Origin of the sequence: Reyranella sp. (assembly GCF_044224635.1) — a bacterium.
Lineage (GTDB): Bacteria > Pseudomonadota > Alphaproteobacteria > Reyranellales > Reyranellaceae > Reyranella.
Genome location: NZ_JBGAKA010000057.1, coordinates 1 through 55,502 on the forward strand (window position 1 = coordinate 1; position 55,502 = coordinate 55,502).

Genomic DNA, 55,502 nt, shown 5'->3' on the forward strand with positions numbered 1-55,502 from the left:
CAAGGACGCGCTGGTGCGCGAGGGCGTGCCGGCGACGGCGATCACGGTGATCGGCCGCGGCGAGCAGGGCCTGCTGGTGCAGACCGGCGACGGCGTGCGCGAGCCGCAGAACCGCCGCGTCGAGATCGTCATCCAGTAAGACTGCCCCCAACAGGGCAATCGAGACGGCCGGGCTCAGCCCGGCCGTTTTCATTTGTACGCTGCAAATAAATCTTTGCAGTCAACCGCCGCTTTTCGGGTTGGCGGGCTCCAGGGGGGCCTCTATATCCGGGCGAGGAGAATAGTCATGTCGCAAGTGCTCATGCCCAAGGCGACCGCCGTCTGGCTGGTCGAAAACACGACCCTGACGTTCGATCAGATTTCGACCTTCACCGGTCTGCACCCGCTCGAGGTCCAGGCAATCGCCGACGGGGAAGTGGCCGGCGGCATGACCGGCCTCGACCCGACGACGAACGGCCAGCTCACCAAGGAAGAGATCAAGCGCGGCGAGAGCGATGCGTCGGTGCGCCTGCGGCTCAGCCCGCGCGACATCCCCGAGCCGATCACCCGTTCGAAGGGCCCGCGCTATACGCCGGTTGCCAAGCGGCAGGACCGCCCCGACGCCATCGCGTGGTTGCTGAAAGTGCATCCGGAGCTGCTGGATGCCCAGGTCGCCAAGCTGGTCGGTTCGACCAAGAGCACTGTCCAGTCGGTGCGTGACCGCACGCATTGGAACATGCAGAACGTCCGCCCGCGCGACCCGGTAACGCTCGGACTGTGCACCCTGCGCGACCTCAACGAAGCGGTCGACGCCTCGCGCCGGCGCGCCGCGCGCGACGACGCCGCCAAGAAGAAGGGCGTGGCACTGGCCACGGTCGAAGACGAGGCCGAGACGGGGACAGCCGCCGAGACCGCCGAGGCGATCGACCCGGCCGAGGCCGACCAGCCCGACTCCGGCGACTACCGGCGCGACTGAGCGCTGTCTTTCCAAGCGCGCCGTTACACCGTCAGCATGACCTTGCCGACATGGTCGGCGCGCTCGAGCTCGGCGTGCGCGTCGGCGGCGTCGGTGAGCCGGAAGGTCTTGTAGATGATCGGCTTGATGGTGCCTGCCTCGAGCAGCGGCCACACCTTCTCCTTCAGGCCCTGCGCCATGCGCCCCTTGCTGGCGACGCTCTGAGGCCTGAGCGTCGAGCCGGTCAGGGTCAATCGGTTCACCATGACGATACCGGCGCTGATGGTCGCTGTGGCGCCGAGCTGCACGGCGATGACGACGCAGCGGCCGTCCGGCTTCAGAAGCTGCAGGTTCTTCGGCAGGTAGTCGCCTGCCACCATGTCGAGCACGACATCGACCCCACCCGACAGCTTCTTGACCTCGGCTGCCCAGTCGTTGTCCTTGTACAGGATCGCATGATCGGCGCCGAGGGCACGCACGGCCTTTGCCTTCTCGGGCGTCCGCACCGTCGTGAAGACCGTGGCGCCAAAGGCCTTGGCGAGCTGGATCGCCGTCGTGCCAATGCCGCTCGCCCCGCCGTGGATCAGCACGCTTTCGCCGGCTGAAAGGCGGCCGCGCTCGAACAGATTGTGCCAGACGGTGAAATAGTTTTCCGGCAGCGCCGCCGCGAGCAGCATGTCGAAGCCCTTGGGCAGCGGCAGGCACTGCGGCGCCGGCACGGTGCAATACTCGGCATAGGAGCCGCCGGGCGTCAGGGCACAGATCTCATCGCCGATTTTCCAGCCGCTGACGCTTGCGCCCAGCGCCGCGACCGTGCCGGCGGCTTCGAGGCCGGGCAGGTCGGAGGCGCCCGGCGGCGGCGGATAGAGGCCGGCGCGCTGGGCGATGTCCGGGCGATTGACGCCCGTCGCGGCGACCTTGATCAGGATCTCGCCGTCCTTGGGCTGCGGCACCGGCCGGGTCGTCGGCACCAGCGCTTCCGGCCCGCCCGGCTTCTTGATCTCGACACAGGTCATCGTTGCGGGAAGAGCGCTCATGGTCGGCCTTTCGAAGGAATGGGAGCAGTGCTAGGTCTCCCTTAGCCACTTCCGTGGAGCAGCGCCATGGCCTACGACCTCGACGATCTCGATCCGCGACAGAAGAAAAAGCAGCCGATCAATCTCGACTCGATGAACATCGAAGATTTGCAGGAATACGTCGCCGCGTTGAAGGCCGAGATCGCGCGGGTCGAAGCCAAGATCAAGGCCAAGCAGGGCCATGCCGCGGCGGCCGCGGCCTTCTTCAAGAAGTAGAGCGCCGTGGTCGACGCCAGGTTCCTGAAGCCCGACACGCTGGCGTTGCACGCCGGTCAGCATCCCGATCCGGTCACCGGCGCCCGCGCCGTGCCGATCTACCAGACGACGTCATTCGTGTTCCGCGACGTCGATCATGCCGCGAGCCTGTTCAACCTCGAGGTCGGCGGCCACATCTACAGCCGCATCTCCAATCCCACGGTTGCCGTGTTCGAGGAGCGGGTGGCGGCGCTGGAGGAGGGCACCGGCGCGCTCGGAGTCGCCAGCGGACAGGCGGCGCTGCACATCGCCATCGCCACCCTGATGGGCGCTGGCGGCCACATCGTGGCGTCGACTTCGCTCTATGGCGGCACGCGCAACATGCTGGCGCTCACCCTGCCGCGCTTCGGCATCACGACGAGCTTCGTCAATCCGCGCGACCATGACGGCTTTCGCCGCGCCATCACGCCGGCGACGCGGCTGGTGCTGGGCGAGACGATCGGCAATCCGGGCGGCGAAGTGCTCGACATTCCGGCGATCGCCGACATCGCCCACGCGGCGGGCATCCCGCTGATGATCGACAATACCTTCGCCTCGCCGGTGCTGTGCCGGCCGCTGACGCTCGGCGCCGACATCGTCTTCCATTCGGCGACCAAGTTCATCGGCGGCCATGGCGTGGCAATCGGCGGCGTGATCGTCGAAGCCGGCCGCTTCGACTGGGAGCGGTCGGGAAAATTCCCGACCCTGACCGAACCCTATGCCGGCTACCACGGCATCGATTTCACCGAGGAGTTCGGGCCGCACGCCTTCATCATGCGCGCTCGTACCGAGGGCGTGCGCGACTTCGGCTGCTGCATGGCACCGCAGACGGCGTTCTACCTGCTGCAGGGGCTGGAAACCTTGCCGTTGCGCATGGCGCGTCATGTCGAGAATGCGCGCAAGGTGATCGCCTTCCTGAAGGTCAATCCCGCCGTCGAGCGCATTGCCTCGCCGGAGCTGGCGGACCATCCCGATCACACGCTCGCCCAGCGGCTGCTGCCGAAAGGAACAGGCTCGATCTTCAGCTTCGACATCAAGGGCGGCCGCGATGCCGGGCGGCGCTTCATCGAGCGGCTGCGCCTGTTCTCGCACCTCGCCAATGTCGGCGATGCCAAGTCACTGGTCATCCATCCGGCATCGACGACGCATGCCCAGCTCGATGCGACGGCGCTGCAGCAGGCCGGGATCGGCGAAGGCATGATCCGCCTCTCTGTCGGTCTAGAAGACCCCGACGACCTGATCGACGATCTTGGCCAGGCGCTGCGCGCCGCGCTCAAGGGCTGACCATGAAGCTCACCGTCAACGGCGAGACCACGTTCGCGACGACCGGCGGCGTCGACTTCGATGCCGCCAAGCCGACCGTCATCTTCCTGCACGGTGCCGGCTTCGATCGCACGATCTGGCGGCTGCAGACTCGCTGGTTCGCCCATCATGGGCGGAGCGTGCTGGCGATCGACTTCCCCGCCCATGGTTGGTCCGCCGGCAAGCCGCTCCAAAGCATCGCCGCAATGGCCGACTGGACGGCTGCGCTGATCGATGCGGCAGGGTTGAAGACCGCCGCGCTGGTCGGCCATTCGATGGGGGCGCTGGTGGCGGTCGAGACGGCGGCGCGCTTTCCCGACAGGGTGCGCAGCCTCGGCCTGTGCGGCGTCGCCGCGGAGATGCCTGTGCATCCCGAAATGCTGGCCTCGGCCAGGGACGGCACGCTCAAGGTCCAGGAGCTGATGACCTTCTGGGGCATCGGCAACGCGTTGCACAAGGGCGGCATGGTCTCGCCCGGCCTGTGGCTGCGGCGCGAATCGCTGGCCGTGCTGGCGCGCAACCGGCCGGGCGTGATCCATGCCGATCTCACGGCCTGCAATGCCTACAAGGACGCGATGGCGCGTGCACCGGCGGTCAAGTGTCCGACCGTGCTGGTGCTGGGCGACGGCGATCTCATGACGCCGGCGGCCAAGGCCAGGCCGCTTGCCGGGGCGATCGCCGGCGCGCGCACCGTGACGATCGCCAACAGCGGGCATTTCATGCTGGTCGAGCGGCCCGACGAGACGCTGGAGGCCCTGAAGCTCAGTGTCTGAGCGGATCGTGTCTGAGCGGGTTGCCCTCGTCACCGGCTCGACTTCGGGCATCGGCGAAGCGGTGGCGCGCCGACTGGCACGCGACGGTTACACCGTGGCGCTGCATGGCCGGCGGCCGCAGGAGGCCGTCGTGGCGCTGCTCGCCGAGTTGCCGGGCGCCAGCTATCACCGGGTCGACCTCGCCGATCCGGCCGAGGCCGGGCGACTGGTGCGCGAGGTGGCCGCGCGCCACGGCCGCCTCGACGTGCTGGTCAACAATGCCGGCGAGACGCTGCGCATTGCCCATGACGACCTCAAGGCGGCGACGCCCGCCCTGTGGCATCGCATGATGGACGTGAACCTGATCGCGCCGTGGATGCTGATCGCCGAAGCGGAAGCCGCCCTGCGCAAGTCGGCCGAGCAGGGCAGGCCTGCCAGCATCGTCAATATCGGCAGCCATGCCGGCTTCCGGCCGAAAGGAGCGTCGATCCCTTATGCGACCGCCAAGGCGGCGCTGCATCACGTGACCCGCCTGCTGGCTTTGACGTTGGCGCCGGCGATCCGGATCAATTGCGTTGCGCCGGGACTGGTCGATACGCCGATGAGCGCCGGCTGGGAGGCGTCTTACACATTGTGGAACAGCAAGGCGCCGATGCGACGTTCGGCGCGCCCCGCGGATATCGCCGATCTGGTGGCAGCGCTCACCGCCAACGACTACGTTACCGGGGAAATCGTCATCGCCGACGGTGGGTTGAACCTCACCTAGCCAGACACGGAGGAAGCTATGAACGTCCAGACATTGCCGCCGGGCTACAAGACCGCACCGTGGACGCCGCCCGACAGGATCACCGGCGCGATGCTGGCCGAGGCGAGCACCAAGCTGATCGACCTCCTGCGCATCCGCACCCAGCCGATCGGCATGCGGCTGTTCGAGGACCCGAAGGACATGGAGGCCATCAAGGGGCTGCGCAAGCCGACCGACGGCTTCAAGTTCACCATGTGCCAGATGGTGACGCAGTCACGCTGGTACGGTTTCACGCTCGGCATCACTGTCGACAACACGCGCGGCGGCAATTGCGGCGGTGTAGTCGGCCTCAACCATCCGGGCGAGGGCTTCCTGTCGGGCGATCACATGAACGGCGTGTGGTTCGGCAACAAGGAGGCCTCGGCCGCGCACCAGGCCCAGATGCCGCGCGTGCCGCATGGCACCTATAACGGTCTCGTGGTGTCGCCGCTGCGCTCGGCGCGCCTCGATCCGCCCGACATCTGCCTGTTCTACGGCACGCCGGGCCAGATGATCTATTTCATCAACGGCCTGCAGTTCCATCGCTACCGCCGTTACGATTTCACCGTCACCGGCGAGAGCGCGTGCGCCGATTCGTGGGGCCGCGCGCTCGCCACGCGCCAGACCTCGCTGTCGCTGCCCTGCTATGCCGAGCGGCGCTATGGCGGCGTCGCCGACGACGAGTTGCTGATGGCCTGCCCGCCGGACGAGTTCCTGCGCGCCGTCGAGGGCATGGGCCATCTCGGCAAGAACGGCTTGCGCTATCCGTTCCCGCCTTACGGCGCGGCGATGGATCCCGCCTTCGGCATGGCCAAGAGCTACGGCTGAGATGCTGTTCGTCGTCGCCTGGCCAATGCTGGCGGAGGCCGACGAGACAGCCCTGCGCCGGTTGCGCGCGCAGTACCATCCCGGCGAGGCCGCGCTGATCGGCCCGCATATCACGCTGGTGTTCGGCGCCGCGGCGGACGAAGAAACGCGGCTGCGCAAGGCGCTTGCCGATCTGGCGTCGCGACGGCCGTTCTGGTTCATGCTCGACCGCCTTGTCCGGCACGACCTCGCGCCGCCATCCCGCGCCGCCTATCTTTTTGCAATGCCGGCCGACGGTGCCGCCGAGCTCGTGGACCTCCACGAGACTCTCAATCCCGTGCCCGGTCCCGGGCCCTTCGAGCCGCATATCACGGTCGGCCTGTTCGACCACGCCGCGGCCGCCGAGCAGGTGGCGCGCATCGTCCAGCGCCAGCACCTGCCGATGCACGGCCGTGTCGAGGAACTTGCGCTGCTGCGGCGGGATGGCGATGCGCTCGAGACCGTGCAGACGATCAGGCTTGGGCAGTAGCCGTTTCCTCCCCGGCGAAGCTGGGGAGGAGAATGAGAGGCGTGCCCATATGCGAATGCCCCCGTTTACGGGGACGCGAGGCGTTTACCGCCACAACGGCGGCAGCGGCGGCAGGCGGACGTTGCCGGGACGGGCCACGACGCCGAACTGGGCCAGCGTCTCGCGCACCTCGCGCGGCGCACGCAGGGCGGGTCCCTGGGCGTCGACGCCGCTGAGGTGCAGAAGGCGATCGAAGATGCGCTGCCAGCGATCCTGCTCTCCAGGGAAGCGGCGCAGCTCGACCGGGCTCGATGCATCGATGCCCGCCTTGGCCTTGGCGATGTTGATGGCGCGCTGCAGGCCGCCCAGCTCGTCGACCAGGCCCGCCGCTTTGGCGTCGGCGCCCGAAAAGACGCGGCCGCGCGCCACCGAGTCGAGGCGGACGCTGTCGAGCTTGCGCGCTTCGCCGACCTGGCGGGTGAACTCGGCGTAGATCCTGTCGAGGTCGCGCGCGACGGCGTCGCGCTGCGCGGGGGTCGGAGCCTGGAAAGGCGAGTACATGCCGGCGTTGGTGCCGGTTGACAGACGCTCGACGCGGATGCCGAGCGAAGTCAGCAGCTCGGCGGCCACCGGCCAGACGCTGAACACGCCGATCGATGCGGTGATGGTCGTCGGCTGGGCGACGATGGCATCGGCCTTGATCGCGGCGAGATATCCACCCGACGCCGCCACATCGCCCATCGACACGATCACCGGCTTGCCGGCTGCCCGGGCGCGCGCCACGCCGTCGGCGATCGCATCGGCCGCGGGGTAGGTGCCGCCGGGAGAATCGATGCGCAGCACGATGGCGCGCACCTCCTTCGCCTTGACGGCTTTCTCCAAGGCATCGGTGATGTCGTCGGCTTGTGCCATCGTATCGCTGTCCAGCGGACCCGAGGGGCCGGCGCCCGACACGATTGGGCCGCTGACATGCACCAGCGCGATGACGTCGCCTTGCGGCTTGGGTCGCGAGTCGTCGGCGGCATAGTCTGACAGGGTGACAAGCCGGTCCACCTTGCTACGCAGCCAGATGTCGCCGAGCGCGTCGCTGCGATAGCCGAGTCTGTCGATCAGACTCTCCCGGAATGCCCTGTCTGCGTCGAGCGGCGCCGAGTCGATCAGGCGGCGCAGCTTGTCGGGATTCATTCTCCGATCGCGTGCCACGTCGGCGATGAATTGGGCGAACAGGCTGTCGAGCAGCTTCTGCAGGTTCTCCCGCGCCGGGGCGGTATAGCCTGTCTCGCGCAAGGAATCGGGCGCGCTCTTGTATTCGAAGCGCTTGCCTCCCTCGATCTGGATGCCGAGCTTGTCGAGCCCCGTCTTGAGAAACGGCGTCTCGATGGCGATGCCGGCGACTGAGAAGCCGCCGCTCGGCTGCAGCCAGATCTGGTCGAGGGCTGCAGCGAGGTAGTAGTCGGCGAAGTGGGCGCCGCTACTGCCCAGCGATTCGGCGAAGCCGATCGCGTACTTGCCCTTGCTGCGGAAATACACGATCGCCTGGCGCAGCTCCTGGACGCGCGCCAAACCAGCAGACTCGTCGCCGATATCGACGAACAGGCCGACCACCCGCGGATCCTCGGCCGCCTGCCGCACGAGCTGCACCGTCTCGACGATGTCGCGCTTGTCGGAGAGCAACCCGCCGCTCCACAGGTCGCCGGAGATCGCCTCAGGCGGCACGTCGCGCAAGTCGAGCGACAGGACGATCGATTGCGGCAGCGGCTTGCTCGAGAACGTCCCGGACGAGACGAGGGCGATGACGCCGCCGACCGCAATTAGGACGAGGGCGCCTACAGTGGCGAGCAGGCCCACAATGAATCGCCACATGGCGAGCTCCGATCAATTGTCAGGATTTGACGAGATTCGGCCGGAACGTCCGTGCGGCGTCAAGCATCGCCGAGGCCGTGATATCGAGCCCGTTGTCGCGCACCAGAACGGCCGTCGGCATCCCGCGGATCGGCCGCAGGCCGTCGTCGAGGTTCCACATCGACAGGCGCAGGTTGGCCGCGATGAACGCTTCCGGGGCGACGCCGATCTCGAGCTGCGGGCGCAGGGCCAGGCGGCGCAGCCTCACCCACTGGATATCCTTCCAGGCAAGGCGACGGTCGCGCCCGAATCCCAGGAACACGCCGTCGCGGTCGATGACGAGCTGCGGCGTGCGATTGCGATAGCGGCTGACCCCGATATAGACGTAGTAGGCCATCGCGGCGGCGAGCATGGTGAACAGCACGAAGCGCGGATCGTTCGGCGATAGGGTCGGGGCGTTGGCGGGGTTGCGGACGAAATAGACGATCGCCGCCGTCACCATGCCGGCCGATACCGCCGCCATGCTGATGTTGTGCAGTACGCTGTAGCGCGCCTCGACTGGCCGAACGGCAGCGACCATAGGCGCACCTACAACGAGACCGCACCCTGAGGAGCGGCCCCGAAGGGCCGTGTCTCGAAGGGTGAGCCACAGTACAGGTGCTGCGGCAAGGCAATTCCGACGATGTCGTATGCGGCCCATCCGTCGAGACGGCCGCTCAGCGGCCTCCTCAGGATGAGGACATGCTTGGCGCAACCAAAGTTGGTGCCAATAGAGGCAGTCACCCCCACTGCCTCATCCGCCCTGCGCACGTTGGCGCAGCATGTGGTCGGCGAGCACGCAGGCGACCATCGCCTCGGCGACCGGCGTGGCGCGCAGGCCGACGCAGGGGTCGTGACGACCCTTGGTGCGCAGCTCGACCTCATTGCCGAAGCGATCGACGCTGCGCACCGGCGTCAGGATCGAGCTGGTCGGCTTCACGGCGAGTCGGCAGACGATGTCCTGGCCGGTCGAGATGCCGCCCAGGATGCCGCCGGCATGATTGCTGAGGAAGGCCGGCGCGCCGTCCTGCATGCGCATCTCGTCGGCATTCTCCGCGCCGCTCATCGCCGCGGTGGCGAAGCCGTCGCCGATCTCGACACCCTTGACGGCATTGATGCTCATCAACGCCTTGGCGAGGTCGGCGTCGAGCTTGTCGTAGACCGGGTCGCCCAGGCCGGCGGCGATCCCGGAGGCCACGACCTCGATCACCGCGCCGCACGAGCTGCCGCGCTTGCGCACGTCGTCGAGATAGCCTTCCCAGACCTGCGCCGCCTGCCGGTCGGGGCACCAGAAGGGATTGTCGGCCGTCGCCTCCCAGTCCCACTTGCCGCGCTCGATCTTCTGGGTGCCGAGCTGCACCACGGCGCCGCGGATGGTGACCGCCTCGCCGAGGATCTTGCGGGCGATCGCACCGGCCGCCACGCGCACGGCGGTCTCGCGCGCCGACTGCCGGCCGCCGCCGCGATAATCGCGCACGCCGTACTTTTTCCAGTAAGTGTAGTCGGCGTGCGAGGGGCGGAACTTGTCCTTGATCTCCGAATAGTCGCGCGAGCGCTGGTCGACATTGTCGATGTGCAGGCCGATCGGGGTGCCGGTGGTGACACCCTCGAACACGCCGGAGAGGATGCGAACCGTATCGGGCTCCTGGCGCTGGGTGACGAAGCGCGACTGGCCGGGCCGGCGCTTTTCCATCCACACCTGGATGTCGGCTTCGCTCAGGGGAATGCGCGGCGGCGTGCCATCGACGACGCAGCCGATGGCCGGGCCGTGGCTCTCGCCCCAGCTCGTGAACTTGAACAGCGTTCCGAAACTGCTGCCGGCCATGCCCGCCGGCCTCCCGTCCTACTCGCCCTCGAAATTGCCGAGCAGCTCGGCGATCTGCTTGGCCGACGAGGTCTTGATCATGCCAACGACGTGATAGCCGCCGTCGACATGCATGATTTCACCGGTCGTGGCAGTGCCGAGGTCCGACAGCAGATAGAGGGCGGAGTTGCCGACTTCCTCCTGGGTGATGTTGCGCTTCAGGGGGGAGTTGAGCTCGTTCCACTTCAGTATATAGCGGCCGTCGTTGATGCCCGCGAACGCCAGCGTCTTGATCGGCCCGGCCGAGATGGCATTGACGCGAATCTTCTGCTCGCCGAGGTCGGCCGCCAGGTAGCGAACGCTCGCTTCCAGTGCCGCCTTGGCCACGCCCATGACGTTATAGTGCGGGATCACCCGCTCGGCGCCGTAGTAGGTGAGGGTGAGGATGCTGCCGCCGTTCGGCATCAGCGGCACGGCGCGCTGCGCCACCGCGGTCAACGAATAGCAGCTCACATTCATGGTGAGCTGGAAGTTTTCCGGCGTGGTGTCGAGATAGCGCCCGCGCAGCTCATCCTTGTTCGAGAAGGCGATGGCATGGACCAGGAAGTCGAGCGCGCCCCATTGCCGGGACAGCTCCGCGAAGGTCGCATCGATGCTGGCCGGGTCGCTCGCGTCGCAGGGCAGCATGATCTTGGCGCCGATCGAGTCCGCGAGGGGGCGGACACGGCGCTGCAAAGCGTCGCCGCCCTGGAAGGTGATGGCCACCTCCGCGCCCTGCTGATGGCAGGCCTTGGCGATGCCCCAGGCGATCGAGCGCTCGTTGGCGACGCCCATGACGAGGCCCTTTTTTCCGGCCATCAACTGTCCAGCTACGGTCATGGGTCGTTCTTAGCGGGGGACAGCAATTGGGACAAGATGCCGGTGGTCTGAACAGCCACAACCCCTCATATTGTGGTCATGATTGAGGAAAAGCCCGATCCGCTGACGATCTTCAGCGCCTGGTACGAGGAAGCCGGCAAGAGCGAGCCGAACGATCCGTCGGCCATGAGCCTGGCCTCGGTGGGGCCCGACGGTACGCCGGCGGTGCGCATGGTGTTGCTCAAGCAGTTCGACGGCGCGGGCTTCGTTTTCTACACCAATCACCAAAGCCGCAAGGGCCAGCACTTGCTGGCCCATCCCAAGGCTGCCCTCCTGTTCCACTGGAAGTCGCTGCGTCGCCAGGTGCGCCTGGAGGGGCCGGTGGCGCCGACCACGGCAGCCGAGGCGAACGCCTATTTTTCCAGCCGCGACCGCGGCAGCCAGATCGGCGCCTGGGCCTCCGAGCAGTCGCGGCCGCTGGAGAGCCGGTTCGCGCTCGAGAAGCGGGTAGCCGAGTTCGGGGCACGCCATCTCGTCGGCAAGGTGCCCCGCCCGCCCCACTGGTCGGGCTTTCGCCTGCAGCCGCTGCTGATCGAGTTCTGGCAGGACGGTGCCTTCCGCTTGCACGACCGGCTGGAATATCGCCGCACGGCCCCGGACCAGCCCTGGACGACCCGCACGCTCTATCCGTGAGGGCTGTCATTTTCCTCCCCAGCGAAGCCGGGGAGGTGCCCCGTCATACGGGGCGGAGGGGTCATGAGCCTCAGTTCCGCTGCTCATGACCCCTCCGTCGCCGAAGACGGCGACACCTCCCCACGCAAAGCGTGGGGAGGAGAATGAGAGACCTTGATCCGTAACAATACGCCGAGCCATCCCAAGCACTATATTGGGCTGATGGCGATCGAGCCCAAACGTCTGATGCGGATCGCCGCGGTGGCGTCGATGTCGGTGGCGCTGATGCTGATCGGCGCCAAGGCCGTGGCGTGGCTGCTCACCGAGTCGGTGAGCATGCTGTCCTCGCTGGTCGACTCGGCGCTCGACTTCGTGGCCTCGCTGGTGACCTTCGTTGCCGTGCGCCAGGCGCTGACGCCGGCCGATGCCGACCATCGGTTCGGCCATGGCAAGGCCGAGGCGCTTGCCGGGCTCGCCCAGGCCGGCTTCATCGCCGCGTCGGGCGGCGGCCTGCTGCTGACGGTGGGCGATCGCCTGCTGCATCCCCATCCGGTACAGCGCGAGGCGCTCGGCTTGGCGGTCAGCGCCCTCGCTGTCGTGCTGACCTTGGCGCTGGTGACGTTCCAGAACTACGTGGTACGCCGTTCAGGCTCGCTCGCCATCGGTGCCGATCGGGCTCACTACGCGACCGACCTCGTGGCCAACGTCGCCGTGGGCTCCGCTCTGTATCTGTCCGGCCTGCTCGACCAGCCCTCGATCGATTCCGCCATGGCGGGCCTGGTGGCGCTCTTTCTCATCCACGGCGCCTGGCAGGTCGGCCGCGAGTCGCTCGACGTACTGATGGACCGTGAGCTGCCCGTGGCCGACCGCGATCGCATCGCAGCCATTGCCCGGCGCCATCCCGAGGTGCGCGCGGTGCACGACCTGCGCACGCGATCGGCCGGCCTGACCCGCTTCATCCAGCTTCACATCGAGGTCGATTCCGGTCTCGCCCTGGTACGGGCGCACGAGATCGGCGATCAGGTCGAGGCGGGCATCCGGCAAGCCTTTCCCGATGCGGAGGTGATCCTCCATATCGATCCGTTCGGCGTTGCCGAGCACCAGCCCACCTTCGCCTGACCCGAAACCCGGCCGCTGCCCGATGACCGCTCATCCCAGCTTCATCGTCGAGGATCAATCGGCGACCACCGCGTTCCTCGAGGCCCGACTGACGCCGCAGAAGCGCATCGACACGCATGGCGCCGTCGTCTTCCTGACATCGGAGCGGGCGTACAAGCTGAAGCGCGCGGTGAAGTTTCCCTACATGGATTTCTCCACCGTGCCGATCCGGCGAGCCATGTGCGCGGCCGAGGTCGAGATCAACCGTCGGCTGGCACCCGAGATCTATCTCGGCGTCGCGCCGATCCGGAAGCTGCCCGACGGCACGCTGGCGCTGGGGGAGGTCGGGCAACTCGCCGACGATGCGATCGACTGGCTGGTCGTCATGCGGCGCTTCGACGAGGACGGCCTGCTCGATCGCATGGCGACGCGCGGCGCCCTGACGCCGGAGCTGATGGCGGCGCTCGGGGCGCGCGTCGCCGCCTATCACAACGGGCTGGCGCCGCTCGCAGGTTTCTCCGGACCGGACGACTATCGCCGCTCGGTGGCGGCCGATGTCCGGCAGCTCCGCGAGCAGGGCGAGCGGCTGGATCCGGCGACGACCGAGGCGTTGGCGGTGCAACTGCCGGGCGCGCTCGAGCCGTTCGCCGATCTGGTGGCGCGGCGGGCGACGGCCGGCGCGGTGCGGCGCTGCCATGGCGATCTCCACCTGCGCAACATCGTGCTGATCGACGGGCAGCCGGTGCCGTTCGACGCCATCGAATTCTCCGAGCGGATCGCCAGCATCGACGTGCTCTACGACCTCGCCTTCGCCCTGATGGATCTGTGCGATCGGGGGCTGCGGCCGCTCGCCAACCGGCTGCTGAACGAATGGTTGTGGCGCGTCGCCGAATTGCCTGGCGCGTCGCACGAGGAGGCACTGGCTTTGCTGCCGCATTTTCTGTCGCGCCGTGCCGCCGTGCGGGCCTTCGTCGAGGCGTCGGGCGCGGCGCTCGCGGGGAAGGTCAGCGAGGAAGCCCGTACGTACCAGCGCCAGGCGCTCGCGTTCCTGCAGCTCGAACCGCCGCGCCTGCTGGCGATCGGCGGCCTGTCCGGCAGCGGCAAGACGACCCAGGCGCTGAAACGGGCGCCCGCCATCGGCCGCACGCCGGGCGCCGTGGTGGTGCGCAGCGACGTCGAGCGCAAGCGCCGCGCCGGCGTGGCGCTCGAGGAACCCATGCCGGCCGGCAGCTATACGGCTGCCGCCTCGGCCGAAGTCTACGCCGCCATGCTGGCCCGCGCCGAACGCGTGCTGCGCGCCGGCTACAGCGTGGTGCTCGATGCCGTGTTCGCCCGCCCGGCCGAGCGGGCGATGGCCGGGGCTCTGGCGGCGCGTGTCGGCGTGCCCTTCGAAGGCATCTGGCTCGACGTGCCGAAGGAGGTGGCGATGGCGCGCGTCGCCGATCGCAAGGGCGATGCGTCCGACGCCACGCCGGCGGTCGTGGAACGGCAGTTCGACTACGATCTTGGCCACATTGACTGGCGACGCGGCTAAATTCTGAAAGAAGGGTCCCCTCGCTGCGCTCGGGATGAGATCGATGGTGTCAGGCACGACAACAATACTGTCATCCCGAGCGCAGCGAGGGACCTTTCTCTTCATTGAAGCCGGCGTGGTTCCCCACGGCGAATGATTGTCATGCCCGCCGCTTGGCGGCGGCGCTGCGGGGCAGGTGGCGGGCGAGGTATTGGCCGGTGTAGCTCTCGGTGACCCGGGCGACCTCCTCGGGGGGACCTTCGGCGACCAGGCGGCCGCCGCCGGAGCCGCCATCGGGACCGAGATCGAGGATCCAGTCAGCGGTCTTGATGACCTCGAGATTGTGCTCGATCACCAGCACCGTGTTGCCGCCCTCGACCAGCCGGTGCAGCACCTCGAGCAGCTTGCGCACGTCCTCGAAATGCAAACCGGTGGTCGGCTCGTCGAGGATGTAGAGCGTGCGGCCGGTCGCCCGGCGCGACAGCTCCTTGGCGAGCTTGACCCTTTGAGCCTCGCCGCCCGACAGGGTGGTCGCCTGCTGGCCGATATGGATATAGCCCAGGCCGACCTGCTGCAGGGTCAGCAGCTTGTCGCGGATCACCGGCACGGCCTTGAAGAACTCGACGCCCTCGTCGACCGTCATCTCCAGCACGTCGGCGATCGACTTGCCGCGGAACTGGATCTCCAGCGTCTCGCGATTGTAACGCTTGCCCTTGCAGACGTCGCACTGGACGTAGACATCCGGGAGAAAGTGCATCTCGATCTTGATGACGCCGTCGCCCTGGCAGGCCTCGCAGCGGCCGCCCTTGACGTTGAACGAGAAGCGGCCGGGCTTGTAGCCGCGCTCGGTCGAGTCGGGCAGCTGGGCGAACCAGTCGCGGATCGGCGAGAAGGCGCCTGTGTAGGTCGCCGGATTGGAACGCGGCGTGCGGCCGATCGGCGACTGGTCGATGTCGACGATCTTGTCGAGATGGTGCACGCCGTCGAGCCCGCTGTGCTCGCCTGGATGCTCGCGCGCGCCGTTCAGCCGCCGCGCCAGCGCCTTGTAGAGCGTCTCGACGATCAACGTGCTTTTGCCGCTGCCCGACACGCCAGTGACGCAGGTGAAGGTGCCAAGCGGAATGTTGGCCGTGACGTTGCGCAGGTTATTCTCGCGCGCGCCCTTGAGCGTCAGCCATCGTGCGCCCTTGCTGCTTGGCGGCTGCGGCTCGCGTCGCACCTTGGGCACCGGGATCTGGCGGAAGCCGGAGAGGTACTGGCCGGTCAGGCTCGCCGTGTTGCGCATCACCTCTTCCGGCGTGCCCTCGGCGATGACAGAACCGCCATGGGCGCCGGCACCCGGTCCCATGTCGACCAGATGATCGGCGGCGCGGATCGCGTCCTCGTCGTGCTCGACCACCAGCACGGTGTTGCCGAGGTCACGCAGGCGGACCAGCGTCTTCAGCAGGCGATCATTGTCGCGCTGGTGCAGGCCGATCGACGGCTCGTCGAGCACGTACAGCACGCCGGTCAGGCCGGAGCCGATCTGCGAGGCCAGGCGGATGCGCTGGCTCTCGCCGCCCGACAGGGTGCCCGACGTGCGGTTGAGCGTCAGGTAGCTCAGGCCGACATTGTCGAGGAAGCCCAGCCGCTCGTTGATCTCCTTGAGGATGCGGGCGGCGATCTCGCGCTGCTTGGCGGTGAGCTTGGGGTCGAGGCCGAGGAACCATTGCACCGCCTCGCCGATGGCGAACTCAGTTACCTGGCTGATGTCGAGCCCGCCGATCTTGACCGCCAGCGCCTCGGGCTTGAGCCGGGCGCCGCCGCAGGCCTCGCACTTGGTCTCGTGCTGGAAGCGCTCGAGCTCCTCGCGCACCCACGACGAATCGGTCTCCTTCCAGCGCCGGTCGAGATTGGGGATCACACCCTCGAACGGCTTGGTCGTCTGGTACTGGCGGATGCCGTCGTCGTAGCGCATGGCGATCGCCTCGCCGCCACTGCCCTGCAGAACGACGTCGCGCACCTTCTTCGGCAGGTCGCGCCACGGCGTCGACATCTTGACCTTGAAGTGCTTGGCGATGCTCTCCAGCGTCTGCAGGTAATACTGGCCCGACGAATCGGCCCATGGCGTGATCGCGCCCTCGGCGAGCGACAGGCGGTCGTCCGGCACGACCATCTCCGGATCGAAGAACATTTTCACGCCGAGGCCGTCGCATGACGGGCAGGCGCCCTGCGGGGCGTTGAAGGAGAACAGGCGCGGCTCGATCTCCTCAATAGTGAATCCCGAGACCGGGCAGGCGAAGCGGGCGGAGAACACCGTGCGCTCGGCGCTATCGGCATTCTCGGCGACCGCCAGCCCCTCGGCGAGGTCGAGCGCAGTCTCGATCGAATCGGCCAGGCGATTGCCCAGATCGGGCCGCACGACGATGCGGTCGACGACGACGTCGATGTCGTGCTTGTACTTCTTGTCGAGCGACGGCGCCTCGGCGATCTCGTAGAGCTTGCCGTCGATCTTGACGCGCTGGAACCCCTTCTTCTGAAGCTCCTGCAGCTCCTTGCGATACTCGCCCTTGCGGCCGCGCACGATCGGCGCCATCAGGAACAGCCGCGTGCCTTCCGGCATAGCCTTCACCCGGTCGACCATCTGCGACACGGTCTGGCTCTCGATCGGCAGGCCGGTCGCCGGCGAGTAGGGCACGCCGACACGGGCGAACAGCAGGCGGAGATAGTCGTAGATCTCGGTGACGGTGCCGACCGTCGAGCGCGGATTGCGCGAGGTGGTCTTCTGCTCGATCGAGATCGCCGGCGACAGGCCCTCGATCGAATCAACGTCGGGCTTCTGCATCAGCTCAAGGAACTGGCGGGCGTAGGCCGACAGGCTCTCGACGTAGCGGCGCTGACCCTCGGCATAGATCGTGTCGAAGGCAAGCGACGATTTGCCTGACCCGGACAGGCCGGTGATCACCACCAGACGGTCGCGTGGCAGGTCGAGATCGACGTTCTTCAGATTGTGTTCGCGCGCACCGCGGATCGAGATGAAGCGGTGCGGCTCGGCAATGGGGGGGCGGGACTTGGCCATCGGTGCGGGGAGAATAGGCGATGCGCGGGATAGCGCATATGGCGATTAACCCCCAGCCTTGCCAGCTCCTGTCAGCTTCTGACAGCAATCGGAGCAGGGCATGCCTCGCGCCACGGATCAGGGCATTGCGGCGTCAGGTGGTGGCCGGTTGCCATGCCTGCATCAGCGCGGGTGGCCGATCGTTCGTCAGGAGCTGCATGGTGCCTGCGATCAGGCCGATGACGAGCGCGACCTTCCAGGCGAGATGGCCAGCGCGAAGTCGGAAATGGGGGCTCACGCGTCGCCGGCTGGCCGGTTCGCAACCTGAAATTGGTGGCTGCCCACAGGCCGCCGGCGCTACCTTGCCCGACGTGAGGTAGGTGCTGCGTCCTGCGGCACCGGGAAAGCAAAGGAGGCCCCCATGGCGGGCAGCGTGAACAAGGTCATCCTGGTCGGCAATCTCGGCCGCGACCCCGAAGTGAGGTCCATGCAGGATGGCAGATCCATGGTCAACATGTCGGTAGCCACCTCTGATACCTGGCGGGATCGCCAGTCGGGCGAGCGCAAGGAGCGCACCGAATGGCACCGAGTCGTGATCTTCAACGAAAAACTCGCCGAGGTGGCGCAAAAATTCATCCGCAAGGGGTCGAAGGTCTATGTCGAGGGCCAACTGGCGACCCGTAAATGGACCGACCAGGGCGGCCAGGAGCGCTATACGACCGAAGTCGTGATTCCACGCTTCGGCGGCGCGCTGACGATGCTCGATGGCCGCAGTGGCGGCGGCGGCGGCGACATGGGCGGTGGCATGGGCGGCATGGACGACGACATGGGCGGTGGCTCGATGCCGAGCAGCGGCGGCGGAGGCCGTCCGGCGGCACCGCGCGGCGGGGGCAAGGATCTCGACGACGACATTCCGTTCTAGGGCCGACTGGAGAGCGGGCGGGAGGCCCGCGGTCCATATGAAGATGAAGCATGATCCCTCCGTCGTCGTAAGACGGCGACATCTCCCCAAGCCTTGCTTGGGGAGGAGAATAATCACACAGGTGTAACGCCAATGCCGCAGGGTCAGGTCCGCGTCTGGTATCAGAGCTTCGTCCATCCGGTGGAGCAGGCGCCCTACATCGAACGCCTGCAGGCTCAGCTCGATGAGGTCGCGGGACGTGGCATCCGCTTCGAGGTTCACGGCCTCGATCCGCCCGACCGTTCGTTTCATCCCCTGACCGAGTTCCGCTGCGCCGCGCAGATCATCCGCCATGCCCTGGACGCCGAGAAGGCGGGCTACGATGCCTTCGTGATCGGCCATTTCCAGGAGCCGGGGTTACTGGAAATCCGCAGCTCCCTGGATATTCCCGTCGTCGCCCTGGGAGAGGCGAACCTGCTCTTGGCCCTCACCATGGGATATCGGATCGGGCTGGTCACGATTGATCCCATCTTCATCCCCTGGCATGACCGCCAAGTACGCCTGCACGGGCTCGGCGAGCGCGTCGTCGGCACGACGGCGCTCGAGATGAATCTTCCCGCCTTCATGAAAGCATTCACCGATGTGGACGCCTACGCTGCCGTGCGCGCCCAATTTGTCGCCCAGGTGAAGCCGCTGATCGAGAAGGGGGCCGAGGTGATCATTCCTGCCGGCGGCCTGCCCATGCTGCTGTTCGCCCGCGAGAGCCCGTTCATCATCGACGGCGCCCCTGTGCTGAACGGCATCGCCGTCGTCGCCAAGGCCACCGAAATGGCCCTGGCGCTGCGGTCGATCACCAATGTCGTCGTCAGCCGCCGAAGTACCTACGCCAAGGCGCCGCCCGACGCCGTTCGCGAGTTCTGCGAGCGGCTACAGTAGCCTGCCGGGAGCGCGACAGGAGTGGCGCGCTCCCGGCACGTCAGGCGGGCAGGCCGAGGGTACGCAGGCGCTTGATCGTCTGGTTGGCGCTCACGTGATGGATGGCCTTCATGCCGAAAGCGCGGGCGCCTTCGACATTGGCCAGGCTGTCGTCGATGAACACCGCCTCGCCGGGCGCGAAGCCGCCGGCCTGACACACCAGGTCGTAGATCGCCGCCGCGGGCTTGAGATGACCGACACGGCCGGACACCACGTAATCCCGAAAGCAACTGAGGAAGCGATGGCGCCGCTGCCCCGGACCACGCACCCAGTCATCGAGAAAGCCGGGTGCGTTCGACAGCAGATAGAGCGGCGTTCCCGCCTCGTGCAGCCGTTCGACGACGGCTGTCATCTCCGGAAAGCTGTAGTCGCACATCTCGTCGAACCGGCCGTAAAACGCCTCGATCAGGGCTTCCTTGCCCGGATGTCGGGACTTGAGGTGCCGCGTCGCCTCGATCGGGTCGCCGCCGCGATCCTGGTCGACATGCCATTCGTTGGTCGTCACGCGGGCGAGGAAATCCTCCATCTCGCCGGCATCGGGGATGAGCTTGCGGTAGAGATGGCGGGGGTTCCAATCGAGCAGCACCCCGCCCAGGTCGAAGACCGCGATCGGGGCTGCCGGCGGAGCCGAATTCTGACCAGATTCAATAGCCAATTGGGGACCTTCCGAAGCCTTGTTTACGACGCCAATTTAGTCAATAAAATCAATATGTTAAAGCGGCGATATCGGGGCGATTTTTGTTGGTCTTTGGGCCACGGTTTGCTAGGGTGCGTTCCGTTCCGCCGGGCACCCTGGCAGGGCCCCAAAAGCAAGCAAAATCCAGGTATCCGTGAGCGACGACACGACCCTTCCGCCGGCGCCTCCACCTCCGCCCTCCGACGAACCGCCCCCGCCGCCGACCCCGCACGACATCGCGCCGATCACCATCGAAGAGGAGATGCGCCGTTCGTACCTCGATTACGCCATGAGCGTGATCGTGGCGCGGGCGCTGCCCGATGCCCGCGACGGCCTGAAGCCCGTGCAACGCCGCATCCTCTACTCGATGAAGGAGAGCGGGTACGACTCGACGCACGCTTTCCGCAAGTCGGCGCGCATCGTCGGCGACGTGATGGGCAAGTATCACCCGCACGGCGACAGCGCGATCTACGATGCCATGGTGCGCATGGCGCAGGTCTTTTCGTTGCGCCTGCCGCTGATCTCGGGGCAAGGCAATTTCGGGTCGATGGACGCCGATCCGCCGGCGGCGATGCGCTATACGGAAGCGCGCCTGGCACGTGTCGCGGAAACGCTGCTGGCGGATATCGACAAGGACACGGTCGATTTCCAGCCCAACTACGACGAGACCAGTCAGGAGCCGACGGTCTTGCCGGCTGCCTTTCCCAATCTGCTGGCCAATGGTGCCGGCGGCATTGCCGTCGGCATGGCGACCAACATTCCGCCGCACAATCTCGGCGAGCTGATCGACGGGTGCTGCGCGCTGATCGACAATCCCGCGCTCACCGTCCAGCAGGTCATGGAATGCATTCCGGGGCCGGATTTCCCGACCGGTGCCACCATTCTCGGACGCAACGGCATCCGCGCGGCGTACGAGCTCGGGCGCGGCTCCCTGATCATGCGGGCGCGGACCCGGATCGAGGAAGGTCGCGGCGGACGCGAATCGATCATCGTCTCGGAGATCCCCTACCAGGAAAACAAGGCACGTCTGCACGAGCGCATCGCCGAGGTGGTGCGCGACAAGAAGGTCGAGGGCGTTTCGGAGATCCGCGACGAGAGCGACCGTGACGGCGTCCGGCTGGTGATCGAGCTGAAGCGCGAGGCGATGGCCGACGTCGTCCTGAACCAGCTCTATCGCTACACGCCGTTGCAGACGACATTCGGCGTCAATGCGCTGGCGCTCGACGGCGGACGGCCGAGGCTGATGGGCCTCAAGGAGCTGCTCGAGGCGTTCATTCGCTTCCGCGCCGAAGTGCTGACGCGGCGCACCAAGTACGAGCTCGCTGCCGCACGCGATCGGGCCCACATCCTGGTCGGCCTGGCGATCGCCGTCGCCAACATCGACGCGGTGATCGAGCTGATCCGCCGGGCGCCCGACCCGACGGTGGCGCGCGAACGCCTGCTGGCGCGCGACTGGCCGGCCGCCGACGTGGCGCCGCTGATTGCCCTGATCGCCGAGCCGGGACGCGAGGTGTCGGCCGACGGGACGTACCGGCTGTCCGAGGCGCAGGCTCGCGCCATCCTGGAACTGCGCCTGCAGCGCCTGACCGGGCTTGAGCGCGACAAGATCTCGGAAGAACTGACCGAGGTGGCCAAGCTGATCGAAGGTTATCTCGAGCTGCTGGGCGATCGCGACAAGCTGTTTGCGCTGATGCGCAAGGAGCTGGTCGAGATCAAGGAGCAGTATGCGACGCCGCGGCGCACCGAGATCATCGACAACGAGTTCGAGCAGGACATCGAGGACCTGATCCAGCGCGAGGACATGGTCGTGACCGTGACGCATGGCGGCTACGTCAAGCGCGTGCCGGTGTCGGCCTATCGGGCGCAGCGCCGTGGCGGCAAGGGGCGCGCCGGCATGGCGACGCGCGAGGACGATTTCGTCTCCAGCTTGTTCGTCGCCAATACCCACACGCCGATGCTGTTCTTCTCCAGTCGCGGCATCGTCTACAAGCTCAAGGTATGGCGCCTGCCGCTCGGCGCCCCGCAAGCCCGCGGCAAGGCCTTCGTCAATCTGCTGCCGCTCGGCGAAGGCGAGACGATCAGTGCCGTCATGCCGATGCCGGAGGACGAGTCGAGCTGGTCGACCCTCAACGTCGTCTTCGCGACGGCGCGCGGCGGGGTTCGGCGCAACGAGCTCAGCGATTTTGTCAATGTCCACCAGAGCGGCAAGATTGCGATGAAGTTCGAGGGCGACGATGCCGGCGACCGGCTGATCGGCGTCAGCGTCTGCACCGAGGAGCAGGACGTGCTGCTGGCGACGCGCCAGGGCCGTGCGATGCGCTTCCCCTTGTCGACCGTGCGCGTGTTCCAGAGCCGCGCCTCGACGGGCGTGCGCGGCATTGCGCTGGCCGACGGCGACGAGGTCATCTCGATGTCGCTGTTCGACAGCGGCAGGGGCATCACCACCGAGGAGCGCGACGCCTATCTGCGCCAATCACGGGCGCTTCGGCAGGCCGAGGAGGAGGCGCCGGCGGAGGAGACGGCCGGCACGGTCCACGCGCTGTCGTCCGAGCGCTTCGCCGAGCTGCAGGCCAAGGAAGAGTTCGTCCTCACTGTCGCGTCGAGCGGCTTCGGCAAGCGTACATCGGCCTACGAGTATCGAGTGACCGGCCGCGGCGGCAAGGGCGTCGAGCTCATGAGTCTCGCGAAAGGTGGTGAGGTGGTCGCCGCCCTTGCCATTCTTGACAGCGACCAGATCATGTTGATGACCGACGGCGGCACATTGATTCGGTGCCCGGTCGATGGAATCCGCATCGCGGGCCGGGCGACCCGCGGCGTGCGCATCGTCAATGTCAGCGAAGGCGAGCGTGTCGTGTCCGCGGTGCGGATCGGCGAGGACGATGCGGCCAATGGCAACGGGGGTGAGAATGGCGGTGCCGACAGCGGCGACGGCAACGGTCATTCCGAAACAAACGGTGGATAAGGCACTCCCGTGTCGCTAAGACTTCGCCGCCGCAACTGGCGTATAAGGGGGAGAGATGGCTTCAGAACGCACCGGTGTCTATCCGGGCACGTTCGATCCCATAACCAGCGGGCACATGGAGGTGGTGCGCCGCTCGTTGCGGCTCGTCGATCGGCTAGTGATCGGGCCGGCCATCAACATCGGCAAGGGGCCGTTGTTCTCGCTCGAAGAGCGTATGGACATCATCAAGGACGACATCGCGGATTTCTCGCAGGCCGACAAGGATCGCATCCAGGTCGTGCCGTTCGAGGGCCTCTTGATCCATTTCGCGCGCGAGGTCGGTGCGTCGGTCATCATTCGCGGCCTGCGCGCGGTCTCGGACTTCGAGTACGAGATCCAGATGGCCAACATGAACGCCCGCATGGAGCCCAACGTCGAGACCATCTTCCTCATGGCCTCCGATCGGCACCAGTTCATCGCCTCGTCCCTGGTGAAGGACATTGCGCGCCTGGGCGGCGACACGTCGCAATTCGTATCCGGCAAGGTCTTCAAGCGGCTCAAGGCCAAGTTCGGGCACTCCTGAAGCCGCCTGGCCAGATACTTCTCCCCAGCTTCGCTGGGGAGGTGTCGCCGTCTTCGGCGACGGAGGGGTCAGGAGTCTCATCGCCCATGACCCCTCCGTCCGCGAAGACGCGGACACCTCCCCAGCGACGCTGGGGAGGAGAAGCGCGCTCATGAGCGCGTTGACCGTCGGCCCGGCGCATCATATACGGGCGCCGCGCGGGGTTTCGGCCAGCGGCGCGACCTCGGGGCGAGCCCGTAGCTCAGCGGTAGAGCATCTGACTTTTAATCAGGTGGTCGTAGGTTCGATCCCTACCGGGCTCACCAACGCAGGCAGGAAGGAGACGCGCGGTTCATGCCGTCGGTGAACGTCGTCAACGGCAAGCAGATTGTGGTCGAGCAGCTTGCTCCAGGGGAGCGCTTCACCCGCTTCCTGATCCGGCCATTCCTGCAGATGTGGTATCATCAGGATCTCATCCAGGCGATTCTGCGCCGCGAGGTCCGTGACCGCTTCAAGGGGTCGGCGGCCGGCTGGGTTTGGGCTGTGATCGCCCCGTTGCTGGCCATCGCTGTGTATACCTTCGCCTTTCGTACGACCATGAAGCTGCCGCTGACCGACATCAGCGGCGGACCCCAGGTCGCCTACGCCCTCTTCATCTTCAGCGGCATCGTCATCTTCAATTTCTTCTCGGAGATGGCGTTTCGGGCGCCCATGCTGCTGCACGAGTACGCCCATTTCATCAAGCAGACGATCTTCCCCAGCGATATGCTGGCAGTGATCTCGACACTGCGGGCAACCGCTTATGCCGCCATCTCCGTCGGCGTCATGCTGCTGTTCCAGCTCCTGGTGACTGGCGGCTTGCCGTGGACCGTGGTGTTCATCCCGCTGGTCTTCCTGCCGCTGATGGCGTTCCTGGTCGGCATGGCGTGGTTCCTTTGCGCGGTTGGCGCGTTCACGCGCGATGCGGGCTACTTCATGATCAATGTCGTGCCGTTGTTCATGTTCGCCACCCCGGTCTTCTATCCCCACGAGATGCTGTCGGCGCCGTTCGATCTGCTGATCTATGCCAATGCGCTGACCGCCTATGTCGAGATCACGCGGGATATCGTGCTGGTCGGCAAGATGCCCAATCCTGCGGTCTGCGCCTGGGCGCTGTTCACTGCGATCTTCACCTTCTACTTCGGCTACTGGTTCTACGACAGGTATCGGAATGTCATCGTCGACGTCCTCTGAAGTCGTCGTACGCGCCCGGCACCTCGGAAAAGCCTACCAGCTCTATGCGCACCGCAGCGACTGGCTGAAGCAGGTGATGCTGGGCTGGTGGAAGACGTACTTCAAGCCGTTCTGGGTGTTGCGCGACATCGACCTCGACGTCCATCGCGGCGACAGCATCGGCATCCTGGGCCGCAACGGCTGCGGCAAGTCGACCCTGTTGCAGGTGATCTGCGGCATGACCCTGCCGAGCAACGGCGAGCTCAGGGTGACGGGCCGCATCGCCCCGGTGCTTGCGCTGGGCGCCACCTTCGACACAGAGCTGTCGGGGCGCGAGAACATCATGATCGGCGGCGCCGTGCTCGGGCTGAAGCGGCCGGAGGTGCTGCGCAAGTTCGATTCGATCTGCGAGTTTGCCGGAATCGGCGATTACATGGAGCAGCCCGTCAAACACTACTCGATGGGCATGAAGACCAGGCTGGCCTTTGCCATCTGTGCCCATGTCGACGCCGAGATCCTGGTGGTCGACGAGGCGCTCGCCGTGGGTGACGCCGCGTTCCAGCGCAAGTGCCTCGACTGGATCGACGAGTTCCGCAAGACCGGCACGTTGCTGTTCGTCTCCCACTCGACGGCCGAGGTGCGCCGGCTGTGCAATCGGGCGATCTGGATCGAAGAGGGCCGCATTCGTGCCGAAGGCGAACCCAGCACGGTGATTCGCGCCTATCACCGGGCGATGGCGATGGAAAAGGATGACATCCATCGCTTCGCCGCTGCCGAGTGATGGCTGATGCTTGCCGCCGTGCTGGCCTGGATCGGACTGGGATGGTGGGCCTTCACCACGGTGATCCATTGGCTGAGCGCCGCCCTGGCGCGGCGGCGGCGGCCGGCGGCGGCGGCGCATCATGCGGCGGCCGATTTCAGCATCGTGGCGCCGCTGGCCGGGCGGCATGACGCCTCGCCTGCCTATATCGGAGCGCTGGAGGAATTGTCGCACCAGGGGACCGAGGTGTTGATCTGCGTCGCTGGCGAGGGCGACGAGGCGATCGCGCAAACCCGCGCATTGTGGCCTGCCGCACCGATCCTGATCGGCAGCGACGACACCTTCAATCCGAAGATGAACAACGTGCGTAAGGGATTGGAGGCGGCCAGCCGGTCCGTCGTCGTCTTGTGCGACGCAGGGGTTGCCGTGACATTGGACGACCTCCGGCGTGCGGCGACGGAATTGTCCGACAAGGTGGGCCTGGTCCTCGGGCTCAAGGCCGGCTGGGCACCGGCGAATTTTGCGGCGGAGCTCGAATGCGCCTACATCAATGGACATCAGGCCCGCTTCCTGCTGGCGGCCGACAGGCTCGGCATGCCGGTGGCGTCGGGCGGCATGACGGTCCTTGCCCGCGGCGTGCTGGAGGAAATCGGTGGCCACCAAGCGTTCCTCAACTACATCGCCGATGACTACTCGATCGTGCGCACGATGCGCGATCGGGGCGGGCGCACCACTTGGCTCGGCAACACGATGCCGCACCTGCCGGTCGGCCAACGCAAATGGTCGGACGTCTGGCGCCGCCAGGTCCGCTGGGCGTCGACCCGTCTCAACCTGACGTGGGAGGTCAGAATGCTGGCCCTGCTCGATCCGGCGATCGGCTGGTTCCCCTCCGGTGTTGCCGGAGCCGCAGGGCTGGTTGCATTGGGCTGGGCGCCAACCCAGATCGCGATGGCCCTGCTTGCCCACAGCGTGGCCTGGTTGGCGGCCGAGGCCTGGTTCCTGGCGGCCTATGGTCTGCCGTTCGGGCCACGGGCCTGGGCCGCCTCGCTGGCGCGCGAAACCCTCGTTCCCGTCCTTCTCATCCAGGCATGGCGGGGACGGCGCAATATCGACTGGCGGGGCACAGATCTCGCCGCGGGCTGGCGGCCGGCAGGGGATGACCCTTCCAGGCGCTACGTATGAGGACCGACAGCATGGCTGACATCACAACCGTCCGCCTTCCCGAGCGCGTGGATTCAGCGACGTCGGCCGCCGTCGAGGTGTCGATCGTCGCCGCCCTGCGGCCCGGCGCGCACGTCGTCGTGGATGGCAGTCCCGTGACCTACATGAGTGCGGCCGGCGTCCGGGTCTTGGCGATCGCTCTGCATCGTGCCGTCGAGGTGGAGGCCCGCATCGTGTTCTGCAGTTTCAGGGGCGCTGCGGCCGACTGTCTGTTGGTGAGCGGCTTCGCCCAACTCTTCGATGTCGCCGATTCAGTGGCCGAGGCCGAGCAGAGATTGCACGGCCGTCCGGTTGACGGGCAGGTGCGGCGCTTGCACGCGTGCGGCGGCGCGGGTTAATTACCAGCCGGCTGATACAAGGTCATGGGATGGGCGCGGGCGCCGGCCGATATATGGTGTCCGTTCCGGACGGAGATCGGAATTTGACGACTTCGAGCTGGCTGCGCGCGACGGCGCGAACGATTGCCATTGTTCTCGGCTTGGCTCTAGGCGTCAGTGCGTGCACGGCTTTGCCCGGCGACGGTCCTTGGATGGGGGGCGCCCAGGGCACGAGCACCGAGGCGCTGCCGTTCGACGTCATCGACCTGACCCCGACCACGGTGGTGGGGTACCGGGTGCAGGCCGTCGACAAGCCCTCGACGACCGGCAGCCTTTCGGCCGGCCTGCGCGTCTCCGTGGCGCCCGGCGATACGCTCAAGGTGCGCATCTTCGAGCGCTACGCCGGAAATATCTTCCCGACCGTCTCTACTCAGGCCTCCGACCTCGGCGTCCAGCGCGTTGCAGAGGACGGCACCATCAGCGTGCCGTTCGTCGGCTCGGTCCAAGTGGCTGGTCTCGATCTGCCCCAAATCGAGCGCAGGATCGTCCAGCAGCTCGGCAACAAGGCGCAGGACCCGGAAGTCATCGTCGAGTTCGACACCGTGCGCGGACAGACGGTGATGGTGGCAGGCGACGTCAAGAAGCCCGGTCGCATCTCTCTGCTCGAAGGAGTTCGAAGCGTCCTCGATGCCATCAACCAGGCGGGCGGGCCGAACGGAATCCAGGGTGCGACGTCCTCGGCGAATGCGCTACAGGTCGTGGTTCGCCGTCAGGGGCAAGTCATCCTGACGATCCAGTTCTCCGACCTGCTGGCCGGCGGCGACATCCCTGTCCAGAAGAACGACGAGATCGTCGTGCGCGTCAATACGCGGGTCTACACCGTGCTGGGCGCGGTCCAGAAATCGGGCAATGTCGAGCTGAGCAAGCACGATCTGAGCCTGCTCGAGGCGCTCGGCAATGTCGGCGGGCTGGCCGACGCGCGAGCAAACAAAACAGGCGTTTATGTGTTCAGAATGGGGGATTTGCTGACGAATCCCACAGCTCGGGCGCGCGTTTTTCGACTGGACCTCTTCCAACCTGTGTCTATCTTTGTGGCCCAGCAATTTGGGGTGCAGCCGCGCGACGTGATCTATGTGACGAATGCGCCTCTGTACGAGTACGACAAGGCCCTGACGGCCATCTATCGTACGTTCTCGATCATCGGCATTGGCCGCGGCACTCTGCCGATCACCACAACCTTCTAATGCGGCCTTCGAGCGCCGCGCAGGGAATTCTGGTAGGCTTCGACGATGGCCCGAGCGAAAAAATTCAGGTGGGGGGCGACTACGCTGCTGTTCGTGGTTGTCCTGGCCGGAGTGGCCATGTGGATGGCGCCCAGCCGCCAGACCAGCAGCGCGCAGGACGCACCGCGGCAGCAGCCCAGCCAGCCGGCACTGATTGCCCGCGGCTATACGGATGCCCCGGCCGGCACGGCGGTCATCGCCGGCGATCCGGCGGGCGGCTCGACGCTGATCGAGTTGCGCATCAAGGACGGCCAGACCGTCAAGAAGGATGAAATCGTCGCCGTGCTATCGAACTATCCGCGCGCCGACGTCGCCGTCCGCACGGCTGAGGCCGGCCTGGAGAAGATGAAGCAGATGCGCGAGACCATGACGAGCGGCGCGCGCGTCACCCAGATCGCCATGGCGGAGGCCTCGATCAAGACGACGATCGACGACAACCGTCTGAAGGCCCTCGAGTTGCAACGCTCGAGCAAGCCGCCGGATCAAAAGGAACTCGAGCTCAGCCTGGCGCAGCAGGGCCTCGAGCGGCAGAAGACGTCGCTGTTCCTGCAGAAGCAGTCGCTCGCTGCCGACCTGAAGATGATCGAGCTCGACATCGCCAATGCCCAGGCGAGCCTCGATACGGCGAAGACCCAGCGCGAGGAGTCCTTGGTGCGCTCCCCGTTGGACGGCATCATCGTCCAGATTTTCGCCCGCCAGGGTGAGCGGATCGGCGGCGCCGGCATCGCCAAGGTGGTCGACATGCGGCAGTTGCGCGTCCTGGCCGACGTCGACGAGCTCCAGATCGGCAGAGTCGCGCCGGGCGGCAAGGTCGACGTCACGTTCCGTGGCAGCTCGACGATCTACAAGGGCACGATTGCGCGTGTCGCGCCCACGGTGAAGCGCATGCAGCGCGTCGAGCCTGACGGTGGCACGTCGACCGATGCCCGCGTCGTGCAGGTCGAGATCGAGATCGACGACCCGTCCAGCATGCCGCAGGTGCTGGGGCGCGAGACCCGCGTCACCTTTCTCTGATGGCTCTCGTCCTGCCTGACGTACCGGCGCTGCGCGGGCGGTTGTCGCGCCTGCTGCGCTGGCGGCCGCAATTCTCGCTCGACCGGTTGCGCGAGTCGGCACGCACGGCGCGGTCGATGCCGCTCGGCGCCCAGCAGCTCAAGCGCCAGCGCACCAGCACGCTCCTGTCGCTGGCCGGCGTCACGGCGAGCCTGCTGGTCATCTTCGCCCAGCTCGGCATCGAGCGGGCGGTCTACGAATCGTCGATCCGGCTCCATCGCATGGTCAACGGCGATCTCGTCGTCGTGCCGTACGGCTTCAAGTCCCTGCAGCTCCATACCGAGGTTCCGGTCGCCGTCACCGATATCGTCGAGACGAACCCGGCGGTGGTCAACACCGCGCCGTTTTGGTTCGGCGTCATGTCGATCCAGCATGCCGGGATGTCGACATCCCGTCGAATCGCGTGGTACGCCATCGATCCCGAGCGTCCGGCGGTCGACGTGCCGGGCCTGCGGGACAATCGTTACAAGCTGCGCGAGACCCGCCGCATCCTCTACGACCGCGATTCGCGGCCCTATTTCGGCAATCTTGCCGAGGAGGCGGAGGCCGGCAAGGAAGTGCCGGTGCTGGGGCCGCCCGACAATCGCGGCCTGCTGCGCCAACTTTTCGTCGTCGGAAACTTCGCCGTCGGGCCGAACGTGCTGAACGACGGCGCCGTCATGATGTCCGAGCAGACCATGGCGGAGGTGTTCGGCGCTTGGTGGTCGGACCGACCGGCTTTCATCGCCATCAAGCTGGCGCCGGGCTTCGACCTGGCGGCGACCCAAGCCCAGCTCAACCGGTCGCTGGCCGGCCGCGGCGAGGCGATCACCCTGCTGGAGTTCGAGAAGCGCGAGCGCAATTACTGGTCGCGCGAGACGCCGGTCGGCTACATCACCGATCTCGGCTTCCTCATGGGCGTCATGATCGGCATGGTGTTCATCTACTACGCTCAATACCAGATCATTCGTTTCTACCTGCCAGAATACGCCATCCTGAAGAGCCTGGGCTACGGCTGGTGGTTCTTCCTGTTCATGATCGGCCAGATCGGCGCAGCCATCATCACGCCGTCCTTCCTGCTGTCGTTCACGCTCGGGCGCATGGTCTATGGCGCCACCGAGGCCGCCATGCATCTCGGCATGACGATGGGCCTGCGCGAGATGGTGGTCGCCCTGACCGCCTGCGTGATCATGACCGTGGTGTCGAGCCTGTTCGCGATCCGCCGCCTGTGGAAGGTCGATCCCATCATGTTGTTCGAGTGACCATGTCGGCCGGCAGCGAGAATTTCGGCCCTCCCGTCGTCGAGACCGTCGACGTCCACCACCACTACGGCGAAGGGCCGCAGCGGACCGACGTGCTGTTCGACATCAACATGCAGGTCCGCGAGGGCGAGCTGCTGATCGTCACCGGGCCGTCCGGCTCGGGCAAGACGACGCTGCTCACCATCCTCGGTACAATGCGCCGGCCTTCCGAAGGCAAGCTGCGCCTGCTCGGCGCCGACATCGTCAACATGCAGGGCCGCGCGCTCGACGTGTTGCGCAATCGCATTCGCTTTCTGTTCCAGAAGCGTAACCTCCTGTCGTCGCTGACCGCATTGCAGAACGTCATGGCTGGCGTGTCGACCACGCCCCTGTCGGACCCGGACTGGGACGAGCCGCGCGCGCGCCATCTGCTGGGCCTGCTCGGCCTCGCCGACAAGATCGATTCCTGGCCCGACGAGCTGTCGGGCGGACAGCAGCAGCGCGTCGCGATCGCCCGCGTCATGATCGGCTTGCCCGACCTGATCATCGCCGATGAGCCGACCTCGGCGCTCGACCGCGTCGCCGGGCGCCTGGTCGTCGATCAGCTGAAGGATCTCGCCATGCGCGCCAAGTGCGCGGTCGTGCTGTCGACGCACGACGAGCGCATCTTCGACGTGGCGTCGCGCCGCCTCCACATCGAGGACGGCCGCTGCTTCGAAGTGCCGATCCACTACCACTGACCGGCGGGCAGCCGTGCTGCTGACGGTGATTGATCTCGTGGTGTTGCTGGCCTTCCTGGCCCAGTTCGCCATCGCAGGCTACTTCCTCTATTTGGTCTACTGGCTGTTCGAGCAGCCGGCGGTCGAGCCGCCCGGCCGGGACCTGCCGGCCGATCTGCCGCACGTGCTGGTCCAGATTCCGGTCTTCAACGAGCCGACTGTGGTCGAGCGGGCGCTGGTCGCCGCCGCCGCGCTCGACTGGCCGCGCGAGCGGCTGTCGATCCAGCTGCTCGACGACAGCACCGACATCACCTCCGACATCGCCGGCCACGTCGTGCGCCGGCTGGAGCGCGAGGGGGTCGCCGTCGAGCATATCCGGCGGAGCGATCGCCGCGGCTTCAAGGCGGGTGCCCTGGCGGCCGGTCTCGCCCGTTCGGAGGCGCCTTACGTAGCGGTGTTCGACGCCGACTTCGTGCCTCCGCCCGGCTGGCTGCGCGGCGCCATGGCGGCGCTGCTCGCCGAACCGAAGGCGGCCTTCGTGCAGACGCGCATCGAATGGGGCAACGGTGCGCGCACCTGGCTGACCCGCGCCCAGCGGCTGATGCAGGATGCCCATTTTGCCGTCGAGCAGGACGTGCGGGCGCGGCGCGGCGTGCCGTTCCAGTTCAACGGCACCGGCGGCATCTGGCGGCGCGCCGCGGTCGAGGAGGCAGGCGGCTGGTCGCACGACACCCTGTCGGAGGATCTCGATCTCGTCCTGCGCACCTCTCTCGCCGGTTGGCACGGCGTGTTCCTGATGGAGCCGCACGTCGTCGGCGAGCTGCCGGAGCGGCTCGACAGCTATTCCCACCAACAGAGCCGCTGGTCGAAGGGCTTCGTCCAGGTTGCGCGAAAGCTGCTCGGCCCGATCTGGAATTCCGAGTGGTCCGGAGAGGCCAAGTTCACGACGACGATCGCGCTTGCCCAGCAGCTCATCTTCCCGGTCCTGGTCGTTGGCGTCGTCGCCCTGGTCCTGTCGATCATCGGCCACGGCCATCTCGTCGGCTTCTTCCGCTTCCTGATGTGGCTGTGGTTCGTGACCCTGCTCGCGGTCCTGTTCGGCATGACCTGGGGCGCCTACCGGCGACTGAGGCGGGGCGATCTCGTGCAATATCTCGTCACTGCCGCCAGCGTGCCGGCCCTGATCGTCTATCTCGCCGCGGCCAACGCTGGCGCCATTGTCGCGGCGGGCTTCGGTCGCAAGACCGAGTTCAAGCGCACACCCAAGACAGGGATCTGATCCTCCGATGGCCATGCTCGCCACGCTCGCACTCGTCCTGGCCGCGGTCTTCGCCGTCTGCTGCATGCTGCTCGCCGCCTTCATCGGCAGCCTGCTCTACATGGTCGTGCTGCATCACCGCCTGAAGGCGCGCGGACTCGCCCGCGAGCGTGCGTTGCTCGCCACGCCGTTGCCGGCCGACGCCGGGTTGCCGCACGTCGTGGTGCAGATCCCGTCGTTCAACGAAGGTGGCGTTCTGCGCCGGGGAATCGAAGCGGCCGCCCGGCTCGACTGGCCGCGCGACAAGCTGCACATCCAGGTGCTCGACGACAGCACCGACGAGACTGCCGAACTCGCCCGCGCCGTCGTGGCCGAGTTGCGTGCCGACGGTGTCGACGCCGTCGCCCTGCAGCGCATCGATCGCAGCGGCTACAAGGGCGGCGCGCTGCACGAGGCGATGCAGCAAACGCCGTACGACTACTTCGCCATCTTCGACGTCGACTACGTGCCCTCGCGCGACTTCCTGCGCGTCTGCATGCGGCCATTCTTCGCCGAGCCGCGCACGGCCTTCGTCCAGGCCCGTTTCGACTTCCTCAATCCGCACGAGAATTCCCTCACCGAGATGCAGATGGTGACGCTCGACGCCCATCTCGGCATCGAGCAGGCGACGCGCTGCTGGGCCGGCCATCCGCTGCCCTTCAACGGCACCTGCGGCATCTGGCAGCGAGCCGCCATCGAGGTGGGCGGCGGCTGGAAAGGCGACACCGTCACCGAGGACCTCGATCTCACCTATCGCGGCTGGGTCAAAGGATGGCGCGCCCTGTTCCTGACGAGCGTGCCGGTTCCCGGCGAGCTGCCGGCGGACCGCAAGACCTGGCTTCGCCAGCAGCAGCGCTGGCAGGACGGGTTTCGTCACGTCTCGCTGCGCATGGTCCCCGAGATCCTGCGCAGCCGCGACATCACCCCGGCGGCCAAAGGCGCGGCGCTGCTGCATCTCTGCATGTCGTTGAACCAGCCGGTGCTGCTGATCGGCGTCGTGTCGGGGCTGCTGGCGGCGCTGCTTGCGCCATCGCTGATCCCGTCCCTGCTGATGCTCTTCCTCGTGACGCTCGCCTGGGTTCTGTTCTGTGCGACGACGTTCTTGCGCGCCGGGCACAATTTCATCCGCGGCGGCGAGATGTCGCCCGGCCGCTTCGCGATGGTGCTGCTGCGCTACGTCGGTGGCCAGTTTGCGATGCTCACCCGTTCGCTCGGCGTCCATCTCGTGAAGGCGCTGAACCGGCCGAAGCCGATCGTGTTCGACCGCACGCCCAAGCGGGGGGCGTAGCCTAATCCGGCCTGCTCTCGCGCAGCAGCGGGTGATGGGCGCAGCGCAGCCCGCCACCCATCCTGATCGGCCCGTCGAAGGGCAGGGGAATGATCTCGACCTTGCGTCGTCGCAGCTCGTCGATCACGCGGCCGTTGCCGGCATCGACGATCATGCGGCCTTCCTCGAGCACCAAGCCGTTGGTGGCGAGCCGGTTCGCCTCGTCGACCGACACGACGATCTTGTCCCAGTCGCGCAACGCCATCGGCAACCCGTCTATGAGCTTCTCCGGGCAGTGGATCAACAGGCCAGGCTTGACCAGCGCCAGGCAGCAATCGAGGTGGAGGACGTTTGATTTCATGGCAACCGGGATGATGCGGTAGCCCTCGCCGAGCAGGGCCTTCAACCAGTCGGCACCGGCCAGGTCGGAAGCGCAGCCTGACATGCCGACGTAGATCTGGCGGCCATTGAGCAGGACATCGCCGCCCTCGAGGAACGGCCCGTCGACGCAGCCCGGCGAGCCCAGCGGCACGCTCGACCATCGGGCGCCCGTTTCCTGCACCGCGCGCCGAACGATCGGCCGCAGCCCGTAACGTTCGCGCTGGCGGCAGATCAGGCGCAGCGAGGCGTCGACGACGTGGTCACCGACGACAATCATGGGATCGCGAGGGAAGAGCTGATCGCCCTCGCCGTTGGGCGCAAGGAACGTACGCTCTGCTCCAGACAGGCGCTGCGGCCTGTGCACGGCAAGGCCTTCGCGTGCCAGAAGCTCCGCCAGGTCTTCGACTTGTTGCTCGCAGCGCCTGGCCCAGTCGGCATCGATGTCGATCAGGCGGCGGCCGGCATGGCGCCGCGACAGTTCGGCGACCTCGGCCGGCATCCAGCGCGCCGATTCTTCATAGTACAGGACGAGGTCCTCGGCCGGCGCGATGCCGACGACGACCTCGCGCAATTTTCCCCATTCGTGGTGGGCGCCGAATCGCATCGCACGCCTACGCCCGTGCGTAGATGTCCTCGTAGCGGGTGATGTCGTCCTCCTCGAGGTAGTCGCCGGTCTGGACCTCGACCACCTCGAGCGGCTCGGTGCCCGGATTGCTGAGCCGGTGCACGCCGCCCTTGGGGATGAATACCGATTCGTTCTCGTGCAGCGTCATGATCTTGCCGTCGAGCGCGACCTCGGCCACCCCCTTGACCACCACCCAATGCTCGGCGCGGTGCTTGTGGCTCTGCAAGCTGAGCTTTCCCTTGGGATTGACCGTCATGCGCTTGGCGCGGAAGCGCTCGCCGCGGTCGATGTCCTGGTAGCTGCCCCACGGACGGTGCATCATGGCATGCTCGGTGGCGGCCTTGTGGTTGCCGTCCGACATGCGTTGCACGACATCCTTCAGCCGCGGAAGGTTGGCGCGATGGCCGACCAGCACCGCGTCGTTCATCGCCACCACCACGACCTCCTCGACGCCGATCACGGCGGTGAGCGGACCGTCGGAGCGGATGTACGAGTTGCGCACATGGTCGATCTCGACCGGGCCTTCGACGACGTTGCCGGCGCTGTCCGATTCGCCGATGTCGAGCAGCGCATCCCACGTGCCGAGGTCGGACCAGCGGAACCTGGCCGGCACAACCCAGCACTTGTCGGTGCGTTCCATGACGGCGTAGTCGATCGACTTGGCTGGCGCCTTGTTGAAGGCGTCGGCGTCGAGGAACACCGTCGAGCCCACCTTGCGTGCCTTGGCGACGGCCTCCTCGGCGGCAGCGGCCATCGCCGGCTCGAAGCGGGCCATCTCCGAGAGGAGCGTATCGGGCGCGAACAGGAAGTAGCTCGCGTTCCACATCAGCCCTTCCTGGATGTAGCGCAGCGCCGTCTGCGCGTTGGGTTTCTCGACGAACGCCGTGACCTTCCGGGCGCCGCCGAGATGCTCACTGCCCGGGCGGATGTACCCATAGTCGGTCTTGGGCTCCGTGGGCGGAATGCCGAAGGTGACGATGCCGCCCGCGGCCACCGCAGGGAGGCTTTCGCGGCAGGCGGCGCGGAATTCCTCGACGCCGATCACCATGTGGTCGGACGCCATGGCGAGCACGGCTTCCGCACCCAGCGTGCGGGCATAGGCCGCCGCCGCCGCCATGGCTGGGCCCGAATCGCGCCGCTGCGGCTCGATCACGACGTCGATCTCCATGCCGATTTCCCTGGCCTGCTGCTCGGCCATGAAGCGATAGGAATCGTTGGTCGCGATCACTGGTTTGGCGAACAGGCTGCGGTCGGCCACCCGAAGCAGGGTCTGGTGGAAGGTCGATTGCTTGCCGAGCAACGGAACGAACTGCTTTGGCATGCTTTCGCGCGACAGAGGCCAGAGCCGTTTGCCGGAGCCTCCGACCAGGATGACGGGCGTGATGAGGGGCATTCGTCAGCTTTCTCGAGCAGGATGTCGCCGGGTAACGGGCGGCGATATAGCCGAAGGGCAGCGGTCGGCCAATGGGCGCTGCCGGTCCTGGCTGGTCACCGCGGGGAGCGCGCTACTCATAAGCGCCAATCTTGGTCTGAGACCCAACAAAAACCTCATCCTGAGGACGCCGCGCAGCGGACGGCTCGGAGGGTGGGCTACACACGAAATCGCTGGAAAAGCGGTGTTGCAGCCCGTGTCGCGCTCCCGACCAAAGGGCGAAGGTGGCTCCGCCCGAATCGAGACGCGGCCCTGCAGGCCGCTTCTCAGGACAAGGTCCCTTTGCACGTTCAGAGTGGCGCGCTCCCGGCCAAGAATGATGACCGTCATCGCTTGGTTTCGGCCGCCTGCCGTCCGAGGTTTTCCTCGCGCCGCCGCCGGGCCTCGATCTCGACCGCCTCGGCGAGGGCGGGGATATGCGAGGCGATCTCGTAGAAGTCGCTGGCGTAGAGCACCAGCAGGGTGGTGGGCTTGGTCGTCGCCACTGAGGCCGAGCGCGGCTGACGCTCGAGCAGGGCCATCTCGCCGAAGAAGGCGCCGTCAGTCAGCCTGACCGAGCTGCCGGTCGGCAGTCGGACCTCGACCTCGCCGCTCGAGATGAAGAACATCGAATCGCCGGGGTCGCCGCGCCGCACGATCGTGACGCGCGCCGGGTAATAGCGGGTGCGCAGCTTGCCGACGATCTCCGACAGGGTGACGATGCCTAGTGCGGCGAAGATCGGCACGCGCGCCACCTGATCCCAGACGCGCAAATACTCGCGACGGCGCTCTTCCTGGGCGAAGCCGGTCGCGAGCACGCCGGTCATCAGCGCCAGCACGGTGATGCCGGCGATCATCAGCAGCGAGCCGATGATGCGTCCGCCCGCGGTCACCGGAACGACGTCGCCGTAGCCGGTCGTGGTCAAGGTGACCACCGCCCACCACATGGCATTGGGCAGGCTGCCGAACTGCTGGGGCTGGCTGACGCGCTCCAGCATGTGCGCGGCGGTGGCTGCCAGCATGAGCACGATCACGAACAGGATCAGGATCGAGGCGATCGGAGCCCGTTCGTTGGAAATGACCCGGGCCAGCGTGCTGAAAGCCGGCGCATGCACGCCGAACTTCATGATCCACAGGATGCAGAAGACCGATGCCGTATCGGCCCCGGTGATGACGTAGCCACCGGCCAGCATGATCGCCGGCACGATCGCCAGCACGCCGATCAGGCCTTCGACGGAGAGGGCCCAGTTGAGGCGGGCCCGCAGGCTGGAATGGTGCGCGAAGCGCGGCGTCTCGGGCGCCGCCCAGAGGCGAACGAGATACTCCAGGAGGAATATCACGGTGACCACCCAGATTACCTGGCGCAGAATTGTCGGATAGGGTGGCGAAAGCTCATCCATGGAAAGCAGGATGACCGCCATCAGGCCGATGCCCAGCACGAGGAGATGCACGGCCCGCCAATGCCGGCCGGCCAGGCTGGGGTCGGAATAGCGCAGCACGGTGTAGACCTGCTTGCGCAGAGTCGGGGCCTCGTCGGTCACCTGGCGACCATAAGCAGGCTGGCCTGCGAATTGCAACGCAGGGCCTTCGGGTCTAGGTTCGCGCCCGTTTTCGGGCAGGTCTGGAGCAAAGGTGGCAAGCGATTTGCGGATCGCCGTCGACATCGGCGGCACGTTTACGGATGTCGTTCTGGAGCAAGGCGAGAAGCGGCTGACCCGCAAGGTGTTGACGACACCTCAGCGACCCGAGCAGGCGGTCCTGGAGGGGGTGCGGCTGATCCTGGCCGACGCCGGGCGAGGCTTTGGCGACGTCGCCGTCCTGGTCCACGGCACCACGCTCGCCACCAATGCCATCATAGAGCGCCGTGGCGCGCGCACCGCCCTGCTGGCGACCGAAGGCTTCCGCGACATCCTCGATATCGCCAACGAGAGCCGCTACGACCAGTACGACCTCACGATCGAGAAACCCAGGCCTTTGGTGCCGCGCGCGTTGCGCTTCACGGTGGCTGAACGGGTCGACGTGCACGGCGGGGTGCGTCTGGCGCTCGACGAGGCGGGGGTGAGGGGCATCGCCGGCCGGCTCGAGGCGGAGGGCATCGAGAGCCTCGCCGTCGCCTTCATGCACGCCTACATCAATCCCTCGCATGAGCGGCGCGTGCGCGAGATCCTGAAAGCCGAGCTGCCCGATCTTTGGGTGACCCTGTCGAGCGAGGTCTGCCCCGAGGTCCGCGAGTACGAGCGTACCTCGACCGCGGTTGCCAACGCCTATGTCCAGCCGCTAATGGATTCCTACTTGGCGCGGATGCAGGCCGCCTTGGCGGCTGAAGGCTTCACCGGCACCATCTACCTGGTGACGTCGGGCGGCGGTCTTACCGCCATCGACACGGCCCGCCGGTACCCGGTGCGGCTGGTCGAATCGGGACCGGCCGGCGGCGCGATCTTTGCCGTTCAGATCGCGGCCCGCGCCGGCGAGGCACGGGCGCTGAGCTACGACATGGGCGGCACCACGGCGAAGATCTGCCTGATCGACGATTACAAGCCACACACCGCGCGCCTGTTCGAGGTCGATCGCGCAGCGCGATTTCTGAAGGGCTCGGGCCTGCCCGTGCGCATACCGGTGATCGAGATGGTCGAGATCGGCGCCGGCGGCGGCTCGATCGCCCGGCTCGACGCCCTGAAACGGGTGACGGTCGGGCCGGAGAGCGCCGGCGCCGAGCCGGGGCCCGCCTGCTATGGCCGTGGCGGCATCCGCCCCGCGGTGACCGATGCCAACGTCGTGCTGGGCACCATCGAGCCCGACCATTTCGCCGGCGGCAGCATTGCCCTCGATCTCGACGCGGCGCGCGGCGCCCTCGACCGCGAGGTCGCGGCCGGTCTCGACCTCTCGACGGAGATGGCAGCCTACGCCGTCTACGAGATGGTGTCGGAAAACATGGCGAGCGCGGCCCGCGTCCATGCGGTCGAACGCGGTGCTGCGGTCAGCCAGTACAATCTCATAGCCTTCGGCGGCGGCGCCCCGTTGCATGCCGCCCGGGTGGCCGAGAAGATCGGCGTCCGCCGGGTGATCGTGCCGCCCAATGCCGGCGTCGGCTCGGCGGTCGGGTTCCTGGCTGCGCCGGTGTCCTACGAGCTGGTGCGCAGCCGCTACATGCGCCTCGACGCCTTCGACGCCGCCGCCGCGAGCGATCTGCTCGACGAGATGAGCGCCGAGGCGACCAGCCTGGTAGCGCCCGGGGCGCGCGGCACGCCGACCTTCGAGCGACGCATGGCCTTCATGCGTTATGTCGGACAAGGCCACGAGATCACGGTGCCTCTGCCGCTGCGCCGATTCGGGGCGCTCGACGCCGTGGCGCTGCGCGAGGCCTACGAGCGCGATTACGCCGTGCTGTTCGAGCGCCACATTCCCAATGCCGCGATCGAGATCCTGAGCTGGTCGGTGCAGGTCTCGACCGAGACGCGGCTACCGGCCGTGCAGGCGGCCAGGCCTGCGGCGGGGACGCCGCAACCGGTCGGCCGTCGTCCGGTGTTCGACGGGCGCAGCGGCCGCTCGATCGAGGTTCCGGTCTATCGCCGCGAGCACCTGCCGCCGGGCAGCGCCTTCCCGGGGCCGGCAATCGTCGCCGAGGACGAGACCTCGACCTACGTTTCGGCGAGTTTTGCAGCGCATATCGATGCGTCCGGCTGTATCGTCATGGATCGCAAGGACGCCTGAGGAGCCAACCGATGAGCCAGTCCAACAGCGCCAGCCTGATCGATTTGCAGATCATGTGGAACCGGCTGATTGCCGTGGTCGAGGAACAGGCGCAAACGCTGATGCGCACCGCCTTCAGCCCGATCGTGCGCGAATGCGGCGACCTCTCCGCCGGCGTGTTCGATCTCGAGGGCCGCATGCTGGCGCAGGCGGTCACCGGCACGCCCGGACACGTCAATTCGATGGCCGAGTCCGTGAAGCATTTCCTGCGGCATTTTCCGGTCGAGACCATGAAGCCGGGCGACGCCTACATCACCAACGACCCGTGGATGGGCACCGGCCATCTCAACGATTTCGTCATCACCACGCCTTGCTTCCGCAACGGCCGGCTGGTGGCGTTGTTCTCCTGTACCAGCCATCTCATGGATATCGGCGGCATCGGCTTCGGCCCCGATGCGACCGACGTGTTCATGGAAGGGCTCTACATCCCGATGTTGAAGCTGTTCGACCAGGGGCGGGTCAACGAGACCTTGATGTCGATGATCCGTGCCAACACCCGTCTGCCGGTCGACACCGAGGGCGACGTGTACTCGCTGGCCGCCTGCAACGACGTCGGCGCGCGCCGCCTGGTCGAGATGATGGACGAGTTCGCCATCGACACGCTCGACGCGCTGGGTGAGCACATCATCGCGCGCTCGCGCGAGGCGGTGATCGCCGAGATCGCCAAGCTGCCCAAGGGGACGTGGCACAACGTCATGACGGTCGACGGCTACGACGAGCCTGTGACGCTCGCGGCGTCGCTCACGATCTCGGACTCGGGCATCCATGTCGACTACTCGGGCACCTCGGCCGTCTCGGGGCGCGGCATCAACGTTCCGCATGCGTACACGACGGCCTACACCGTGTTCGGCCTGGGCTGCGTGGTGGCGACGCACATTCCCAACAACGCCGGATCGCTCGGCCCGCTCACCGTGTCGGCACCGGCCGACACGATCCTCAACGCACCTAAGCCCAGCGCCGTCGCCTCGCGCCATGTCATCGGCCAGATGCTGCCTGACGTGACGTTCGGCTGCCTGCGCCAGGTCGTGCCGCAGCGCGTGCCGGCAGAAGGCACGTCGTGCCTGTGGAACATCAATGTGCGCGGCCGCGTGAAGGGCGGCGAGGGCGGGAACTACGGCTTCGGCATGGCGATCACCTCCAACGGCGGCACCGGCGCTCGCGCCGACAAGGACGGCCTGTCGGCGACCGCCTATCCAAGCGGGGTGCGCGGCACGCCGGTCGAGATTGCCGAGACGCAGACGCCGCTGATCTTCTGGCGCAAGGAGTTCCGCCCTGATTCGGGCGGCGCCGGCCGCACGCGCGGCGGGCTCGGCCAGATCATGGAAATCGAGAGCGGCATCGATGAGCCGTTCGACCTGTTGGCGGCGTTCGATCGCATCGACCATCCGCCGCGTGGCCGTGATGGCGGCCTGGACGGTCAGGCGGGTTTGGTGGCGCTGAAGTCGGGACAGACCCTCAAGGGCAAGGGCTTTCAGCTCATCCCGCCGGGCGACCGGCTGGTGGTCATGACGCCAGGCGGCGCCGGCATCGGCAAGCCCGCCGAGCGCGATCGTGCGCAGGTCGCGGTCGACCTCGCCGATGGGTTGATCTCAAAGGAGACCGCCAAGGAGGTCTACGCGTATGCATCGCGGCAGGCCGCGGAGTGATTGAAGAATCGGGGAAGCTGTCAAAAACAGGGAAGAGGGTGTCATGAAACTGGGACGCAGAGAGACCTTGAGGGCCGGCGTGGGAGCAGGTGTGCTGGCTGTCGCAGCGCCCGCGATCGTGCAAGCGCAGGCGCCGTTGAAGATGGACCTGTCGACGGTCTGGCCGGACGGCAACTTCCACACCAAGAACTGCAAGCAATTCGCCGAGGAAGTCGGCAAGGTGACCAACGGCGCGGTGCAGATCACCGTCCATGCCGGCGGATCGCTCGGCTACAAGGGACCCGAGCATCTGAACGCCGTGCGCGACGGGCTGGTGCCGATGGCCGACATCCTGAACATCCAGCAGGTCGGCGACGCGCCTCTGCTCGGCATCGAGGGCGTGCCGTTCCTGGTCGGCAATGCTGACGAGCTCAAGGTCCTGCAGAAATATGCGCGGCCCGAGTTCGACAAGATCGCGACCAGGTTCAACCAGAAGATCCTCTACACGGTGCCGTGGCCGACGCAGTATATCCACTGCAACGTCAAGACCGATACGCTCGACGGCTTGAAGGGCCTCAAGATCCGCGTGCCTGACCGCCAGGCCGGCGACATGATCAACCTGCTGGGCATGGCGGCGGTGCAGATCCCTTGGGGCGAGACGGTGCCGGCGCTGGCCTCGGGCGCCGTGGTCGGCGTCAGCACGTCCTCGGTGTCCGGCGTCGACGGCAAGTTCTGGGAGTTCCTCAAGGTCTTCTACAAGACCAACCATGTCTGGAGCTCGCAGATCGTCACCATCAACCTCGATTTCTGGAAGAAGATCTCGCCAGCCAACCAGCAGGCCATCCTCGACCTCGTCGCCAAGCTGCAGCCCGGCTTCTGGAACGTCTCGGTCGAGGCCGACCAGTCGAGCGCCAAGCGCATGATCGAGGGCGGCATGACCATGATCGAGGTGCCGCCGGCGATGCTGAAGGAGATGCGGACGCGTACCGCGTCGCTGGAGGAAGCCTTCATCGGGCGCGCCGGCCCGGCGGCGCGCGAGATCATCGTCGCCTACAAGAAGGAACTCGGGCGTGCCTGATCGCGCCCGGCCGGGTGCGGCCGGACGCGTGCTCGACGTCATCGACGAACTCTCGATGTGGGGCGCCTGGGGATCGGCGCTCTGCATCGTAGCCATCCTCGGCCTGATCGTCGCCGAGGTCGTGGCGCGCAACCTCTTCAATGTCAGCATCTATTTTGCCTGGGAGTTCAGCGCCTATCTGATGGGCGCTGCCTTCATGCTCGGCGCGGGCTACGCCCTGCGCGCTGGCGCACAGATCCGGGTCAACGTCCTGCTCGAGAACGTGCCGAAGCCGATTGCGCGCTTCTTCGACCTGCTCTCGACGGTTTGCGGAATCGCCATCGGGATCTATTTCACCTGGGCCTTGGCCGAGATGACGTGGCTCTCTTTCGTGCGCGAATCGCGCTCGCCGGAGAAGAGCGAGCTCATGCGCTGGATCCCGCAGTTCCCGCTGGCGCTGGGTTCGCTCCTGCTCACGCTTCAGACGGCGGCTCGGCTCGGCCGCCTGCTGCGCGGCGAGCCGGGCGACGATGCCCGCCTGCGCATCGGCCAGGATATCGAATAGTCCATGTCTTCCATCCTGATCTGGCTGCTCGTGCTGATGACGGCGACGCTGTGCGCCGGCATCTGGATCGGCCCGGCGCTGATCGGCACCGGCATCGTGCTGATCGAAATGTTCACCAGCCTGCCGACCCACAAGGTGATCGCCAATTGGGCGTTCAACGTGCTCACCTCGTCGGACATCGTCTCGCTGCCGCTGTTCATCCTGATGGGCGAGCTGCTGTTTCGCACCCGGCTGTCGCAATCGCTGTTCTCCGGCATCGCGCCGTGGATGAGCTTCCTGCCCGGCCGGCTGTTCCACACGACCGTCATCGGCTGCTCGATGTTCGCCGCCATCTCGGGCTCGTCGGCCGCCACGACGCAGGTGGTCGGCCGCATCACGCTGACCGAGCTGCTCAATCGCGGCTACGACAAGGGCCTGGCGGTCGGCAGCCTCGCCGGCGCGGGCACGCTGGGCTTTCTCATCCCGCCGTCGATCCCGATGATCATCTACGCGGTGCTGGCGGAAGAATCGTTGCTGCGCCTGTTCACGGCCGGCTTCCTGCCGGGCTTTGCCTTGGCCTTCTGCTTCATGGCCTATATGGGCGCGCGCGCCGTGATCGATCCCAAGCTGGTGCCGGCCGATGACCGGACGCGCTGGAGCTGGACCGACCGCCTGCGCAGCCTGATCGAGCTCGGCCCCGTCGCGTTCCTCATCTTGACCGTGCTCGGCACCATGTATGCCGGCATTGCCAGCCCGTCGGAAGCGTCGGCGGTGGGCGTCATCGGGGCGCTGCTGGTGGCGGCCTTCCAGAGGAGCCTGAGCCTGCGCGGCCTGCGCGATGCGCTGCTGGGATCGGTCCAGACGACCTGCATGATCGGCATGATCGTGGTCGGCGCCTTCATCGTCGGTACAGTGCTGGCGAACCTTCGGGTGCCGCAGTTCGTCTCAGCCTCGATCACGTCCTGGCAGCTCTCGCCGTTCGTGCTGATCATGTTCCTGATGGTCTTCTACATCCTGCTCGGCACGGTGCTGGAAGGCTTCTCCATGATCGTGCTCACCTTGCCGATCGTGCTGCCGGTCGTGCTGGCTGCCGGGTTCGACAAGCTGTGGTTCGGCATCTTCCTGATCCTCACCATCGAGATGGCGCAGATCAGCCCGCCGGTCGCCTTCAACCTGTTCGTCATCCAGAATATCACCGGCGATTCCCAGACCTACGTGGCGTGGAAGGTCGTGCCGTTCTTCCTGATCATGATCCTGTTCACGGCCGTGCTGACGGTTTTTCCCAAGTTCGTCACCTGGCCGGTCGATTTCATCCTGTCGAGGTAGATCGCCCTCTGCCAAACTTCGCAGGCTGGATATCCGGGGGAGCTGAATGGAACCGCGCCAGGTAAAGACCGCGGCCGACGCCCGCAAGATCGTCGAAGAACGCGGACTGACCCACGTCAAGGTGGGCGTGCACGATGTCGACGGCATCCTGCGCGGCAAATATCTGCACATCGACAAGTTCAACGCCGCGATTGACGGCGGCATGGGCTTCTGCGACGTCGTGCTGGGCTGGGATTCCAACGACCAGCTCTATGACAACGTCACCTACACCGGCTGGCACACGGCCTATCCCGACGCCACCGTGCGCATCCTGCCGGAGACTTGTCGCGAGATCGCAACCGAGCCCGGCAACCTGCTGTTTCTCTGCGAGTTCGTCGATGGCGCCGAGGCACTCTGCCCGCGCGGCGTGCTGCGGCGCGTGCTCGACCGCGCCGCCCGGATGGGATTCGAGGTCAAGGTCGGCTTCGAGTACGAGTTTTTCGTCTTCGCCGAGACCGCCTTCTCGATTCGCGAGAAGGGCTACAAGAACCTCAAGCCGATCTCGCCGGGCTTCTTCGGCTACTCGGTGCTGCGCAACTCGGTCCTGTCCGACTGGTACAAGGACCTGCTCGCGATGTGCGAGACCATGGACATGGGCATCGAGGGCCTGCACACCGAGACCGGCGCCGGCGTCCTCGAGGCGGCGCTGCGCGTCCGCGATGGCCTGACGGCCGCCGACAGCGCGGCGCTGTTCAAGCTCTACACCAAGGTGCTGGCGCAGAAGCGCGACTGGCTCGCCACCTTCATGGCCAAATGGTCGAAGGATTGGCCGGGCTGCGGCGGCCACATGCACATGTCGCTGTGGCGCGACGGCGCGTCAGCCTTCTTCGATGCCAACGGGCCGCACAGGATGAGCAAGGCAATGCGCCATTTCATCGGCGGCCAGCAGGTGCTGATGCCCGAGCTTTTGGGCATGGTGGCATCCAACGTCAATTCCTACCGCCGGCTCATTCCCGGTTTCTGGGCGCCTACCGTGGCGAGTTGGGGCGTCGAGAACCGCACGACGTCGCTGCGCGTGATTCCGGGATCGGCCAAGTCGACGCGCGTCGAGTACCGGATCGCCGCAGCCGACGCCAACCCCTATCTGGCGCTCGCGGCGGCGGTCGGCTCGGGCCTGTGGGGCATCGAGCATGAGATCGATCCCGGCGAGCCGATCAAGGGAAACTCCTACGAGAAGAAGCATCCGGCCAAGTCGCAACTGCCGCGCACCCTGATGGAGGCGGCCGGCCGCGTGAAAGCCTCGAAGGCGGCCCGCGACCTGTTCGGCGACGCCTTCGTCGATCACTACGCCGCGACCCGAGAATGGGAGGAGCGGGAGTTCCGCAAGGCCATCACCGACTGGGAGCTCGACCGCTACATGGAGATCATCTGACGACGCTATGCACGCCGGAGTCGGCGAACTGACGGAAGTGCCGTCAGCCGAGCTCGGCGCGAAGCCTCACCTCGGCTTCGAGCAGCTCGGCGGCAGCGATATGGCCCGTTGCCTTGGCCCGGCCAATCGCCGTCGTCCCGTCCTTGGCGGTGTGCTTGATGGTGGCGCCGGCATCGATCAATCGCTTTACGATGGCGACGTCGCCCGCGGCGGCGCCGATCAGGGCGGTCCAGCCATTCGCGTCGGTCAAATTCACGTTCGCGCCCGATGTCAGGAGTCGTTCGACGATGGTCCCCGCGCCGCCGAGCGCAGCGCGCATCAACGCCGTCTTTCCCCGGTTGTCGGCGTGATTGGGGTTTGCACCGGCCTTGATCAGATGATCGACCATCTGGACACGGCGGTTTTCCGCCGCCCGCATCAACGCGGTTTTTCCCTTGTTGTCGCAATGCTCGACACTGGCCTTTGCCGACAACAACAGGTCCGCAACGGCGACATGGCCGCCTTCCGCGGACCGCATGAGGGGCGTCATTCCCTTGACGTCGGGAAGGGTCGCATCCGCGCCGGCTGCCAGCAAGCGCTCGACCACCTCGATATGGCCTCGGCCGGCGGCGCTGGCCAGCGCCGTCCACCCGTTCCCGTCGGCGTGGTTGACGTTTGCGCCAGCAGCAAGGAGCTGGCTGATGCCGGCTGCATTGTTGCTGAGAGCAGCCATGATCAGGTCTTCCATCGACGGGCTCTTTCGTAGGACGAGGCGCAAGAACTCGTGCACAGGGGTACGGCCCGAGTCAACGCCCCGCAAGAAGGACGCCAGTGGCGTGAAGCCGGGCCACGGGGCCGCGCCAGCCAGGTAACGGCGTGGCGAGGCTTTTAGACCGGGCTACTGACGCACTCGCTGCCGGTCGGCATGTTCCCGGGACCTTGCCCATTCGCCTGACGTCGCGTGGCCATGGACCCGGGCGTGCGACAGGCGATAGCTCCAGATTCCCATGGGAGGAACGTTGCGCAGTTCGCGCCCCACGAACCGCGCGTCGAGTTCCGGCATCTCTTCGGCGTCGACAGGTGGGCGGAAGCCGTAGGTGTACTGGATGATCGATCCGCCCGGGGGCATGAGGCCGAACGCGGCCGTGTAGCAACTTGCCGCTGCTTCAGGCGCGATGATTCGCATTGGCAGGCCGCTCAGGACGACGCTGACGGATTGAACGCGGGCCCTTTGCCGAATGTCGCCGAGGGCAAGCGCGTTCGCCTGGAGCACGCGCACACCCGCCAAGCGCTGCTCCAGCGTTTGGCAGAGCTCGCTGTCCTGTTCCACCACGATGATCTGTTCCGGGGGACAGCCTGCGTCGATCAACGCCTTCGTCACCGGCCCGGTCCCGGCGCCGAGCTCGAGCACCGGCCCGCCGCCCGGAATTGCCGCCTCAAGGACCGCTTGGGCCAGTCGCCTTGCGGTCCAGGGACTGCTGGCGAAGGGCAGGCCAACGGCCTTTGGGGCTCGAGTCCAGCCCCGCAAGAACGTGAGTCGGTGACCCATCCTGCCCTGTCCATGAGACGAGTGATCCGGTTCAACGCATGGGCTGGACAGCCGTTGCGTCCTGCATCAGGCACGCGAATCGCCAGGGACGCGAAACTGCCCACGGCGAATCCCCATGGCGGCGACCCGCCGCTCTCCAATGATCGGTAGTTGCCGTGCTAGCGTGGCGCCAGGAAACAAGGATGGCAGATGTCTGTGAATGGTCTTCTCGGTCGCAAGGAATTCGCCTGATGGCATCGCTTCTGACCGGCAACTGGAATTACCCCACGGCGATCCGTTTCGGCGCCGGCCGCATTCGCGAATTGCCTGACGCCTGCAAGGCGGCCGGGCTGAGGCGCCCGCTGCTGGTCACCGATCCGGGCCTGGCGAAGCTCTCGATGATCTCCGACGCCATGCTGGGGCTGCGCAAGGCGGGGCTCGAGGTCGCGTTGTTCAGCGACGTGAAACCCAACCCGGTCGCCGGCAACGTTGAGTCCGGTGTGAAGGTCTTGCGGGCCGGCAAGCACGATGGGGTGATCGCCTGGGGCGGCGGCTCGGGCATCGACACCGCCAAGGCGATCGCCTTCATGGCCGGCCAGGCCCGTCCGATGTGGGATTTCGAGGATATCGGCGATTGGTGGACGCGCGCCAATCCGGTCGGTATCTATCCCTCCGTCGCCGTACCGACCACCGCCGGCACCGGCTCGGAGACCGGCCGCGCCTCCGTCATCACCGACGAGGCGACGCACACCAAGAAAGTGATCTTCCATCCCAGGATGATGCCCAGCGTCGTCATCGCGGACCCCGAGCTGACGGTCGGCCTGCCGCCCACGCTCACGGCGGGCACCGGCATGGACGCCTTCATCCATTGCCTAGAGGCCTACTGCGCACCGGGTTATCACCCCTATGCCGAGGGCATCGCCGTCGAAGGCATGCGCCTGGTAAAGGACAACCTCGTGCGGGCGGTCGACAACGGCCGCGACGTCGAGGCGCGCAGCCACATGCTGGCGGCCTCGCAGATGGGCTCGACGGCGTTCCAGAAGGGATTGGGCGCGATCCATTCGCTGTCGCATCCGGTCGGCGCCGTGCTCGACACCCATCATGGGCTCACCAACGCCGTCGCCATGCCCTACGTGCTGCAGTTCAACCGTCCGGCGATCGACGACAAGATCCAGCGCCTGTCGCGCTGGCTGGGCCTGCACAATCCGACCTTCGACGGCTTCATGGAATGGACCCTCGATTTCCGGCGCCGCGTCGGCATCCCGCACTCCTTGGCGGAACTCGGCGTAAAGGAAAGCCATCTCGACAAGTTCGCCGAGATGGCTGCCGTCGATCCGACGGCCGGCGGCAATCCGGTCAAGGCGGGCGTCCCTGAAATGCGCCGCATGTACGAAGCAGCACTTGCAGGCAGGCTATGAGCACCTTCCCGACCCAGGCCCGCGTCGTCATCGTCGGCGGCGGCATCATGGGCTGCTCGACGGCCTATCACCTCGCCAAGCTCGGCTGGAAGGACGTCGTCCTGCTGGAGCAGGGCCGATTGAGCGGCGGCACGACATGGCATGCGGCCGGCTTGGTCGGCCAGCTGCGCAGCTATCAGAATCTCACCCGCCTGATCCGCTACAGCACCGAGCTCTACTCGAAGCTCGAAACCGAGACCGGGCTGGCGACCGGCTGGAAGCAGTGCGGCTCGCTGTCGGTGGCGCGGACCGAGCAGCGCATGGTGCTGCTGCGCCGGTCGGCCGCCATGGCCAATGCCCAGGGCGTCGACTGCGAGCCGCTGACGCCCAGGCAGGCCGGCGAGAAATATCCGATCATGCGGACGGACGATCTGGTGGGCGCCGTGTGGTTGCCGGGTGACGGCAAGGCCAACCCGGCCGACATCACCCAGGCCTTGGCCAAGGGCGCGCGCAACGCGGGCGTGCGCATCTTCGAGAAGACCCGGGTCACCTCGATCGACACCAGGGATGGGCGCGTCACCGGCGTGCAGACGAGCCAAGGCCCGATCACGGCCGAGATCGTGGTCAATTGCGGTGGTCAATGGGCCCGCCAGCTCGCCCGCTCGGTCGGTGTGACCGTGCCGCTCTATTCCTGCGAGCACATGTACATCGTCACCGAAAAGATGGAGGGCGTGCCGCGCGACCTGCCGGTGATGCGCGATCCCGACGGCTACATCTACTTCAAGGAGGAGGTCGGCGGCCTGTTGATGGGCGGCTTCGAGCCCGAGGCCAAGCCGTGGGACAAGGATGTCATTCCGGACGATTTCGAGTTCGGCATACTGCCGGACGACTGGGACCAGTTCCAGATTCTGATGGACAACGCCCTGATCCGCGTCCCGGCGCTGGAGAAGACCGGCATCAAGACCTTCATGAACGGGCCCGAAAGCTTTACGCCCGATCTCAACTACGTGCTGGGCGAGGCGCCGCAGCTTAAGAACTTCTTCGTCGGCGCGGGCTTCAACTCGATGGGCATCGCCAGCTCGGGCGGCGCCGGCATGGCGCTGGCCGAATGGATCGTCGCGGGCGAGCCGACGCTCGATCTGTGGCCGGTCGATATCAGGCGCTTTGCCGGTTTCCACGGCAACGATACGTGGCTGCGCACGCGCGTCGCCGAGACGCTCGGCCTGCACTACAAGATGCCGTGGCCGCAGCGCGAGCAGGAGAGCGGGCGGCCGTTCCGTCGCTCGCCGCTCTACGACCGGCTGAAGGCGCGCGGCGCCTGGTTCGGCAACAAGATGGGCTGGGAGCGGCCCAACTGGTTCGCCGGCGCCGGGAAGACTCCCGACATGCAATACGGCTGGGGTCGCGGCGCCTGGTTCGACGCCGTCGGCGCTGAGCATCGCGCGACGCGCGAGAGCGTGACGGTGGTCGACGAGACCTCGTTCGGCAAGATCCTGGTGCAGGGCCGCGATGCCGAGGCGGCGTTGCAGCGGCTCGCCGCCAACGACGTCGCTGTGCCGGTCGGCCGCACGGTCTATACCGGCATCCTGAACGAGCGCGGCACCTTCGAAAGCGATCTCACCATCGCCCGCCTGGCACGCGACAGGTTTCTCGTCATCACCGGCTCGGCACAACCGATGCGCGACATGGATTGGTTCACCCGGCATGTGCCGGAGGACCTGTTCGTCACGTTTGCCGACGTGACGTCGGCCTGGACCGTGCTGTCGCTGATGGGGCCGCAGAGCCGCGCGCTGTTGCAGAAGGTGAGCCGGGCCGATTTCTCCAACGAAGGCTTCCCATTCGCCACCTGCCGCGAGATCGGCGTCGGATACGCCACGGTGCTGGCCTCGCGTCGCACCTACATGGGCGAGCTGGGGTGGGAGCTCTATGTGCCCGTCGAGTTCGCGGTCACCGTGTTCGAGACCCTGCACGAAGCCGGCGCCGAGTTTGGCCTGCGCGACGCCGGCTACTACGCCGTCGAGGGCCTGCGCCTGGAGAAGGGCTACCGCGCCTGGGGCCGCGAGCTGACGCCCGACGACACGCCGTTCAATGCCGGCCTCGCCTGGGCGGTAAAGCTCGACAAGCCCGGCGGATTCATCGGCCAGAATGCCTTGATCAAGGCAAAGGCCGTGCCTCTGGCACGACGGCTGGTGTCGGTCGTCCTGCAGGACGGCGAGCCGCTGCTGTGGGGCGGCGAAGCGCTGCTGCGCGACGGACGTCCGGTCGGCGATCTCACCTCGGCCGGATACGGCCACACGATTGGTACGTCCGTCGGACTGGGCTACGTCAAGCGCGGCGACGGTGCGGCGATCGATGCGGCTTGGCTCGAGGGTGGCAGGTTCGAGGTCGATCTGGCCGGCACGCGTCTCGCGGCGAAGGTCTCCCTGCGCTGCCCCTTCGACCCGGCGGGCGCACGTATCAAGGGTTAGGTCGACGCCGCGGCTTGTCCGGTCACCGGATCGGATGCGCTCTTGAGTCGCGTCTCGGCGAGCTCTCCGGCGACTTCGAGAATCGGATAGGCGACCGTCGTCAGGTGGCCGTTGATGCGCTTGAGGTCGCGGATCACGTCCATGTGGATCGAGCTTGTCTCGATCGATTCTGGGCGGCCCTCGCGCAGACGGGCGAAATGGCTGTCGGCTGCTTGTGCCTCGGCCTCGCGGATGGCGGTCTTCTCGGCGACCAGCCGGCGCGCCAGGGCGATGTCGCGCGTGGTGAAGACGTTCAGCGCCAGGCGCAAATTCTCCTGCACGCGGGCATGGAAGGCGCGGAGCTCGGCCATGCCCTCGGGCGAGAAGGTGTAGCGATTGCGGATTTTCTTCGCCGCCAGCTCCATCAGGTTCTTGTCGATGATGTCGCCGACATGCTCGAGGTTGGTGGTGAAGGTCAGGATCTCGACATAGCGCCGGCCATCTTCCTCGCCGAGCTCGGTGCGCGAGGTCTGGATGAGATAGAGCTTGATCGCCTCGTAGAGCCGGTCGACGGCATCATCGGCCGCCTCGATCGCCTTCACGGCCTTCGGATCGTTGCGCTCGAACACCTCGATGCTCTGGCGCAGCATGTCGCCCACGCGGTCGCCGAGATTGAGCGTCTCGCGCAGGGCGCAGCCTAGTGCCTCGGTCGGCGAATCGAGGACATTGGGATCGAGATGGCGCGGCTTGCCGGGATCGTCGGCGATCGGTTTGTCGGGTAGCAGGCGACGGCACACCCACGCAATCGCATCGGTCAGCGGCAGGAAGACGAGCGCCGCGGCGATGTTGAAGGCCGTGTGGAAATTCACCGCAAGCCGCGCCGTGGCGGGATCGAGCCATTGCAGCGCCGGCAGCAGGATCCCGAGGAAGGGCAGGGCGGCTACGCCCACCAAGCTGCGGGTGATGAGATTGGCCAGCGGCACGCGGCGGGCCGCGACGTCAGCGCCGGCCTGCGCCATGTAGGGCGCCAGCGCGCCGCCGATATTGGCGCCGATCACCAGGGCCAGCGCGAGCTTGGGCTCGACGATGCCGCTGCCGGCAAACGACATGATCAACAGAACGACCGAGAGGCTCGAGTGCACGAACCAGGTGGCGAGCGTCGCCAGCACGACGGCGATCACGTACTCGTCCTGCAGCCCCTGGAGGGCGGCCATGAAGGCGGGCGATTCGCGCAGCGGCTGGGTGGCGATCGCCAGGAGCTTGAGCGACAACAGCATCAGGCCGAGGCCGATCGCGACGCGACCGACATGGCGCGGCTTGTCGTGCTCGGTCGACAGGAAGCCGATGACTCCGACGCCGATCAGGAGCGGTGACATCCAGCCGAGATCGAATGACAGCACCTGGGCCGCGATCGTCGTGCCGACGTCGGCGCCCAGCATGACGGCGAGCGCGATCGACAGCGGAATAAGACCGCGGCCGGCGAAAGAAGACAGCAGCAGCGCCGTTGCCGTGCTCGACTGCAGCAGGCCGGTGATGGCGAGGCCGCCGGCGAAGGCGGTGAAGCGGTTGCGCGAGCAGGCGGCGATGGCGCGCCGCAGCGCAGCGCCGAAAGCGCGCGTCAGCCCGGTGCGCACCATGCGCACGCCCCACAAGAGGAGCGCGACGCTGCCCACCACGTTGAGGACGGTCTCGACGCCATGCATGATCGCAAAACCCTACGCCTCACGATCATCTGGTTAAAGTTCTTTGACAGTTCTGTGACGAAGTGGTCACGGGCGAGCTCGGCCACTTCTGAGCACCCTTTCTGTGGCTCGCGCAGACGCGGCAGCGAGCAGTCTAGGATGGTGACCTCCGCGTCCAGCCCGACCGCCATGAACTATCCGGAATGGCGCAGGAAACCAAACAGGCTGATCTGGACAGGATCGATGCCGCCATCCTGTCCGAGCTGACGGCCAATGCCCGCGCCAGCCAGGTCGAGCTGGCGGCGCGGGTCGGCTTGTCGAGCACGGCGATCTCGCGCCGGCCGCGCGCCCTCGAGGGTCAGGGAATCATCCGCGGCTATCAGGCCATTCTCGACCTCGGTAGCTTCGGCCTCGCCACGACCGTGCTGGTCAGGATCGCGCTCGAGAGCCAGAGCGAGGAGGCGTTGGCGGCGTTCGAGGCCGGCGTCGCCAACTGTCCGTCGGTAACGCGGGCGTGGCGCAGCTTCGTAAGCAGACGGCGAAAATCTGTCGTCCTGGCAAGGCGTTTACGGAGCAAGCGCTGCCGACGAAGGACCTCATCGCCGCAGGCCAAGGAGGACCTTGCAGCTCCCGGCGATGAGATCCTTCGCTTCGCTCAGGATGACATGAAGGGAATCACGCTCTCCTCGCCACTTCGCGTCAAGTTGCTGCCTCCGCCAACCGCTCGGCTTCGTCCATGAAGGCGCGCACCAGCGCCAGGCGGCGGCTCTCCTGCGCGCAGACGGCGTATTCGGCCACCTGCAAGGGCCGGTCGCTCACGACGAGGCGGCGGAAGCGGCGGTCCTGGCCGAGCTCGCTTTCGAACACCGCGCCGATGCCGAAGCCCGCGGCCACGGCTTCACGCACGCCCTCGCGCGTCTCGACCTCGACGATGGCGTCAGGGCGCACGCCGGCATCGGCCATCGCTTGCTCCAGCACCTCGCGGGTGATCGAGCCGCGCTCGCGCAGCACCAGCTCCAGCCCGGAAAGGGCAGCGAGCGGAACGCGGCCGCGTCTTGCAAAAGCATGTCCGGCCGGAGCGAACAGCACCAGACGGTCGCGACGCAGGCGAACCGCATGGAGCCGCGGGTCCGACACGCTCTTGGCCATCACCGCGACGTCGGCCTCGTGGCGCAGCAGGCGCTCGAGCACGACGGCGGAATTGTCAATCGACAGGGCAAACGTGAGGTTCTGCGCGCGCTTGCGAAGGCTCGCCATGATCGGCACGACATGGTGCGCCGAGTCTGCAGCGATGCGCAGGTGTCCGCGGGTCAGCGCCTGCTCGCCGGCCAACAAGGCGCGCGCTTCCTCCTGGAGCGCGAACAGGCGGGTCGTGAGGCCGTGCAGCTGCCGGCCGGTTTCGGTCGGCGCGATGCCACGGCCGCGCCGGTCGAACAGGCGCACGCCGTAGGTCTTCTCCAAGGCGGTGACCTGGCCGGACAGGTTGGGCTGGCTGAGATCGGACGCGCGCGCGGCGGCGGAGAAGGAGCCGGATTCGGCGACCAGATGAAAGGCACGGAGCTGGGTGGGCGTCATATAGGTGAAACCGATGGAAGGCATATCGAATATATACTAGACGGATAGACTTCGCGACCGCATGGTGCCGGCCATGAACACCCGACCCGCCGCCTCCGAAACCGGCGATCCGCTGCTGCTGACGCCCGGTCCGCTCACCACCTCCGCCACGGTCAAGCAGGCCATGGTTCACGATTGGGGCTCGCGCGATGCCGAGTTCCTGCGCATCAACCGAATGGTGCTCGACAGGATCGCCGAGCTGGCCGGCGCCACGGGTACCCACGTCACCGTGCCGGTGCAAGGCTCGGGCACCTTCGCGGTCGAGGCGATGATCACCAGCTTCGTGCCGCGCACGGGAAAGCTCCTGGTGCTGGTCAACGGCGCCTACGGCCAGCGCGCCCTCAAGATCGCACAGATCGCCGGCCGCGCCGCCGTAGCGCTGGAGACGCCGGAGGACACGCCGCCCGATCTCGCGAAGCTCGATCGTCTGCTCGCCGGCGACCCGGCGATCAGCCACGTCTTCGCCGTCCATTGCGAGACGACATCGGGCATCCTCAATCCGATCGTCGAGATTGCCGCGCTGGTGGCGCGTCACGGCCGCCGCCTGCTGGTCGATTCGATGAGCGCCTTCGGTGCGCTCGAGATCGATGCGCGCCACGTTCCCTACGATGCGCTGGCCGCCTCGTCGAACAAGTGCCTCGAGGGCGTCCCCGGGCTGGGCTTCGTGATCTGCCGCAACGAGGCGCTGGCCGAGTGCAAGGGCAACGCGACCACGCTGGTGCTCGATCTCCACGATCAGGCCGACGCCTTCGCGCGCACCGGGCAGTACCGCTTCACGCCGCCCATCCACGTCATCGTGGCGCTCGGCAAGGCGATCGAGGAGCACGCGGCCGAAGGCGGCGTCGCCGGCCGCGCCCGGCGCTATCGCGACAACGCCAGGGTGCTGATCGACGGCATGCGCGCCATGGGCTTCCGCACGCTGCTCGGCGACAGGCTGCAGGCGCCGATCATCGTCACCTTCCACATGCCGACCGATCCCAAATTCGTCTTCCAGCGCTTCTATGACGGGCTGAAGGATCGCGGCTATGTGATCTATCCTGGCAAGCTCACGGTCGCCGATT

At 66.8% G+C, this 55,502-nt stretch carries 49 protein-coding genes and 1 tRNA gene; 35 read left to right on the forward strand and 15 right to left on the reverse strand.

Annotated elements, in window-relative coordinates; genetic code table 11:
• Positions 1-286: 286 nt before the first annotated feature.
• A complete protein-coding gene (locus ACILR9_RS32500) occupies positions 287-955 on the forward strand; it encodes a cell cycle transcriptional regulator TrcR (protein ID WP_395714138.1) in 669 nt (222 codons plus the stop codon).
• A 23-nt stretch (positions 956-978) separates the two neighbouring features.
• Here ACILR9_RS32500 and ACILR9_RS32505 read toward each other — a convergent pair whose 3' ends face one another.
• On the reverse strand, positions 979-1,971 hold the full coding sequence (locus tag ACILR9_RS32505; RefSeq protein ID WP_395714139.1) for an NAD(P)H-quinone oxidoreductase: 993 nt from the start codon (positions 1,969-1,971) through the stop codon (positions 979-981).
• Positions 1,972-2,037: 66 nt separating this feature from the next.
• On the opposite strand from ACILR9_RS32505, the gene ACILR9_RS32510 reads away from it, so the two are divergent.
• The 6 genes from ACILR9_RS32510 to ACILR9_RS32535 are packed head-to-tail and all read left to right on the forward strand — an operon-like array spanning position 2,038 to position 6,418.
• Positions 2,038-2,226: a DUF1192 domain-containing protein gene (locus ACILR9_RS32510; protein ID WP_395714140.1), complete on the forward strand. Its 189-nt coding sequence runs from the start codon at positions 2,038-2,040 to the stop codon at positions 2,224-2,226.
• Between the two features lie 6 nt (positions 2,227-2,232).
• Positions 2,233-3,528, forward strand: a complete 1,296-nt coding sequence (locus tag ACILR9_RS32515) for an O-acetylhomoserine aminocarboxypropyltransferase (protein WP_395714141.1) — start codon at positions 2,233-2,235, stop codon at positions 3,526-3,528.
• 2 nt (positions 3,529-3,530) lie between these two features.
• Positions 3,531-4,319 carry an alpha/beta fold hydrolase gene (locus tag ACILR9_RS32520; RefSeq protein ID WP_395714142.1) on the forward strand — a complete coding sequence of 263 codons (789 nt, stop codon included), beginning with the start codon at positions 3,531-3,533 and terminating at the stop codon, positions 4,317-4,319.
• Positions 4,320-4,326: 7 nt separating this feature from the next.
• A complete protein-coding gene (locus tag ACILR9_RS32525; RefSeq protein WP_395714143.1) occupies positions 4,327-5,064 on the forward strand; it encodes an SDR family NAD(P)-dependent oxidoreductase in 738 nt (245 codons plus the stop codon).
• 18 nt (positions 5,065-5,082) lie between these two features.
• Positions 5,083-5,910, forward strand: coding sequence for a DUF169 domain-containing protein (locus tag ACILR9_RS32530; RefSeq protein WP_395714144.1), 828 nt, complete (start codon positions 5,083-5,085; stop codon positions 5,908-5,910).
• A gap of 1 nt (position 5,911) precedes the next feature.
• Positions 5,912-6,418: a 2'-5' RNA ligase family protein gene (locus tag ACILR9_RS32535; RefSeq protein ID WP_395714145.1), complete on the forward strand. Its 507-nt coding sequence runs from the start codon at positions 5,912-5,914 to the stop codon at positions 6,416-6,418.
• Positions 6,419-6,502: 84 nt separating this feature from the next.
• Here ACILR9_RS32535 and sppA read toward each other — a convergent pair whose 3' ends face one another.
• The 4 genes from sppA to fabI form a co-directional block, all read right to left on the reverse strand.
• Positions 6,503-8,260, reverse strand: a complete 1,758-nt coding sequence (sppA, locus tag ACILR9_RS32540; RefSeq protein ID WP_395714146.1) for a signal peptide peptidase SppA — start codon at positions 8,258-8,260, stop codon at positions 6,503-6,505.
• A 19-nt stretch (positions 8,261-8,279) separates the two neighbouring features.
• Entirely contained in the window at positions 8,280-8,819 is a 540-nt protein-coding gene (locus ACILR9_RS32545) for a hypothetical protein (protein ID WP_395714147.1), read from the reverse strand.
• A 213-nt stretch (positions 8,820-9,032) separates the two neighbouring features.
• The gene (aroC, locus tag ACILR9_RS32550; RefSeq protein ID WP_395714148.1) at positions 9,033-10,103 is read right to left on the reverse strand and encodes a chorismate synthase; all 1,071 of its coding nucleotides are present in this window, start codon (positions 10,101-10,103) and stop codon (positions 9,033-9,035) included.
• Positions 10,104-10,121: 18 nt separating this feature from the next.
• The gene (gene fabI / locus ACILR9_RS32555; RefSeq protein ID WP_395714149.1) at positions 10,122-10,961 is read right to left on the reverse strand and encodes an enoyl-ACP reductase FabI; all 840 of its coding nucleotides are present in this window, start codon (positions 10,959-10,961) and stop codon (positions 10,122-10,124) included.
• A 78-nt stretch (positions 10,962-11,039) separates the two neighbouring features.
• Here fabI and pdxH point away from each other — a divergent pair, with 78 nt between their 5' ends.
• The 3 genes from pdxH (at position 11,040) to ACILR9_RS32570 (ending at position 14,244) form a co-directional block, all read left to right on the forward strand.
• Entirely contained in the window at positions 11,040-11,633 is a 594-nt protein-coding gene (pdxH, locus tag ACILR9_RS32560; protein ID WP_395714150.1) for a pyridoxamine 5'-phosphate oxidase, read from the forward strand.
• A gap of 153 nt (positions 11,634-11,786) precedes the next feature.
• Positions 11,787-12,731, forward strand: coding sequence for a cation diffusion facilitator family transporter (locus ACILR9_RS32565; RefSeq protein WP_395714151.1), 945 nt, complete (start codon positions 11,787-11,789; stop codon positions 12,729-12,731).
• Positions 12,732-12,753: 22 nt separating this feature from the next.
• On the forward strand, positions 12,754-14,244 hold the full coding sequence (locus ACILR9_RS32570; protein ID WP_395714152.1) for an AAA family ATPase: 1,491 nt from the start codon (positions 12,754-12,756) through the stop codon (positions 14,242-14,244).
• Positions 14,245-14,383: 139 nt separating this feature from the next.
• Here the strand turns inward: ACILR9_RS32570 and uvrA are convergent, their stop codons facing one another.
• Both uvrA and ACILR9_RS32580 read right to left on the reverse strand, forming a co-directional pair.
• On the reverse strand, positions 14,384-17,281 hold the full coding sequence (uvrA, locus tag ACILR9_RS32575) for an excinuclease ABC subunit UvrA (protein WP_395714153.1): 2,898 nt from the start codon (positions 17,279-17,281) through the stop codon (positions 14,384-14,386).
• 133 nt (positions 17,282-17,414) lie between these two features.
• Positions 17,415-17,558, reverse strand: coding sequence for a hypothetical protein (locus tag ACILR9_RS32580; protein WP_395714154.1), 144 nt, complete (start codon positions 17,556-17,558; stop codon positions 17,415-17,417).
• Positions 17,559-17,681: 123 nt separating this feature from the next.
• Here ACILR9_RS32580 and ssb point away from each other — a divergent pair, with 123 nt between their 5' ends.
• Together ssb and ACILR9_RS32590 are read left to right on the forward strand one after the other, a co-directional pair.
• On the forward strand, positions 17,682-18,182 hold the full coding sequence (gene ssb, locus ACILR9_RS32585; protein ID WP_395714155.1) for a single-stranded DNA-binding protein: 501 nt from the start codon (positions 17,682-17,684) through the stop codon (positions 18,180-18,182).
• A 93-nt stretch (positions 18,183-18,275) separates the two neighbouring features.
• Complete coding sequence (locus tag ACILR9_RS32590; RefSeq protein ID WP_395714156.1) at positions 18,276-19,097, forward strand: aspartate/glutamate racemase family protein; 822 nt, start codon at positions 18,276-18,278, stop codon at positions 19,095-19,097.
• A 40-nt stretch (positions 19,098-19,137) separates the two neighbouring features.
• Here the strand turns inward: ACILR9_RS32590 and ACILR9_RS32595 are convergent, their stop codons facing one another.
• Positions 19,138-19,791, reverse strand: a complete 654-nt coding sequence (locus ACILR9_RS32595; RefSeq protein WP_395714157.1) for an HAD family hydrolase — start codon at positions 19,789-19,791, stop codon at positions 19,138-19,140.
• Positions 19,792-19,966: 175 nt separating this feature from the next.
• Here ACILR9_RS32595 and gyrA point away from each other — a divergent pair, with 175 nt between their 5' ends.
• From gyrA to ACILR9_RS32660, 13 genes are all read left to right on the forward strand, one after another.
• Positions 19,967-22,774, forward strand: a complete 2,808-nt coding sequence (gene gyrA, locus ACILR9_RS32600) for a DNA gyrase subunit A (RefSeq protein WP_395714158.1) — start codon at positions 19,967-19,969, stop codon at positions 22,772-22,774.
• Between the two features lie 55 nt (positions 22,775-22,829).
• Positions 22,830-23,336, forward strand: a complete 507-nt coding sequence (gene coaD, locus ACILR9_RS32605) for a pantetheine-phosphate adenylyltransferase (RefSeq protein WP_395714159.1) — start codon at positions 22,830-22,832, stop codon at positions 23,334-23,336.
• Positions 23,337-23,566: 230 nt separating this feature from the next.
• Positions 23,567-23,641 (forward strand) — tRNA-Lys (locus tag ACILR9_RS32610).
• A 28-nt stretch (positions 23,642-23,669) separates the two neighbouring features.
• Complete coding sequence (locus tag ACILR9_RS32615) at positions 23,670-24,548, forward strand: ABC transporter permease (RefSeq protein ID WP_395714160.1); 879 nt, start codon at positions 23,670-23,672, stop codon at positions 24,546-24,548.
• Positions 24,526-25,308 (forward strand): ABC transporter ATP-binding protein, encoded by a 783-nt coding sequence (locus ACILR9_RS32620; protein WP_395714161.1) that lies wholly within the window; start codon positions 24,526-24,528, stop codon positions 25,306-25,308. Before ACILR9_RS32615 ends, ACILR9_RS32620 begins: the two co-directional genes overlap by 23 nt.
• A 6-nt stretch (positions 25,309-25,314) precedes the next feature.
• Positions 25,315-26,469, forward strand: a complete 1,155-nt coding sequence (locus ACILR9_RS32625) for a glycosyltransferase (protein ID WP_395714162.1) — start codon at positions 25,315-25,317, stop codon at positions 26,467-26,469.
• Positions 26,470-26,480: 11 nt separating this feature from the next.
• Positions 26,481-26,846, forward strand: coding sequence for an STAS domain-containing protein (locus ACILR9_RS32630; protein ID WP_395714163.1), 366 nt, complete (start codon positions 26,481-26,483; stop codon positions 26,844-26,846).
• 83 nt (positions 26,847-26,929) lie between these two features.
• Positions 26,930-28,069: a polysaccharide biosynthesis/export family protein gene (locus ACILR9_RS32635; protein ID WP_395714164.1), complete on the forward strand. Its 1,140-nt coding sequence runs from the start codon at positions 26,930-26,932 to the stop codon at positions 28,067-28,069.
• 45 nt (positions 28,070-28,114) lie between these two features.
• Positions 28,115-29,122, forward strand: coding sequence for an HlyD family secretion protein (locus tag ACILR9_RS32640; protein ID WP_395714165.1), 1,008 nt, complete (start codon positions 28,115-28,117; stop codon positions 29,120-29,122).
• Positions 29,122-30,402, forward strand: coding sequence for a hypothetical protein (locus tag ACILR9_RS32645; protein ID WP_395714166.1), 1,281 nt, complete (start codon positions 29,122-29,124; stop codon positions 30,400-30,402). The genes ACILR9_RS32640 and ACILR9_RS32645 overlap by 1 nt, the downstream gene beginning before the upstream one ends.
• A 2-nt stretch (positions 30,403-30,404) precedes the next feature.
• The gene (locus ACILR9_RS32650) at positions 30,405-31,121 is read left to right on the forward strand and encodes an ABC transporter ATP-binding protein (RefSeq protein ID WP_395714167.1); all 717 of its coding nucleotides are present in this window, start codon (positions 30,405-30,407) and stop codon (positions 31,119-31,121) included.
• A gap of 13 nt (positions 31,122-31,134) precedes the next feature.
• Positions 31,135-32,379 carry a glycosyltransferase gene (locus ACILR9_RS32655; RefSeq protein ID WP_395714168.1) on the forward strand — a complete coding sequence of 415 codons (1,245 nt, stop codon included), beginning with the start codon at positions 31,135-31,137 and terminating at the stop codon, positions 32,377-32,379.
• A 7-nt stretch (positions 32,380-32,386) separates the two neighbouring features.
• On the forward strand, positions 32,387-33,685 hold the full coding sequence (locus ACILR9_RS32660) for a glycosyltransferase (RefSeq protein WP_395714169.1): 1,299 nt from the start codon (positions 32,387-32,389) through the stop codon (positions 33,683-33,685).
• Position 33,686: 1 nt separating this feature from the next.
• Here ACILR9_RS32660 and ACILR9_RS32665 read toward each other — a convergent pair whose 3' ends face one another.
• The 3 genes from ACILR9_RS32665 to ACILR9_RS32675 all read right to left on the reverse strand — a co-directional run bounded on the left by ACILR9_RS32665 (position 33,687) and on the right by ACILR9_RS32675 (position 37,622).
• On the reverse strand, positions 33,687-34,649 hold the full coding sequence (locus ACILR9_RS32665; RefSeq protein ID WP_395714170.1) for a hypothetical protein: 963 nt from the start codon (positions 34,647-34,649) through the stop codon (positions 33,687-33,689).
• 7 nt (positions 34,650-34,656) lie between these two features.
• Positions 34,657-36,063 (reverse strand): mannose-1-phosphate guanylyltransferase/mannose-6-phosphate isomerase, encoded by a 1,407-nt coding sequence (locus ACILR9_RS32670; RefSeq protein WP_395714171.1) that lies wholly within the window; start codon positions 36,061-36,063, stop codon positions 34,657-34,659.
• 365 nt (positions 36,064-36,428) lie between these two features.
• Positions 36,429-37,622, reverse strand: a complete 1,194-nt coding sequence (locus ACILR9_RS32675; protein ID WP_395714172.1) for a cyclic nucleotide-gated ion channel — start codon at positions 37,620-37,622, stop codon at positions 36,429-36,431.
• Between the two features lie 91 nt (positions 37,623-37,713).
• Between ACILR9_RS32675 and ACILR9_RS32680 the strand changes: the two genes are divergently transcribed.
• The 6 genes from ACILR9_RS32680 to ACILR9_RS32705 are packed head-to-tail and all read left to right on the forward strand — an operon-like array spanning position 37,714 to position 45,794.
• On the forward strand, positions 37,714-39,792 hold the full coding sequence (locus tag ACILR9_RS32680; protein WP_395714173.1) for a hydantoinase/oxoprolinase family protein: 2,079 nt from the start codon (positions 37,714-37,716) through the stop codon (positions 39,790-39,792).
• Positions 39,793-39,803: 11 nt separating this feature from the next.
• Positions 39,804-41,477, forward strand: coding sequence for a hydantoinase B/oxoprolinase family protein (locus ACILR9_RS32685; protein WP_395714174.1), 1,674 nt, complete (start codon positions 39,804-39,806; stop codon positions 41,475-41,477).
• 43 nt (positions 41,478-41,520) lie between these two features.
• Positions 41,521-42,534, forward strand: a complete 1,014-nt coding sequence (locus ACILR9_RS32690; RefSeq protein ID WP_395714175.1) for a TRAP transporter substrate-binding protein — start codon at positions 41,521-41,523, stop codon at positions 42,532-42,534.
• Positions 42,527-43,078, forward strand: a complete 552-nt coding sequence (locus tag ACILR9_RS32695; protein WP_395714176.1) for a TRAP transporter small permease subunit — start codon at positions 42,527-42,529, stop codon at positions 43,076-43,078. The genes ACILR9_RS32690 and ACILR9_RS32695 overlap by 8 nt, the downstream gene beginning before the upstream one ends.
• 3 nt (positions 43,079-43,081) lie before the next feature.
• A complete protein-coding gene (locus ACILR9_RS32700; RefSeq protein ID WP_395714177.1) occupies positions 43,082-44,383 on the forward strand; it encodes a TRAP transporter large permease in 1,302 nt (433 codons plus the stop codon).
• Between the two features lie 46 nt (positions 44,384-44,429).
• Positions 44,430-45,794, forward strand: a complete 1,365-nt coding sequence (locus tag ACILR9_RS32705) for a glutamine synthetase family protein (protein ID WP_395714178.1) — start codon at positions 44,430-44,432, stop codon at positions 45,792-45,794.
• Positions 45,795-45,837: 43 nt separating this feature from the next.
• Here the strand turns inward: ACILR9_RS32705 and ACILR9_RS32710 are convergent, their stop codons facing one another.
• Positions 45,838-46,521, reverse strand: a complete 684-nt coding sequence (locus tag ACILR9_RS32710) for an ankyrin repeat domain-containing protein (RefSeq protein WP_395714179.1) — start codon at positions 46,519-46,521, stop codon at positions 45,838-45,840.
• A 150-nt stretch (positions 46,522-46,671) separates the two neighbouring features.
• A complete protein-coding gene (locus ACILR9_RS32715; protein ID WP_395714180.1) occupies positions 46,672-47,184 on the reverse strand; it encodes a class I SAM-dependent methyltransferase in 513 nt (170 codons plus the stop codon).
• Positions 47,185-47,552: 368 nt separating this feature from the next.
• Here ACILR9_RS32715 and ACILR9_RS32720 point away from each other — a divergent pair, with 368 nt between their 5' ends.
• Both ACILR9_RS32720 and ACILR9_RS32725 read left to right on the forward strand, forming a co-directional pair.
• The gene (locus tag ACILR9_RS32720) at positions 47,553-48,719 is read left to right on the forward strand and encodes an iron-containing alcohol dehydrogenase (RefSeq protein ID WP_395714181.1); all 1,167 of its coding nucleotides are present in this window, start codon (positions 47,553-47,555) and stop codon (positions 48,717-48,719) included.
• The gene (locus ACILR9_RS32725) at positions 48,716-51,166 is read left to right on the forward strand and encodes an FAD-dependent oxidoreductase (RefSeq protein ID WP_395714182.1); all 2,451 of its coding nucleotides are present in this window, start codon (positions 48,716-48,718) and stop codon (positions 51,164-51,166) included. Before ACILR9_RS32720 ends, ACILR9_RS32725 begins: the two co-directional genes overlap by 4 nt.
• On the opposite strand, the gene ACILR9_RS32730 is transcribed toward ACILR9_RS32725, so the two are convergent.
• Entirely contained in the window at positions 51,163-52,848 is a 1,686-nt protein-coding gene (locus ACILR9_RS32730; protein WP_395714183.1) for a Na/Pi cotransporter family protein, read from the reverse strand. The genes ACILR9_RS32725 and ACILR9_RS32730 overlap by 4 nt on opposite strands.
• A 182-nt stretch (positions 52,849-53,030) precedes the next feature.
• On the opposite strand from ACILR9_RS32730, the gene ACILR9_RS32735 reads away from it, so the two are divergent.
• Positions 53,031-53,567 carry an Lrp/AsnC family transcriptional regulator gene (locus tag ACILR9_RS32735; RefSeq protein ID WP_395714184.1) on the forward strand — a complete coding sequence of 179 codons (537 nt, stop codon included), beginning with the start codon at positions 53,031-53,033 and terminating at the stop codon, positions 53,565-53,567.
• Here ACILR9_RS32735 and ACILR9_RS32740 read toward each other — a convergent pair.
• A complete protein-coding gene (locus tag ACILR9_RS32740) occupies positions 53,527-54,426 on the reverse strand; it encodes a LysR substrate-binding domain-containing protein (protein WP_395714185.1) in 900 nt (299 codons plus the stop codon). The genes ACILR9_RS32735 and ACILR9_RS32740 overlap by 41 nt on opposite strands.
• Positions 54,427-54,475: 49 nt before the next feature.
• Between ACILR9_RS32740 and ACILR9_RS32745 the strand changes: the two genes are divergently transcribed.
• The coding region (locus ACILR9_RS32745) for a 2-aminoethylphosphonate--pyruvate transaminase (protein ID WP_395714186.1) at positions 54,476-55,502 on the forward strand (1,027 nt) is incomplete at its 3' end.

What these genes read in the sequence shown, in the direction of transcription:
- ACILR9_RS32500 (WP_395714138.1), top strand. Translation starts at nt 287, where the DNA reads ATGTCGCAAGTGCTCATGCCCAAGGCGACCGCCGTCTGGCTGGTCGAA.
- ACILR9_RS32505 (WP_395714139.1), bottom strand. Translation starts at nt 1,971, where the DNA reads ATGAGCGCTCTTCCCGCAACGATGACCTGTGTCGAGATCAAGAAGCCG.
- ACILR9_RS32510 (WP_395714140.1), top strand. Translation starts at nt 2,038, where the DNA reads ATGGCCTACGACCTCGACGATCTCGATCCGCGACAGAAGAAAAAGCAG.
- ACILR9_RS32520 (WP_395714142.1), top strand. Translation starts at nt 3,531, where the DNA reads ATGAAGCTCACCGTCAACGGCGAGACCACGTTCGCGACGACCGGCGGC.
- ACILR9_RS32530 (WP_395714144.1), top strand. Translation starts at nt 5,083, where the DNA reads ATGAACGTCCAGACATTGCCGCCGGGCTACAAGACCGCACCGTGGACG.
- ACILR9_RS32535 (WP_395714145.1), top strand. Translation starts at nt 5,912, where the DNA reads ATGCTGTTCGTCGTCGCCTGGCCAATGCTGGCGGAGGCCGACGAGACA.
- sppA (WP_395714146.1), bottom strand. Translation starts at nt 8,260, where the DNA reads ATGTGGCGATTCATTGTGGGCCTGCTCGCCACTGTAGGCGCCCTCGTC.
- ACILR9_RS32545 (WP_395714147.1), bottom strand. Translation starts at nt 8,819, where the DNA reads ATGGTCGCTGCCGTTCGGCCAGTCGAGGCGCGCTACAGCGTACTGCAC.
- aroC (WP_395714148.1), bottom strand. Translation starts at nt 10,103, where the DNA reads ATGGCCGGCAGCAGTTTCGGAACGCTGTTCAAGTTCACGAGCTGGGGC.
- fabI (WP_395714149.1), bottom strand. Translation starts at nt 10,961, where the DNA reads ATGACCGTAGCTGGACAGTTGATGGCCGGAAAAAAGGGCCTCGTCATG.
- pdxH (WP_395714150.1), top strand. Translation starts at nt 11,040, where the DNA reads ATGATTGAGGAAAAGCCCGATCCGCTGACGATCTTCAGCGCCTGGTAC.
- ACILR9_RS32570 (WP_395714152.1), top strand. Translation starts at nt 12,754, where the DNA reads ATGACCGCTCATCCCAGCTTCATCGTCGAGGATCAATCGGCGACCACC.
- uvrA (WP_395714153.1), bottom strand. Translation starts at nt 17,281, where the DNA reads ATGGCCAAGTCCCGCCCCCCCATTGCCGAGCCGCACCGCTTCATCTCG.
- ssb (WP_395714155.1), top strand. Translation starts at nt 17,682, where the DNA reads ATGGCGGGCAGCGTGAACAAGGTCATCCTGGTCGGCAATCTCGGCCGC.
- coaD (WP_395714159.1), top strand. Translation starts at nt 22,830, where the DNA reads ATGGCTTCAGAACGCACCGGTGTCTATCCGGGCACGTTCGATCCCATA.
- ACILR9_RS32615 (WP_395714160.1), top strand. Translation starts at nt 23,670, where the DNA reads ATGCCGTCGGTGAACGTCGTCAACGGCAAGCAGATTGTGGTCGAGCAG.
- ACILR9_RS32620 (WP_395714161.1), top strand. Translation starts at nt 24,526, where the DNA reads ATGTCATCGTCGACGTCCTCTGAAGTCGTCGTACGCGCCCGGCACCTC.
- ACILR9_RS32625 (WP_395714162.1), top strand. Translation starts at nt 25,315, where the DNA reads ATGCTTGCCGCCGTGCTGGCCTGGATCGGACTGGGATGGTGGGCCTTC.
- ACILR9_RS32630 (WP_395714163.1), top strand. Translation starts at nt 26,481, where the DNA reads ATGGCTGACATCACAACCGTCCGCCTTCCCGAGCGCGTGGATTCAGCG.
- ACILR9_RS32640 (WP_395714165.1), top strand. Translation starts at nt 28,115, where the DNA reads ATGGCCCGAGCGAAAAAATTCAGGTGGGGGGCGACTACGCTGCTGTTC.
- ACILR9_RS32645 (WP_395714166.1), top strand. Translation starts at nt 29,122, where the DNA reads ATGGCTCTCGTCCTGCCTGACGTACCGGCGCTGCGCGGGCGGTTGTCG.
- ACILR9_RS32650 (WP_395714167.1), top strand. Translation starts at nt 30,405, where the DNA reads ATGTCGGCCGGCAGCGAGAATTTCGGCCCTCCCGTCGTCGAGACCGTC.
- ACILR9_RS32660 (WP_395714169.1), top strand. Translation starts at nt 32,387, where the DNA reads ATGGCCATGCTCGCCACGCTCGCACTCGTCCTGGCCGCGGTCTTCGCC.
- ACILR9_RS32665 (WP_395714170.1), bottom strand. Translation starts at nt 34,649, where the DNA reads ATGCGATTCGGCGCCCACCACGAATGGGGAAAATTGCGCGAGGTCGTC.
- ACILR9_RS32670 (WP_395714171.1), bottom strand. Translation starts at nt 36,063, where the DNA reads ATGCCCCTCATCACGCCCGTCATCCTGGTCGGAGGCTCCGGCAAACGG.
- ACILR9_RS32685 (WP_395714174.1), top strand. Translation starts at nt 39,804, where the DNA reads ATGAGCCAGTCCAACAGCGCCAGCCTGATCGATTTGCAGATCATGTGG.
- ACILR9_RS32690 (WP_395714175.1), top strand. Translation starts at nt 41,521, where the DNA reads ATGAAACTGGGACGCAGAGAGACCTTGAGGGCCGGCGTGGGAGCAGGT.
- ACILR9_RS32700 (WP_395714177.1), top strand. Translation starts at nt 43,082, where the DNA reads ATGTCTTCCATCCTGATCTGGCTGCTCGTGCTGATGACGGCGACGCTG.
- ACILR9_RS32705 (WP_395714178.1), top strand. Translation starts at nt 44,430, where the DNA reads ATGGAACCGCGCCAGGTAAAGACCGCGGCCGACGCCCGCAAGATCGTC.
- ACILR9_RS32710 (WP_395714179.1), bottom strand. Translation starts at nt 46,521, where the DNA reads ATGGAAGACCTGATCATGGCTGCTCTCAGCAACAATGCAGCCGGCATC.
- ACILR9_RS32720 (WP_395714181.1), top strand. Translation starts at nt 47,553, where the DNA reads ATGGCATCGCTTCTGACCGGCAACTGGAATTACCCCACGGCGATCCGT.
- ACILR9_RS32725 (WP_395714182.1), top strand. Translation starts at nt 48,716, where the DNA reads ATGAGCACCTTCCCGACCCAGGCCCGCGTCGTCATCGTCGGCGGCGGC.
- ACILR9_RS32730 (WP_395714183.1), bottom strand. Translation starts at nt 52,848, where the DNA reads ATGCATGGCGTCGAGACCGTCCTCAACGTGGTGGGCAGCGTCGCGCTC.
- ACILR9_RS32735 (WP_395714184.1), top strand. Translation starts at nt 53,031, where the DNA reads ATGGCGCAGGAAACCAAACAGGCTGATCTGGACAGGATCGATGCCGCC.
- ACILR9_RS32740 (WP_395714185.1), bottom strand. Translation starts at nt 54,426, where the DNA reads ATGCCTTCCATCGGTTTCACCTATATGACGCCCACCCAGCTCCGTGCC.